Origin of the sequence: Pseudomonas sp. EA_35y_Pfl2_R111, assembly GCF_963970955.1 — a bacterium.
In the GTDB taxonomy this organism is placed as follows: Bacteria; Pseudomonadota; Gammaproteobacteria; order Pseudomonadales; family Pseudomonadaceae; genus Aquipseudomonas.
The window spans coordinates 739,911-797,581 of sequence record NZ_CAXAOM010000002.1; the positions used below are offsets into that span (position 1 = coordinate 739,911).

Below are 57,671 nucleotides of genomic sequence, written 5' to 3' on the forward strand. Positions count from 1 at the left end.
TGGGAGAACTTCTGGTAATCCAGCGGGATCTGTTTGCTCTGGTCATTCGGGTCGGCATAGGTTTCCAGCAACGGCAAGTCAACGATGCTCGACTTGAAGTTGTTGGCCACCAAACGGCCAATCTGCCCGGACTTGAGGATGTTGCTGCGCAGCTCTTCGAGGCTTTCCGCAGAACCGTCGTAGGTTTGCGGAATTACTTCGCCGCCGGCAAAACCTTCTTCAGTCACTTCGGTCCAGCGTACGCTTGGGCTCCACAGCGACTTCAGGCCGGAACGGTCGACGCCTGGAATATAGAAGGCTTCGTCGTTGATCTGACGCAGCGTCTCCATATATTCCTTGCTGAAGATATCGCCATCCACCGCTTCCACCGAGATACGCACGGTATTACCCAGGTTCGCCAGGTCATTGCGGTGCTCGAGCATCTTCTGGATATAGGGATGCCCCAGCGGAATCATCTTCTCGAAGCTGGTCTGCGGACGCACCTGCGCCGCCTGGAAGAACAAAAACAGACTGATCAACAGGCACAGCAGAATTACGGCCGGGCGATTGTTGAAGATCAACCGCTCCAAGAAGGAGGCAGGTTGTTGTTGATGCTTACTCATGCAAAGGCTCCCGGCTTATTGTTGTTGGCCCAGATCGGCGCCTGTAGGCGAAGCGGCATGAACGCCACCCTGCCCTACCAGAATCAGATTGCCGTTTTCCATTGCTGCAACGCCTGCCAGCGAAAGCCGGTCGGCACGATTGGTCACATTGAAAGTGCGGCCGTTGTCGGTGCTCTTGAGTACGGTACCGCCATGCCCAACCACCACGATGGAGCCATCGGCCAGACGATTGCCGTCAGCCAGGCCAAATTCCAGAGGGCCATTGTTGGCAGTGTTCAGGCTGATCGCCTGCCAGGTCGTACCGAAGTCTGCCGAACGGAACAAATGCCCACGCAAGCCATAGACCAGCAACGCGCCGGTTTCATCCGTGCCTAGAGCACCGAACAGCGAACCCTCGTACGGGCCTTCCAGGGTTTCCCAGGTCTGCCCCCAGTCTGGAGAACGGAACATAGCGCCCTGCTCGCCCACAACAAACAGGCCGGAGTCTTTGACTTCAACAATGGCGTTGAGGTGGTAGGCATCTTCGTTGTCCATACGGTCGCTAACATCTTCCCAGTTGGCGCCACCATCAGTGGTTTCCAACAAGGCGCCGTAAGCACCTACGGCATAACCGTTGTTTCGATCCTTGAACCACACATCCAGCAGCGGCGCTTCACGCTCAAGGTCTTCGAACTGCTTGACCCAGGTAGCGCCGCCATCAGTGCTGACGAGAATCTGTGCATCGTGACCAACAGCCCAGCCATGACTGTCGTCGATAAAGAACACGGCAGTAAGCATCTGTTTGGTCGGCACCTTGGCCTGAGTCCAGCTCGCGCCATTATCGTCGGAATAGAGGATATGCCCACGATCACCAACGGTAACCAGACGCTTACCCAAACTGGCGACATCCAGTAACAGGCTGTGATGGGCTTTGGCAGAAGAGACCGAGTAATGACTGGCGTCATCGCTGGCAGCCTGCAATGGCGCACTGGTAAACATCAGCACGGATAGCACACTGCACAGCGAGAGCGCTTTGGCTATCGGTGAGTGGACGCGGAGCGCCGGTGCGCGGGAAAACCCCACAACACGACCGGCCTGGGTGCGCCGCATGACGGGCTCACTCATATACCTTCCCCCTTATTCTTATAGGTAGCACTACCCTTATAGCAGTGCGCCTATCCTACTGAGCTTTCAAAAGGCCTGACAATCGGCGCGACGTTATGTTTTGTTAAACCCGCCCGTCTACCATGCCCTGTTCGACTGACAAATAGCAAAAGGCCGCTACAACAGTAGCGGCCTTTTGCTCAACCTACACGCGGATTAACGCGTACCGCGGCGACGCAGCGCAGCTGGCTTGAAGTAACCGTCATCCGGCACAGCCTGGCTGAAGTCGATGGTGCTTGGCTCTTCGTTATCCAGGTTCTGTACGTGGTAACGGCGAGCTTGCAGATCATGGAAAGTATCCAGCGCCGACCAGGTGGTCGGCAGATCGTAGTAGTTCTTCAACTGGGCAATCGACACGCGCCACAGTTCGCCACGGCCGTCGTACTGATCAACCACTGCTGCTTGCCAGCTGTCCTCGTCGAGGAACAGGGTGCGCTTGGAGTAGATGTGGCGCGAGCCCGACTTCAGCGTGCCCTCAACAACCCACACACGGTGCAACTCGTTACGTGTAAAGGCCGGGTTCAAGTGACCGACTTGCAGCAGGTCCTTGTATTTCACCTCAGGGCTGGTGACTTTGTAGCTGTTGTAAGGAATGTAGATTTCCTTTTTGCCGACCAGCTTCCAGTCATAGCGATCTGGCGAACCGTTGATCATGTCGGTGTCGTCTGCAGTGCGCAGGCCGTCAGCGGCAGCGATCGGGGTGTCATACGCCAAGTTGGGCGCGCGACGCACGCGGCGCTGACCGGCGTTGTAGCCCCAGGCCTGACGTGGCTCTTTTACCTGATCCAGGGTTTCGTGCACCAGCACTGCGCCACCGGCCAGACGCGCAGGGCTCTTGGTGAAGGACAGGTAGTAGAACATGATGTTGTTCAGGTCGGCTGCCGTCCCTTTCGGGTCGTAGAACTTGAACATGGCTTCCTGCTGCGAGGTCACCAGGGAGTAGCTGCCGTTACGCTGTACGGCTACTTCCGAAGCGCGACGCACGATGTAGGTACCGCGGTAGCGTGCGATGTGGTTCCACAGCGCTTCGACACCATTTTGCGGAATCGGGAACGGGATGCCGCCGTAAGCGTCGGAGAAGCCGTTACCGCCATCGAGCAACTTCGCAGTGGTCGCGTTCTTGATGGTGTTGTCATATACCCACTGCGGCGCAGAACCGGAGCGGCGGGTCTGGTAGACCGGCATCTGGTAGCTGTTCGGGTAGGTGTTGAACATCGCAATCTGACCTGGGGTCAGGTTGTCTTTGTACTGATCCAAGTTGGCTTTGGTGATGGTGAACAACGGTTTGTCATCAGCAAACGGATCGACGTGGTGTTGGCCTGGCGTTTTGTAAGCTGCCGGAGCCTGGGTGATGCCACCGGTCCACTCAGGGATAGTGCCTGCCGCGTTACCGGCTTTCTCGGCACCGAACGGGGTGAGGCTTGCGCCCAACTTGGCCGCTTCCGCAGGCGAAACTGCAGCGAACGCGCTACCAGCGGACAGTGCCAGCGCAATGGCAGCACCAATCAGCGTGTGCTTTTTCAGCATCTTGATTCTCCGTGAAATAAGTCAGCAACCGAGCGCCCGTAGGCACTCGATATTTTCTAGTTATGTTTAGAAGGAATACTTGACGTTCAGACCGATATTGTCGCGATCGCGGCTGCCGTTGTTTTGACCTGCACCAAAGAATTCGGTGTACTGGACCTCAGCTTCAAGGCTATTCAGGTAGCTTGCACGCAGGCCCAAAGTATAAGCCTGACGCCCCTCAATGAAATTGCCTGTCTGATGCGAATTACCTTCAAAGTCGTTTTTATAAACGGCAAATGGTGACAAATTCACACCAGCATAAACATCATTCCAAGTACCTGATAAAACAAGCGTATAGCCGTAAGCATTTTTATTAATTTGATCCTTACGATTATCACGATCTTCATTACCAACGTACGAGGTATTGGGCCGCCCCGAATAGTAACGATTTTTTCCATTGAAATCAGTATATTGAAGATCACTACCGCGCACGTGCTCAGAGCCAAGTTCTGCAACACCAAAAAGCGAGTCAAAGCTCAGTACAGGGCCAAAGTTATAAATTGTGCCCAATGTCGTATTAAAAGCTTCTACGCGCTCATAGTTATGAAGCTGCCCGTCTCTAGTAATTGTCTGCCCAGCAACCAACGCGGAACCGTCCAAGCCGAAAGGCCCACCAGCCAATAAGGGATTATTATTGACAAGCTTGGCAGCCTGACCAATCAGGTCGCCAAGCAGATCGTTGGTAGTAGCAATGCCGATAGGCATATTAGGACGGTAGGCCAACTCCCCGAATACAGAAGCCTCACCAATAGTAGTGTTAAAGCTAAAGCCATACATGCGAATATCTTCTGCATACTCGCGACGAGCATTTACATTTGCCAATGTATCCAAAGTAGCCAAACCACCAGCCAAGCCAACCGTCTGAGCGTTGACAGCACCAAAGCTATTGGCCAAAGCAAGCATGTCAATACCTGCATAGCCATTGAGATCGGCATAAATCGAAGGTTCCTTCGAGTGGTAGTTTACAAAATAAGCTCCAAACTCAGTAGAATTTAACTCTTCCACAATGTACTTGAAGGAAACGCCAAACTGACCATCATTTTTAGCATTAATATCGCTAGCAACATCAGCAACATGCACAGTAGAAGTCCCGGGGAAAGTAAAATTCTGACCACCAGAGCACAACCCACCGACACCACCAGCGCAACGCCCACCGGCCCCTGCTTGATAAAACTGCAGTATTGAGGCATTACCAAGAGCAGCTTGCGGCGCGGCTAAAGCACTACTACCTAGGTTGGTATAAGCACTGTTACCACCATCCGCAAACAAGTCCGTCTCAGAGAAATAAGTACCAACCGGATCAATTGCAGATTCTTTCCAATTCCACTGATAGAAAGCCTCCATTGATAAATTGTCTGTCAAGCCGATATTAAAACTAAACGCCTCTACCGGTACTAATACTTCTTTGACTTCAGACCCAGGCAAACGAAACTTAGCCGCATCAACCGGGTTAGTTGTATTCACACCACCACGGTAGAAAAGCCCTTCACCCCAGTTGAAAACTTGACGTCCTACACGAGCACTGACAGGCATGTCAGCAATATCCCAGTTACCATACACATAAGCATCTAGAATTTGCGCCCCCCGACCAGCCTTATGACGAGTCTCATAAGTAAAACTGTCATCTTTTGGATAATTTTGGCTAGGCTGATTAGGATTATTGGCGTCGTAGTAGTCGTTGCGTTTATCCATAATCTGAGTGTCATAGAACGCAGTGCCACGAACAAAGGCACCATAGTTCTGATAGGTCACTTCCATATCGGTAGTGATCTTGAAAACTTCAGATGCAAGTCCAGTATCAAAGTTTCGGTTACCATCGTTGGAGTTCACGTCGTTATTACTACGGTCCTGACCCTGCACGCGCCAGAGTTGGCCGTAGGACACGGTGGTATCGATGGAGCCGCTGATCTCATTATCGGCGAAGCTAAATTCCACTGCTTGGGCATGAGCAGCTACCAGCAGAGGAAGAATGCCGACAAAAGCAAAACCCGCCTTGGCAGGTGCGAAACGCAATACGGGTTTACTGGACTTAATTTCCATCGAAACATTACTCCGTGGACAGATCATCTTTTTTGTACCTCAACCGCTGAGGCACGTTATGGCCGTACTGATGACGACCTTAAATGTTGATTGGAGACAGCCCCCAACGCGCTTACACGCACCTCTCTGCTTGGCATGCACCATGACGAGGTCAAATCAGGTTAGCCACTGCAACCATAGTGCCAATTCAAACGAGCGTATAAAAAAATCTAACGCAACACCGCACAAACCAATAAACCACTTTATGACTGATCATTCAGCATCCAGATAACAGTATGTAGCGACCGTTTTTTCCTATTTTGTCCTACCATCTGGCGCAATCGGTCACCTCGCTGTAGTGCAAGCGCCGAAGCGCTTCAAACAAATCAGCCAAGGTCAAGCCAAGCAGCTCAATTCACATTGCGCAAACTTTGCTTACATTTAACCGGGTAACACAAAAAGTGTTACCCGGTTAAGCCGGGTAACACTTTTATACCGATAAAAAGAACGATGTGAAGAACCTGCAAGCCTATGCGTTGCACATAGATACGTAGAATCGGTCTTTAGTGTTAACGCACTGATCAAAAATCAACCAGCCGCATCCAACGCCTAATCTACGGCAGCGCTGCCACCGTAGATTGTTACCGCTCATTAATTAACCAGCCAGGCTCTTGCTGACCACTTCATAGACATCACTGGACAGCTCACCCGAGGCCAGGATGCGCTGCAATTGTTCTTTCATTTGGGCCTGACGCCCACTGCCATATTTGGCCCAGCGAGTCAGCGGCGCCAGCAAGCGTGACGCGATCTGCGGGTTAAGGGCATTCAGAGTGATCACCTGATCGGCGAGGAAGCGGTAACCACTGCCATCGGCCTGATGGAAGCCCAGCAGGTTCTGCCCGGCAAAGGCACCAATCAAGGCACGCACCTTATTCGGGTTCTTCAGGGTAAAGGCCGGGTGTTGCATCAACTGCTCGACACGCTGCAATGCGCCAGGCAAGGCACAGGCGGCTTGCACGCTAAACCACTGATCCATAACCAGCGGGTTGTCCTTGAAGAAGTCGGCGAAGCTGGCCAACGCCACGGCTTTCTCGGCCTCGAACGGCGAATTGACCAGTACCGCCAACGCGGTCAGGCGCTCGGTCATATTGTCAGCGTTCTCGAACTGCTCCAGACAAACCGCCAGCACCTCAGCCTTGCCGCTAAGCATCAGGTAGGACAGCGCGATGTTCTGCAGGCTGCGCCGGGCGAAGTGCTCGGCCTCCGCCACATAAGCGCTGGCACGGGAAACCTCTCGGTTCCGCTGATAACGCTGCCACAGCAGATCGAACAGAGCATCCGACAACTGCTTACGAGCAAATTCGCGGGCGGTATGGATGGCTTCTACATCGGCCACGTCACTGATTTCCGTCAGATAGGCTTCACCTGGTAACGAGAGCATCTCAGCGACCATGGCCTGATCCAGCGCGTCATCGGCCAGCAGAGTGCGGCAGGCTTCGACCAGGCGCTGATCAAGCACCAGCGGCTCACCACGCTGATGCTGACCAATCAACTCCTGCAGCACCTGCACCGACAATTGCTGCCCCGCCTCCCAGCGGTTAAAGCCATCGCTGTCGTGCTGCATCAGGAACATCAGCTGATCACGACTGTACGGAAAGCTCAGCTTGATCGGCGCCGAAAAGCCGCGCAGCAAAGACGGCAGCGGTTTTTCCGCCAGATTGACAAAGGTGAACGCCTGCTCGGCTTCGGTCACCTGCAGCACACGGCAAAGCTCACCCGCGGTATCTTCACCGACCAGTTGCAGCGGCAGCTCACGGCCCTGGGCATCCAGCAAGGCCAGCTCCACAGGGATAACAAAGGGCTGTTTCTCCGCCTGCCCGGGGGTGGCCGGGCAACTCTGACGGAAGTGCAGACGATAGCTATTGGCGGCCGCATCATAGCTTTCGCTGACCTCCAGGCGCGGTGTGCCGGCCTGGCTGTACCAGCGCTTGAACTGGGTCAGGTCGATGCCATTGGCCTCTTCCATCGCGCGAATAAAGTCATCGCAGGTTACTGCCTGGCCATCGTGGCGGGCGAAGTACAGATCGCTGCCTTTACGGAAACCCTCGGCGCCGACCAATGTGCGGATCATGCGCACCACTTCCGAACCCTTCTCGTACACCGTCAGGGTGTAGAAGTTGGAAATTTCCATAAAGGCATCCGGCCGTACCGGATGGGCCATTGGGCCGGCATCTTCGGCGAATTGATGAGTGCGCAGGTACGCCACGTCCTCGATGCGCTTGACCGTCCGCGAGTGCATATCGGCGCTGAACTCGGCATCGCGGAAGACGGTAAAACCCTCTTTAAGAGACAACTGGAACCAGTCGCGGCAAGTCACGCGGTTGCCCGACCAGTTGTGGAAGTACTCGTGGGCCACTACCGCTTCCACACGCTGGTGCGCGGCATCAGTGGCGGTTTCGGCCTTGGCCAGCACGCAGCTGGAGTTGAAGATATTCAGGCCCTTGTTTTCCATGGCACCCATATTGAAATCGTTGACCGCGACGATCATAAAGATGTCCAGGTCGTACTCACGGCCGTACACCTCTTCATCCCACTTCATCGATTTCTTCAGGCTATCCATGGCGTGCTGGCATTTATCAATGTTTTCCGGCTCGACATAAATACGCAGCGCCACCTCACGGTTGCTCATGGTGGTGAAGCTGTCTTCTACACACCAGAGATCACCGGCGACCAGGGCAAACAGGTAGGCCGGCTTCATAAACGGGTCTTCCCAGGTCGCCCAATGACGACCGCCCTCTTCACTGCCGCTGGCAATCGGGTTGCCGTTGGACAACAGCACCGGGTAGTCATGCTGCGCCGCACTCAGTGTGGTGGTGAACTTACTCATCACATCCGGGCGGTCGAGGTAATAGGTGATCTTGCGAAAACCCTCGGCCTCGCACTGGGTGCAGAACATGCCGCTGGACTTGTACAGCCCTTCCAGCGCGGTGTTGCTTTCCGGATGGATGCGCACGCTGCTATCGATCACAAAGCTGGCCGCTGTTGGCTGCAGGGTCAGGTGGCTGTCACTCAGCTGGTAATCACCGGCACTCAGCTCACGATCGTCGAGCGCCACGCTGAGCAGCTCCAGCTGCTGACCGTCCAGCACCAGCGGCGGCATGCGGGCGTCCGACAGGCCGCTGCCGGCCGCCGGGTTACGACGCATCACCAGTTGCGCATGCACCAGGGTGTGGTCATCGAACAACTCGAAGGTCAGATGCGTTTCATCAATCAGATAATCCGGGGCCTGGTAGTCCTTGAGGTAGATCATCTTCGGCTGTTCGGTGCGCATGGCTTGTGGCCCTTTGTCTGCGGCGCGCGGGGCGCCGGGTTCGCGAATAAGTAACTCAGGCGGCCAGTTCGTGAACGGCCAGCTGATAAGCGGTGTACTTGCGGATATTGATCACGCCGGTATCGAACATCAGGTACTGGCCCTTGATGCCCAGCAACGTGCCCTCGGCCAGCGGATCCTTGTCCAGATTGAAACTGGTAATTTTGGCCGGATAAGCCTCAATCGGATAGCTGATCTGCACCACCGGCTGATCGCTGAGCGGCTGGACGGCCTGAATGCCAAAGCGCTGCTGCAACTCGGTCAGGCCGCTGCTGCAGCTGGTAAATAGCTGCTCACGCACGGCGAGCAGATCAACCGGCGTAGCGTCGCCTTTGAGCAGAGCACGCCAGTTGGTTTTGTCCGCCACCCGGCTACGCAGCAGATCTTCGACAAAGCCGGACTGCTGACGGGTCGCCACCCGCAGAATTGGCAACGCTTGAGTCGCGCCTTGATCAATCCATCGTGTAGGAATCTGCGTGGCGCGGGTGATGCCGACTTTGACGCCACTGGAGTTGGCCAGGTAGACCACATGATCGGTCATGCAGAACTGCTCGCCCCAACTCGGCTCACGGCAGGTACCCGCGTCATAGTGGCAACGCTCCGGGCTCATGATGCAGATGTCGCACTGCGCCAACTTTTGCATGCAGGGATAGCAGTAACCCTGGCTAAAGCTGCTCTTGGTTTTGCGTCCGCAATGGCTGCAGTGAATTGCGCCGAGGAACTCCAGGCGCAGGCTCTTGCCGATCAGCGGATTGACCGGCAGCAATTCATCGCCCAGGCGAAAGCTGTATTGCACCGGCGCATCCAGCTGCGCCGCCATTTTGCTCAGGGCACCACGGGCCAACTCGCTCATCAGTGCAGGGTATCCGAGGACTTGAACAGCAGATTGGGCACGGGCTCGGACTTGGAGCTGCACTCCTGCGGGCCCATATAGCCAATACGCTCGTCTTCCGGCAGGTTGTGGACTTCCCAGGCGATCAGCGCCTGCAGAGTCAATTCCTTCTGTTCCTGGCTCAGCTTGCGGCCATCGGGCCATTTGCCGATTTCCACGGCCAGTTTGAGGCTCTGGTAGATCTCAGGGGTGATGTTTTCAATCGCTTCAAGAAAGGACGACATGGCGCCTCCAAATGCAAAGTGGCAGTTTACCAGCCTGAACAACAACTAACTGTGTCGCCGACGCGCCAGTGCACCGCCAACCAGACCGGTCAGACAACCGGCCAGCAAGCCGCCGACATGCGCCGCATTGGCAATTGCGCCGAACTGCAGCAGCTCGAAGATGCCGGTCATGCAGATCAGCAGCCAGGCCAGCATCATCACCAATACGCCTGGCGGCAGCCGGTAGGCGGGAGTCGGCGCCAGGCGCTGGAAAATCCAGCAATGTCCGAGCAAGCCGTACAACACTCCGGACAGGCCGCCGAACAGCGAGGGGCCGGCATGCACGTACTGGGCGAAATTGGCTGCGAGGCTAAACAGCAGGGTCAGCCCCAAGAGCATCACAGCACCCTGACGCGCCTCGATCCGCCGGCCCAGCTCCCAATACCAGAGGCTGTTCATGGCCAGATGCAACCAGCCGAAATGGATCAACATGGGCGTCAGCAGTCGCCACCATTGGCTGCTAGCCAGGGTTTCATTCAGGTAAGCGAGATGGATGTAGCCGTCTTGAATACGAAAATCGACAAAACTAAACCAGCGGATTGTCGTGTAGTTCTCACCTGTGCCGGTGACAGCAAAAACCACGAAAGTCAGCGCCAGCATGATGGCGGTCAACGGGCTGCTTTTCAGCTGTTGAACAAAACCCGGAGCCGCATCGGCAGAAGCCGGTAACGGCTCAAGCAACACCTCAGCATCGCCTTGCGGGTAGCGTCCATAGAGCTCGCGCACCTGCTCGGCCAGCTGCTCCTCCGGCACCCAGAGCACCTGCTCGCCCGCCTCTTCCGCAACCCGATGCGGCACCTGCAAACGTTGCAACAGGCTGATAAAGCCGCTCAGGTCGACATGCTCGGGCAAACGCATGGCCGCTACTGCATTCATGGCCGTGCCTCCGGGCTGTCGACATCGACCCAGACAAACTTGCTGGCGTCCAGGCGCGTCTCCTGATCCAGCCGATAGGCCACCAGCTTGCCGTTGAGTACGGCGCTGTAATCCAGGCAGGCCAGGTTGCTGCGAATCGGCGCGGGTTTGCCGCTGCGCCAGTAGTGGCCGACAAACAGCAACGGCTGATCGGCACCGTATTTGAGCAGTTCGGTTTTTTGCATTTCGCTGAGCGGCATCTGCGCCGCCAGTTCCGGCAAGGCATCCGGCTGGAAGACGATATCGCCGTAGGTTTGCGGGTCTTCTTCCCAGAACTTGGTGCGAAAATGCGCGCGGGTAAAACCGTCATCGCTGGTCAGGGTCATACCATGTGGCAGACGCATGTCGGTGCCGCGCAGCAGACGATCAAACGCGGTATTGGCAAAACTGCCATGTACGGCAGCGGCCTGGAGAAAATGCTCATCAATGCAGCCATCAGCAAACTGCGCACGCAGTGGCTCGATCAAGCTGTCGTCCCAGCAGGCATGCACCACACGGAAACGCCCGGCATCGATAAACAGCGGCAGCTCGTAGAACCAGTCGAGAAATCCCTGCCACTCCGCCGGGTAGGCGTCGAACTGCTCCAGGGTTTCCTTGATCAGCCGCGCATGCCGTGGCGTATGCTCACGAACAAACTGCCGACCGCTACCGGGCGCGGCTGGTGTGCTCCAAGCCAGAGCATTGAACTCATGGTTGCCCATGATGCACAGCGCCTGGCCGGCCACGACCATATCGCGCACCAGGTGCAGCGCCTCACGGATACGCGGGCCGCGGTCGACCAGATCGCCGAGAAAAATCGCCATACGCTGCGGATGCCGCCATACCCCCGCCTGCGGACGATAGCCCATGGTGCTGAGCAGATGCTCCAGGGTTTTCGCGCAGCCATGGATATCACCAATAAGGTCGTAACCGCGGGCGGGATCGAGGTGCATTAGTCACCCCCGCCAAGCCGGCTACCCCAACCCAGTTTGTTGCGGCAGACCTCGTAATAGTTGTGATCCAGCGGGTGAATAAGGCGCAGTTTCTGCGGCCGTTTAGCCACCGTAATGGTATCGCCGGGCGCGCAGGTGAAGTGGTTCTGCCCGTCGCAGGAAATTAGCGGATAAATCTGTAAATCCTTGGACACAACGATTTTCAGCTCGCTGTTGCCGTCCACCACGATGGGCCGGCTGGACAGCGTATGCGGGTACATCGGCACGATAACGATGGCGTCCAATTTGGGATGCATGATCGGCCCGCCAGCAGACAGCGCATAGGCGGTGGAACCGGTCGGGGTGGCGACAATCAGGCCGTCAGCCTTCTGGCTGCAGACGAACTGGCCATCAATAAACAGCTCGAACTCGATCATCCGCGTGGACTTACCCGGATGCAGCACCACATCATTGAGCGCATCACCCTGACCGATGGCCTCGCCATTGCGCCGTACTTCGGCCTCCAGCAGAAAGCGGTTCTCGGTCAGGTAATGCCCTTCGAGCACCTGCGCCACCTTCACTTCCAGCTCATCAGGGCGAATATCGGTGAGAAAACCCAGGCTGCCGCGGTTGACGCCCAGCACCGGCACCTTGTGCCGCGCCAGCGCACGGGCCGCGCCAAGCATGCTGCCGTCACCGCCGACCACGATCACCAGGTCGCACACCTCGCCAAGAATCTTCCGTGAGGAAGTCTGCAAGCCATGGCCCGGCAGCACTTCGGCAATGGTGTCTTCGAGGATCACGTGCAAGTGACGGGCGAGCAGAAATTTCTTCAGCCGGCGAATGGTGTCGAGAACCTGGGTACTGCCCAGCCGACCGATGATGCCGATATTACGAAACTGCTCCATGGTGCTCCCGCCAGGCTTTGGTTCTAGTGGGTCGGATTATGGGCGAAAGCCCATGGCAGCGGCAAACCGCTGACCTGCTATGACGGTGTGAAAGCCCTTGTTAAAGAGCCTGCGGGCTTGCTTTTGACTCCGCAGAACCGACGCACAGCAAATCGCAAATAACCGCAAAGCGCTATGCTCGCAACATGATGCCTTTTCCCTCGCTCACCGACCTGCCCTCGCAGTTGCGCCAGCCCGCCGTGCGCGACCTGGCCTGGGCGCTACTCTCGCCACCACTGCTGACACAGACGCCCTGGCCGCAACGTCACCCGCTAACTGCCAGCGGCTGGAATCAGCAACCCAATGCGCTGGCTGACTGGTTACTGAGCCTGGATGCCAACAGCCATGCCCTGCAACAGTGGCTAAGCCAAAGCTCAGTGCGCCGCCTGGGGCTGTATTACGAACGCCTCTGGCAATTTGCCCTGCATGCCGCGCCTGGGATCGAGGTGCTGGCCGCCAACGTGCCCATCCGCCAACAGGGCCATACCCTGGGCGAGCTGGATATGTTGCTGCGCGATGAGGAAGGCGTGCATCACCTGGAGCTGGCGATCAAGCTGTATCTGGGCCAGCAGCAGTGCAGCGGCGGGGAGCTGGCACACTGGTTAGGACCCGGCAGCCATGACCGTTTGGATATCAAACTGGCGCACCTTGGTCAGCACCAACTGCCGTTGTCGACCCGTGCAGAAGCTCAACACCGCTTGACTGAACTGGCTATTCAGCAACCTCAGGCGGCGCTGTGGCTGGGCGGTTATCTGTTCTATCCCTGGCAGCAGCCGTCCTATGCCGCACCAGCGGATGGCAACTCTGCGCACCTGCGTGGTCGCTGGTTGCATCGAGGAGACTGGCCAAGCTTTGCCGCACACAACCCAGGTCAGTGGCAACCGTTAGCACGACACACTTGGTTGGCATCAGCGCGAATCAAGGAAGAGCAGTTGTGGTCGCACAAGCAATTCAGTCAGTGGCTCGCCGCCCTGACTGACGACGCCAACGCGCAATTGCTCGTACGCCTGACGGAAGGCCCGCAGGATGACTGGCTAGAAGCCGAGAGAGTATTTCTGGTGAATGATCACTGGCCGACGCAACCTGTTGACTAACTCAGAGACTGCGTTCGGTACGCCCGCCCGAGCGCGCCAGATAACCCGAACCACTCTCACACAGCAGCGCATCACGCTGGATCGCCGGCAAAGCATCCACACCATCACGCAAGGCATAGGCACTGTAGCCAAGTTGCGAAAGCAGAAACACCGCGCTGCTGCTGCGTTTTCCGCTGTCGCAGTAACACAGATAGGTACGCGTCTTATCCAGAAGACGCGCTTTCAGACGCAGCAGCTGCAGCGGCATATTCAGTGACTGCAACGCATGGGCCCGCTCGTATTCTTCCTGCAGGCGCACATCCAGCCACTGCGCTCCCGCAGCGAGCAAACGCGAGGCCTCACCCAGAGATACCTCATCGACCACAGGCGCTTTCAGCAAGGCAAAAAAGTCCTGGCGATCCAGACGCAGCACCACGCCGTCTTCCAGCATGGTCACTGTGGCATTGCGCGGGCTGTCAGCCAGCAAGGCTTCCTCACCGAAGCAGGCTCCGATCTCCAGCTCGGCCAACACCTGCTGCGCACTGTCGGCACCGCGGATCACCTCGGCCCGACCATTTTTCAGGAAGTAGCAGCTGTCACCGACATCTCCTTCCTGCAACACGGTACTGCCAGCGACCAACTCGATACGCTGCAAACGCTCCAGCATGGCGCGTACGTTGGACGGCGGCACCTTGGCAAACAGCGGGTTTTCCAGCAGACGTTCCAGCCACTCGATCTCGGCATGGTTCTGCCCCAGTTCCAGAAGCAGATCCTGATAGGCCAAGCGCCAGGTCAACAGACGATTAAGGGTCGCGGTGTCCAGCGCCAGCACGCTGGCATCGGTCAGCGCCCGCGCTTCATGCAAGCGCGGCAGGCTCGGTGACAGCGGGTGACAGCTGGCTTCGCTACCGGCCTGCAAGCGTTGCTCCTGACCATCAACCGACTGCAGCAGCAACTCGCCAGCCAGCAGGTAATAGGTCAAACGCGCCTGGTCCCCTGGGCGAAACAACAACTGCCCCGCCAGCAACGGCTGCGGCACCAGTTGTGTACGCAGCTCGCGCCACTGCTGCTCGGACAGCACATTGAGTGGCGTCAAGCTGCGTAACTGTTCGGGGTTAAGGGGTTCGCTCATGGAATATCCAGGCTCCGCTGGTGAAATTCAGTGTAGCCGGGTTAATCGGCCGAGCATGCTTTCGCAGCCTACAACATGGCCGCGGCACGACCCTGCAAGCCACCTGTATGGACAAACACCAGGCGACTGCCGCGAGCAAAGTAACCGGCCTCGACCTGCTGGCGCAACGCCATTAATGCCTTGGCGGTATACAGCGGCTCCAGCGGCACACCACTTTGCGCTTCCGCTGCCTGCATAAAGTCGAGCAACGCGGCGTCCACTTTGGCAAATCCGCCACGGCTGGCCTCATGCAATTGATAACGCCCCACTGGCATAGCCGCAGCCTGAACAATCACCTGCACCTGCTGCTCGACGCCATGGTCGGCCGGCACAGCCAGCGCCCCGTAGACTCGATGCGCAGCAGCCTCACCGAGCAGCAGACCTGCCAGAGTGGTGCCCGTGCCTGCCGCCAGCCACCAGGCGTCGTAATCGACCCAGCCGAGGCTTGGCAGCTGCTCACGAACCTGCTGCACCAGGCTTATGCACCCCAGCGCTCCGGGCAGACCACCACCGCCCTCGGGCAGCGGATAAAAGCCCGGATAGTGTGCCTGCCAAGGCAACCAGAAGTCGGCCGCATGCCGCGCGCGGTAACCCGCATAACCCAGCCAGTGCAGGTGCATACCGAAGGCCTGCAAATCATCCACAGTAGGGGTTTGTTGCGGGTGGCCACGCAGCAGCCCGACCGTTTGGAAATTGAAGCGCTTACCGGCGGCAGCCAGAGCATGCAGATGATTGGAATGCGCGCCGCCCAGGCTGATCACACCAGTGGCGCCGCTGGCCTCTGCCGCGCGTAGATGATGCGAAAGTTTGAACCATTTATTGCCGCTGATCAGTGGATCAAGCAGGTCCAGGCGCAGCACTGCTAGCTCGATCCCAGCAGCTAGCGCCCACTCCAATCGCCAGGGTTGCAAGGGCGCGCGCGGCGCCCAATCAGGCAGGACAACCGGCAAGGTTAACTGACAGTACGCAAACGACTACTGGCCTTGTGCCGCGCACAGCAATTGGATTCACCCAGGGCAAAACGGCTCGGCGTGTCGATACGGTCGATCGGGATGGCGCAGCGCTCGCCACTTGGCAGCGAGGCCTCACAGCTTGGCTGCTGATAATGCGCCAGCCAGTGACGGTATTGCTCTTCGCTGACAAAACACTTGGCCGCGGCATAGGCCAGCGGGTTGTCCTGATACGAGGCGATATCCTGCAGCGGGATGGTCAGGTGACCAGCACCTGGGTGATAGACCACAAAAACCACGCCGAGCTTGGCCAGGCGCTCAAGAATCTGATCACCGCCCTGGCTGGCCAGGTCGGCGTAGGCGCGTTTGAGGCGATTGATCTCCTGTAACGCCTGGGTGTCCTGCTCGCCGCGATAAGCCAGCTCGACATCGCGAATAGCAATCTGCTCTTTGTATTCGGCCACTGCCGACGCGATCTTGGCCTGCATTTCACCTTCGAACTGCGCACGCAGGCTATCGCTCTCGCTGCGGCCATCACGTTCCAGCGCACGCAGTTGCTCGGTCATTTCTTCACGGGAACTTTGGAAACTCGCCGCCTGAGCAGCCAGTTGCGCCTTCAACGCCGCGTTGTGTTCTTCCTGCTGACGCAGCGCCTGGTGCAAGCCATGGATTTGCGCCTGCAGATTCTTGCTCTGCTCGTCGCTGGCCAACTTGAATTTAGCCAGTTCTTCTTCGTGTTGCTGGGTCAGGCTGCTGATACGCAAGCGCTGCTGCTTGATCAACTGCGCGGCTTTCAGACGTTGTTCCTGATCAAGCTTTTCAGTGGCCTTGGCAGCTTCTTCCTGGGCAGGGTCCGCTGCATACCATTTATCTTCGGAGGCCATTTGCAGCCGCTCGGGCGCGACTGCCTGAGCGCTCTCATCCTCGGCCAGCAAACCCAGACTATTGCGCTTGACCACATCGCGAAGCAGCGCCAGGTCGTTATTACCAGGAGTCAGGCTAGGGTCCCAGAGATGCATCTGGTGCCAGGACACCGGACACTGGCTGCGACAGGCCAGACGAATCGGCCCCGCTCCCAGGTCAGGGCCGCGCCCGGCGCGCTCGGCCAAAGCCTGCAAAGGGATATTCCAGCCGGAATCCGGCGCGCCCTTTTCGTCGAAATCCAGGTAGAAAAAAACCAGCGCCTTGATCAGCAAGCGCGGGTTGATCAGCACGTATGCCACACGCATTTGCTGATCGGCGAACTCCGGCATATTCACCACGCCGTCGAGCAGAGCTTCGAATTCGGGGAAAAACATTTGCTTGCAGATGCCGCCACGCTCACTGAAGAACAGTACGGCCTCGACCATCTGTGGCTTGTTCTGCATGCTCATTGGTTTTCCTCTAGGCCAAACGGGCACTCCGTTTAGCGGTGACTCATCTTGCATATGCTGCGCAAAAACTGGCGCACATGGCAAGACTGCCAACGTTCTGACGGGTTAAGCAAGACCCATGTTGCAGGCGCTATATCCTTGTTCAGGCAAGTCTAGGGGAAAAACCAAGCCCAGCAATGTGACTGGGTTGGCAGTCGCCCTGCCAGCCAACCGCTAAAAACCGGCTTACAGGGCGAAACTGTGATGGATTTGGTGCAATGGTTCAGGCCTTCGCGGCGGCCAGGAATGGAGCCAGGCGACGGCCCATTTCGTCGCCTAAGGCCTGCAGGCCGCTCATGGGGCGAACCATCACTTCAAAATCGACGATTTTGCCGGCTTCATCGAAGCGAATCATGTCGATGCCCTTGAGCTCGCGCTCGCCCACTTTGGCACTGAACTCCAGCACCACGTTAAGGCCATCGGCGCTAGCCAGCTCACGGTGATAGGCAAAGTCGACAAACACCTTACTCACGGTATTAAGAATCAGCGACACCATGGGCGCACCGGCATAGGGTTTGTGCGCCATGGGCGAACGAAACACCGCCTGCGGATGCAGCAATTCCGGCAGGCTGTGCAAGTCGTTGTTCTGCATCAGGCCATGCCACTGCGCGAGCGTGGCGGCGGCTGCCGGCTGTAGTTGAGAGTTCTCGGACACGGGCTTCTCCTTAATGTTGTCAGCCACATACAAAACGCCCCGCACTAGGCGGGGCGTCGGTTGCGTTAGAGTTCGGCGGCGAGGCGCGAGCCCTGGTTGATGGCGCGCTTGGCGTCCAGCTCACTGGCCACATCGGCACCGCCAATCAGGTGCACGTTCTGCCCGGCGCTTTCCAGGCCTTCCTGCAGTTCACGCAACGGGTCCTGACCGGCGCAGACAATCACCGTATCCACCGGCAGTACCTGCGGCTCACCACCGGCAATGCTGATATGCAGACCGACGTCGTCGACCTTGAGGTATTCCACCGAGTTGAGCATCTGCACGTTCTTGTTCTTCAGACCGGTGCGGTGAATCCAACCGGTGGTCTTGCCCAAGCCATCACCAACCTTGGATTTCTTGCGCTGCAGCAGGAACACTTCACGCGCGGCCGCGTGCGGATGGGCCTGAATCCCAGCGACACCACCACGGGCCTCCAGCGCGCCGTCGATGCCCCACTCCTTCCAGAACTCCTCGCGATTGAGGCTAGTGGCCTCGCCTTGGTGAGTGATGAACTCGGAGACGTCGAAGCCGATGCCGCCGGCACCGATCACCGCAACCTTCTGGCCGACTGGCTTGCGCTGCAGGATGGCATCCAGATAGCTGATCACCTTGGCGTGCTCGATCCCCGGAATAGCCGGGGTGCGCGGTGCGATACCGGTGGCCAGGATGATTTCGTCATAACCGCCCTTGGCCAGGTCGTCGGCCGATACGCGGGTATTCAGGCGCAAATCGACGCCGGTGGTTTCCAGCTTGCGCTTGAAGTAGCGCAGGGTTTCAAAGAACTCTTCCTTACCCGGCACACGTTTGGCCACGTTGAACTGGCCGCCAATTTCACTGGCCGAGTCGAACAGGGTCACGCTGTGGCCACGTTCGGCCGCCACGGTGGCGGCGGACAGTCCGGCAGGGCCGGCACCAACCACGGCGATTTTCTTCACTGCAGCGGTCGGGATGTAGTTCAGTTCGGTTTCGTGACACGCGCGCGGGTTGACCAGGCAGCTGGTCAGCTTGCCGCCGAAGGTGTGGTCCAGGCAGGCCTGGTTGCAGCCGATGCAGGTGTTGATTTCATCGCTGCGGCCTTCTGCGGCCTTATTGACGAAATCCGGGTCAGCGAGGAATGGACGAGCCATGGACACCATGTCGGCGTCGCCTTCGGCTAGCACTTGTTCAGCCACTTCCGGGGTATTAATACGGTTAGTGGTGATCAGCGGAATGCCGACTTCGCCCTTGAGCTTGGCCGTGACCTTAGTGAACGCAGCACGCGGCACCTTAGTGGCGATGGTTGGGATACGCGCTTCGTGCCAGCCGATACCGGTGTTGATGATGGTTGCGCCGGCCTTCTCGATGGCCTTGGCCAGCAGGACGATCTCGTCCCAAGTGCTGCCGCCTTCGACCAGATCGAGCATCGACAGGCGGTAGATGATGATGAAATTCGGCCCAACGGCCTCACGCACGCGGCGGACGATTTCCACCGGCAGACGCATGCGGTTTTCGTAGCTGCCGCCCCAACGATCGGTACGATGATTGGTGTGCGCAGCCAGGAACTGGTTAATGAAATAACCTTCCGAGCCCATGATTTCCACACCGTCGTACTCGGCCTGCTGAGCCAGTACGGAGCAGTTTATAAAGTCCTGGATCTGCTTTTCGATGCCCTCCTCGTCCAGTTCTTTCGGCTTGAACGGGTTGATCGGCGCCTGAATCGCGCTCGGTGCTACCGATTTCGGGCTGTAGGCGTAGCGACCGGCGTGGAGGATCTGCATGCAGATCTTGCCATCCGCTTCATGCACCGCTCGGGTGACGATCTTGTGCTTTTCCGCCTCCTCCGGCGTAGTCAGCTTGGCTGCGCCGGAATACACGCCGCCTTCATCGTTCGGGCCGATACCACCCGTCACCATCAGGCCAACGCCGCCACGGGCACGCTCGGCGAAATAGGCCGCCATGCGCTCAAAACCATTGGGCTTTTCTTCCAACCCGGTGTGCATCGAACCCATCAGGGTACGGTTCTTCAGGGTTGTGAAACCCAGATCGAGCGGGGCCAGCAGGTGGGGGTACTGAGCAGTCATGGACATCTCCACATCGGGTGTTGGCATTTCACGGAAGTGCTGCAGCCTCTTAAATGGGCCGCAGTCGATATGGTCTAGACGATAATCAGCCGTGACGAACAGCTCAATGACTCAAAGTAACAACCTAATGATTAAAACGAGCAGTAACTCTTGGCAAAGTCCAAGCGTCTGCCTACCCTGACGACCCTATCTAGATGCCCGACCTTGAACGAGCGCAAACGGGATAACAACACGATGCTGAAAAGCACACGGGTCAAACTCGGCGATCTATCGGTCGGCTTTGTCGAAAGCCTGGCCGATGCCATGCGCCGTTGTGCCCATGACCCACAACCACTGCTCGAGAGTTACGATCTGGATGCTGCGCGCCTGGCCGAGCCGCGCGCGCGACTGTCGATTCCGCGCTATATGCGTCTGGGTCATAGCGCCATCCAGCAATGCGGCGAACCTGGCCTTGGCTTGCTGATGGGGCAAACCAGCCGCCTAAGCCAACTTGGCCTGGCCGGCGTAACGGCCATGCAGGCACCGACGGTGCGGGAAGCGGCGCGCGCGCTGATTCGCTTCGAACCGCTGTATGCCAGCAATTACCGCGGCCAATCCAGCCTGCACGAGGACAATCGGGGCGCCTGGTTGCGCTTCTATTCGATCAGCCCCTACAACGCCTACAACCGCTTCGTGGTCGACTCGGTACTGGCCAGCTGGGCACAACAGCTCAGCAAGCTAGCGCAGCAGCCACTGCCCGTGGAAAAAGTACAGATCGAATTTCCCGCGCCTGACTATGCGGCGCAGTACGGCGAACTGTTTGCCTGCCCGGTGGAGTTTGCCAGCGAGCACAACCAGCTGCGCTTGAGCCAGCAGAGCCTGAATATGCGCAACCCCGAGCACTGCCCAAGCACCTGGCTGCACCTGCTGGAAATCTGTGAGCGGGAACTGACGCAGCTGACCCGTACGCGCAACCTGCGCGAGCGCATTACTCAGCTGCTTGGCCCACTGCTGCACGGCCGCGAACCGGATCTGGCAGAAGTTGCCGCGCGCTTGCAGCTGCCGACCTGGACACTGCGGCGCAAGCTGGCCGAGGAAGGCACGCAGTTCCGCAGCATCCTCAACGACACCCGCCGCGACCTGGCCATGGCCTATATCCGCGATACCGAACTGGCCTTCGGCGAAATCGCCTACCTGCTCGGCTTTGCCTCCGCCGAAGCCTTCCAGCGGGCGTTCAAACGCTGGAACCAGCAAACCCCGGGCGAATATCGCCGCGAGCAGCGCAGGGCGCTCTAGCGCCTCTATAAATGATCAGAGTTCAGTAGCGTCTTCGTCTTTCTCGGGCACATCCTGCTCGGCGGCGCGGGTTTCCAGTAGCTCTTCTTGATAATCGTCCATTGCCTGTTCCTCCACTCGCTATGTCAGCAACCGCTCATTGCATAAACAAAGAGCATGCCAATCAAGCTAGAGCAGGCAGATGAACGCAAGATGACAGGTTGTCGCGTAACGCGTCTTCGGAGTGAAGACCTAGACGGCAGGCAATAAAAAACCCGCTGATATCGCTATCAGCGGGCTTTCTAATATGGCGCAGCGGACGGGACTCGAACCCGCGACCCCCGGCGTGACAGGCCGGTATTCTAACCGACTGAACTACCGCTGCATGTCGGTGGACTTGCGTCCGTACAACTCTTGCTTCGTCTGATGAAGCCGCCTGTTAGGGCTTTTCCATCTCAACCTGAGCGAACTCATGCTGGAAAATATGGCGCAGCGGACGGGACTCGAACCCGCGACCCCCGGCGTGACAGGCCGGTATTCTAACCGACTGAACTACCGCTGCGCGTCGGTGGACTTTCGTCCGGTTTCACAAGAGTGGTGGGTGATGACGGGATCGAACCGCCGACCCTCTGCTTGTAAGGCAGATGCTCTCCCAGCTGAGCTAATCACCCGCTGCTTGCGAGGCGCGAAATTTACGCAAGGGCCGCACCTAAGTCAACACCCTGCTTCAAGTTTTTCTAAATAAGTGCAAAAACCGCTACCCTCCCCAGGTGCCACTACGGGGCTCGCCGCACCATTATTGCGCCACCCGCAGACTTAGCCGAGCAGCTACCTTATTGTCGTCAGCGCGATCCAGCCCAGCCTCGACGATTTGCACGCCCTGCTCCTGCAGCACAGTGAACCAGCGCAGCAACTGGGCAAAAGGCGCCGGTTGCAGGTTGAGCTGCACGGCACCGTCGCCCGCATTGTCCAAACGCTCGATGGTCAGCCCCTGGGTTGCAGCCGTGGCCGTGACCATGCCTTGCAACCGCGACGGATCAATTGCCTGCTGCGGGGTACTGGCCAGATTACGCGCCGCCGGCGCCTGGCTATGCAGGTAGGCATTCAACTCGCGCTGTGTTTCAAATGCGCTACGCGCTGCGGCCAAACGCTCCTGCGTCGGCTGCCAGAGCGTCAGGTAGAGCAGCACCAGTAGCAGAAACGCGCCCAGGCTGCCCAGTGAGAATTGCTCACGCGGCGCCAAAGCGCGCCAGCGCTGCAACAACAGTGAATTATCCAACTGCGCGGTAAAGCCTTTGCCTTGCGAAACCATGCTCATCCTCCGATCACCACGCGCGCACTGACGCCTGCACCTTCCCGGCTGGCCGAGCCCAGCTGCACCGCCAGGCCGCTTTCCTGCAAGCGCTCACGCAGACGCTCCAGTTCGGCAAAGCCGGCAGCCTGTACCTGCATGGCTAGATCGCCACGTACTTCACTGAAATCCACCTGACTGATCTGCACCTGACCGCCCTCGGCAGCCAGCGCGCCGCTGACCTGGGCGAGCAAGCCGAGCAAACGAGCTTGCCCGCTGCCCGTCCCGGCCTGCAGATGCTGATCAAACTGCGCACGCAGGTTGACCAGCTTGCTGTCCTGCGGAAACAACTCTTTGTACAGCGCCGCGCTGGCGGCGGCGTACTCATCGGCCTGACGCTGCAGATGCCAGCCCTGCGCCAGATTTAACCCCCACTGCAGTACCAGCCACATACCGACCAACCCCAGCAATGGCCGCCAGCGTTGCCACTGGCCGCTACTGCTTTGCACGGCGAACTCGCCCTGGGCCAGGTTATTGCGCAGCGGCTGCTGAGCCAGCCAAACATAGGGATCGGCCACCGCCATGCCTTCATCCACCGGTTGCGGAGCAGGGTGCTGCGGGTCACACCAGGCAACCTGTGGCTGCACACACAAAGGACTCAGCTGCGGCCAGTCCTGCGCCTGCAGCGCCATCCGCGTGACATTCTCGCCGCCCAGCAACCAGCGACCGTGCAGCGGCAAGAGCGCAGTGCCTGGCCCAGGCAATAGATCGGCATCCACGGCAATCGCCTGCGGCGCTGTGGGGCACAACGCCAGCCAGCCGGCCAGCCAGCTGCGGCGCACGGCAAACACGCGATGACGGCCATCGGCTAATTGCTCGCCCAACGCCAGGTGCATCAGCTCGACTTCTTCGGCGAGCAGCTCCTCCACCGCAAACGGCAGCGCCTGACGCAACCAGCGGGCTTTGCGCGTCGGCAGATTGACCGCGCAGGAGGTGACAGCTTCGACTGGCAACACCAAGATCCAACTGCTACCCAGTTGCGTCTGCGCCTCACCGAATTCCAGGGTTTCGCTTACCCCGTCGGCCACCCACTGCACGGGTAGATCCGCCTGCGCGCCGGTACAGGCGGCGGGTGGCAGAAATACATAGGTCTGACTCATGGTTCGACTTCCTCAACGGGCACCGGCGGCATACCGCCCTGCCCCAAATCACGGGCTAGAACATACAGCTGACCATCGCTGGCGCGCTGCAAAGTGCTGCGTAAAACCTGACGACGCTCACCCACAGTGACTTCGCTGAGCACCTGAAAATACTGACTGCCTACCGCCAGGCCCTGGCTCTGCACCTGCAAGCCGCTGAGCTGCGCGGTAAAGCTCGGTAAATCACGATAGCCCTCACTGCCCCGCGCGGCGACCAGCCCCTGGGCGGTGCTCAGCGGCAATCCTTCAGCCACGCTGGCCAGCACCCGCGCGCTGGCGGTATTGACGTTAAGCGTGGCATCCGCCGGCAAGGCGCTGACATAGGGCGACAGGCGCTGGTAATCCGCCTCGGTCATTTCCAGCAACAGACGCAGCTCGGAAATATCCTTCAACTCCCGGTTGCCCGCGCGATAAGGCGGCTGCGCCAGCAGGTATTGATTGTCTTCCGCGCCGTAGCCGCCGCTGGGCTGATCGTCAGCGTCCAACCAATCAAGCAGGCGTTCGGCGTAAGGCGCTTCAATTTGCAGCCCCAGCAGCAGACGACGAAATTGCGCCACGGCGGCTTCATTAGGCTGCCCTTGGCGCAACAGGCTGTTGAGATTGAAACGCCCTGTCAGATCGGTGATCTGCACACGCAAGGCGCCACCTTCATCCAAGGAGTAAGGCGCACGGGCTTTGGCCCAGGCTTCGCCTGGGTGATCCACCGGCGCACGCGGGTCACCTTCACGCAAGTCACGCTGCAGAATGGCCTTGGCCAGCGTCTCGCCGCCCAGGGCGTAATGCCAGGCTTGGCGCACATGCAACTGGTTCGCGCTGCTGCGGATCGACAGTTGTTGACGGGCGATAATCCCCGCGCTGACCACCGTGACCACAGCCACTACCAGCAAGACGGTGATCAGCGCCATGCCGCGCTGCCGACTCATAAGCGCGGCTCCTCAGGAGTATCTTCAACGGGATCGTCTGGGCTCGGCTCAGGCGCTTGCTGCAGTCGCTTCGGCAAGCCTTCAGGTAGGCGCAACACACGACGTATCTCGCCATAGCGACGGTGCTCAAGCACCAGCTCAACGGCCTGCGGTAACAGCTTCAGTGCATCATCCGGATCATTACCCAGCGGCGGCCAACTGGTCTGCCAGCTGCCCTCCTGGTCCAGATAGCGCAATTGCATGTGGGTCACCCCATCGAGCGCGGTTTGCACCTGCGGCTGACTGTCCTGCGCCTGATCCAGCACCGTCCAATAGTGACGCTGCCACTGCTCACCACTAAGTTGCCAGCGCACGCGCTGCAGACTGGAGCGTTGCTGCGCAAGGGGGTTACGCCAGCCGCTACGGGTCAGTTCCAGAGCGGGGCTATCGAGGTCGTCACCGAGCAAAGCAGCGCGTGGATCGCCAAAAGCGTCACGCGTGGGCCGGGCTTGTACCTGCAACACATCGCGCTCGAATGCGGCCATGGCGCGCACCAGCTCGCGTAGTTGCATCTCATGGGCGCGGGTGACTTTGTCGGTTTGCAGCACGCTATCTAGCATGCGGTAAGTACCCAACCCCAACAGAGCAAAGATGGCGATAGCAATCAGCAATTCGAGCAGGGTAAAGCCGCGTGCCGCTCTCATTGCAGCACCCCGAGAAAACCATTCAGGCTGACCACCGCGCGCTCACGTACATCACCGCCCAAGCGCCCCTGCTCTGAGGGCGCGACCCACAAGGTGACGCGGCGCATATCCGCCTCGCTGGTGACCAGCACCTCGCTTTGCCACTGCCAGCGCCGCCCGGCGAAATCCACCTCGCCCTGGTCACGGCCATCAGCAACCGGAGTCTTCGACAACTGCAACTCCGTCAGCTGGTTATCGGCGATCCACATGGCCAGTGTTTTTTCTTCTAGACGCGAGGCGGTTTGCAGGCTGCGTGCGGTGGCGGTCAGTACGCTGGCTGCAACCAGTGCGAAAATCGCCAGGGCCACCAACACCTCGAGCAGGGTAAAACCGCCTGCACGCTTCATCGTTTGCGCCCTGCTGGTTGTTCACTCTCGACCTTGGGTAACTGAAAACCGTCGCTGACCAATTGCAGGCGCAAACCATCGGCGCGGCGCTCGGCCAGGCGCAAACGAAACGGGCTGATTTCCCCACTGGACAGCAACAACAACTGCGGCGTCAGAGCGCCTTTGCTTGGCTCCTCGTCGTCAGGAAGAGGCAGCTCTAGGGCTGCACCTTCCAGCTCGACGCTCAGCTCAGCCCAGCCCGGCAATTTATGGGGTTTGCCCGACATCGCCTGCCAGCTTTGCTTCGCCGAGTCGTAGCGCAGTACTTGGTAGGCCTCACGACTAAGCAACAGGCCGTATTCCTGGTTATCCAGCACCGCTTCTTCGGCCAGCACGCCAATCAGCCCAGCCAGCCGTTCGGCTTCGTTATGCAACTCGCGCCCAGGACCGGCGATGCCCACACTGAGCACCGCAATACCGATCAGGCTGCCGAGAATCACCAGCACCACCAGCAGTTCGATCAGGGTAAAGCCCCCAGCCTGGCTCGGTTGCTGGCGCATGGGAATCAGAGGTCCCAGTTACCGATATCGGCATCCTGATCGCTGCCACCTTCCTTGCCGTCAGCGCCCAGCGAATACAGGTCGAAAGCACCCTTGGTGCCCGGCGCCAGGTATTGGTAGACGTTGCCCCACGGATCGACAGGCAGGCGCTTGAGGTAGCCGTCGCGATTCCAGTTCTTCGGCTGCGGGTTACCGGATGGTTTTTTCACCAGCGCTTCCAGGCCTTGCTGGGTACTCGGGTAGGCATGGTTATCCAGTTTGTACATATCCAGCGCGGCCGCCACGGCCTTGATATCACCCTTGGCCACGGTGACCTTGGCCTGATCGGGCCGGCTCATCACCTGCGGCACCACCAAGGCGGCGAGGATGCCGAGGATCACCACCACCACCATAATTTCGATCAGCGTAAAACCGCTTTGACGCTTATTCACTGTTTACCCCACTAATTGATTGAGAGACAAAATCGGCAGCAGAATGGCCAGTACGATCACCAGCACCACCGCCCCCATAAAGACCAGCATAAAGGGCTCGAACAGCCCCACCAGCAGTGCCACCTGGGCACCCAAATCGTTTTCCTGATTGCGCGCGGTGCGGGCCAGCATCTGGTCCAGCTCGCCGGAGCGTTCGCCGCTGGCGATCATGTGCAGCATCATCGGCGGAAACTGACCGCTGGCCTCCAGCGCACGAGTCAGGCTGCCACCCTCGCGCACCTTCTGCGCGGCAATCACCACGTCAGCACGAATCACCCGATTGGCAATTACCTGCGCACCGATGCCCAGGGCTTCAACCAACGGAACACCGCTGCGGGTCAGAATGGCCAGGGTCGAAGCAAACCGTGCGCAGTCTGTGGCGCGAATCAAGCGGCCCACCAGCGGGATGCGCAGCAGAAAGCCGTGCCAGCGCGCCTTGACCGCATCATCACGCAACGCCCAGCGCAGGGCGAACACGCCCAGGATGGCGAGCATCACCGCCAGCCAGCCCCAACCTTTGACCCAATCGCTCAGGGCAATCAGACCGCGAGTCAGCGCCGGCAGCGTTTGCCCGGAGTCGACAAACACCCGCACCACATCCGGCACCACATAACCGAGTAGGAAACCGACGATCAGCAACGACGCGCACATCAGAATCAGCGGATAGAGCAGTGCCAGCTGAATTTTCTGCCGCGACTGCTGGCGTTGTTCGGTGTAGTCGGCCAACTGCTCCAGCACCGGGCCAAGGTGGCCAGCATGCTCGCCCGCCGCCACCGTGGCGCGGTACAGCTCAGGGAAAGCCGAGGGGAATTCTTTCAGGCTGCTGGCCAAATCATGACCCTCCAGCACCCGCGCACGCACTGCCAGTAGCATGCTCTGAATACGCGGGGAGCTGGCTTGGGCCGCCGCCGCACGTAGGGCTTCCTCGATCGGCAGCGCCGCCTGCACCAGCGTCGCCAATTGACGAGTGATCAATGCCAGATCGCGAGCCGAAATACCGCGAGCAAAACTGAAGTGCGAACCCGCGCCAGCATGTTCCCGGGTACGCGTGGCTTTGACATCCAGCGGCGCCAGCTGTCGCTCACGCAGAATCTGCCGTACCTGGCGCGCGCTGTCGGCTTCCAGTACGCCTTTCTGCTGGCGACCTTTGCCATCGAGGGCGAGGTATTCGAAGGCGGCCACGCCCTATTCCTCTCGCGTCACGCGCAATACTTCCTCGACCGTAGTCGCCCCCTCCAGCACCTTGCGCCGGCCATCCTCACGGATGCTCGGGCCGAGGGTGCGGGCGTGGCGAGTCATGTCCTGCTCGGAGGCGGCGTTGTGAATCAAGGTGCGCAAGTGGTCATCGAACACCACCAGCTCGTAGATGCCAGTACGGCCGCGGTAGCCCTGCTGATGGCACTCGGCGCAGCCGCGGGCGTGATACAGGGTCGGCGGCTGTGCGAACGGCACCCCGAGCAATGTGCACTCGGCCTCGTCGGCCTGATAGGCCTCTTTGCAATGCGGACAGAGCACCCGCACCAGGCGCTGGGCCAACACGCCGAGCAATGATGAAGACAGCAGGAATGGTTCGATGCCCATATCCACCAGGCGGGTAATCGCGCCAATCGCACTGTTGGTGTGCAGGGTCGAAAGTACCAAGTGGCCAGTCAACGAAGCCTGCACGGCAATTTCGGCAGTTTCCTTGTCGCGAATCTCGCCGACCATCACCACGTCCGGGTCCTGACGCAGAATGGCGCGCAGGCCGCGGGCGAAGGTCATATCGACTTTGGAATTGACCTGGGTCTGGCCGATGCCTTCTAGGTGATATTCGATCGGGTCTTCGACAGTGAGAATATTGCGTGTACGGTCATTCAGGCTGACCAGGCTGGCGTACAGCGTAGTGGTCTTACCCGAGCCGGTAGGCCCGGTGACCAGCAGAATGCCGTGGGGCTTGCGCACAGTGGCTTCCATCTGATCGCGGTCACGCGCGCTCATGCCCAGGTGCTGCAAATTGAGGCGCCCGGCCTGTTTGTCGAGCAAGCGCAACACCACCCGCTCGCCATTGGCCGACGGCAGGGTCGAGACCCGCACATCCACCTCGCGCCCACCCACCTTCAGGGAGATTCGCCCGTCCTGGGGGATGCGCTTCTCGGCAATATCCAGACGCGCCATAACCTTGATCCGCGAAACCAGTAAGGCCGCCAACTCACGCTTGGGCTCCAGCACCTCACGCAGCACACCATCCACCCGAAAACGCACCACGAGGCGTTTTTCGAAGGTTTCCAGGTGAATATCCGAGGCGTTTTCCTTGATCGCTTCACCGAGGATGGCGTTGATCAAGCGGATGATCGGCGCGTCGTCTTCCTGCTCCAGCAGGTCTTCGGTTTCCGGCACCTGCTCGGCCAGCGCTGCCAGATCCAGACTGCCGCCAATATCCTCGGCCAGCTGCATGGAGGCAGAGTCATGTTGATAGGCCTTGGCCATGGCCTGCTCGAAGGCCTCTGGCGACAGCGCGTGCAGCGGCAGCTGCGCACCGACAAAGCGCTGCGCCTCGCTCAGCGCCACCAGTTCGGCCCCCATGCGATAAGCCAGGCAAGGTAGGCCATTCTCAACGACGAGAACCACACCGTGACGCCTGGCAAAGCTGAAGGGTAAACGCCGTGATGGCACTTCTGTAAGCAACGCATTCATCCGTAATATGCCTTAAGCACAGGAGTTGATACTGGCCCCAGGACATCAAGCGAAGGCTCAAAAACTGGGGTTTTGCAATATAGTTGTTGTAAGTTAGCCGCAATAGAGCGAAAAACAGCGCGCTATCTTTAGCACATTGAACTGGTCGACACACTACCCCAACCAGGGGCTGCCAAATGCTTGGCAAATGTCTATGATCAGCGCGCGAACCACACCACATAATAATAAGTTACGGAGTGACGCCCCCTTTGCAAGTTCTGGTTCCCCAACGCTGGTTACAGCGCCAGGCCACCTCCCTCGCTGGCATCGTGCTGATTCTTGTTATGAGCGTCAGCCTGGCGTGGCAGAGTGCTGATTGGCTGCGCCTGCTGCGCGCGCCGGTGGTTGCCAGCAACAACAGCGCAAACGAAGCCCCCGTGATTGCACTCAATCCCGAGATTGGCCAACTGTTCGGTGCCAGCAGTATCGCCAGTGATGGCCCCGCCCCCAGCACCAACCTGCGTCTGACACTGCTCGGCAGCTTTGTGCATACCGATCCGCAACGTTCTACTGCCATCATCCTCAGCGAAGGTGGCACTGCCCAGCGCTACAGCATCGACAGTGAAATCAGCAGCGGTGTGCGCTTGCATTCGGTGGCCGCCGACCGCGTCGAGCTGATCCGTAATGGTCGCCGAGAGAGCCTCAGTTTTCCGCTGAATAGCTCAATCACCAGTAGCCCGCAAAACTATGCCCCGGACGCCACGGCTGACCCGCTTGAGCAGCTTAACGAGATGGAATCCGACGACCTGAGCCAATTGCGTGAGCGTATGGATGCCCTACGCCAGCAGATGCAGGACTCCGGCAGCCTGCCTGAGACTGCAGAACCCACCGAACAGCCCATGGAAGACAACTGACACGATGACTCCGACTCTCTCGCGCCTTACCTTCGCCCTGCTGGCCGCTGGCCTGGTTTTTAGCCCGCTGCCGCTGAGCGCTGCCGTTACAGCTGTCGCGCCGAGTGCCAGCCAGCAAGAAGAAAGCTGGACCATCAACCTCAAGGGCGCCGATATCCGTGAGTTTATCGACCAGGTCGCGCAGATCAGCGGGCAGACTTTTGTTGTCGATCCACGGGTCAAGGGTCAGGTCAGTGTGGTGTCCAATAGCCCGCTGACGCTGACCGAGGTTTATCAGCTGTTTCTCTCGGTGATGGCCACACACGGCTTTAGCGTGATTACCCAAGGCGATCAGGCGCGCATCGTGCCCAACGCCGAGGCCAAAGCTGATGCCGATAGCGGACGCAACGCACCGGACCGTCTTGAAACTCGACTGATCCAGGTGCAGCACGGCTCAGCCACCGAGCTGATTCCACTGATTCGCCCGCTGGTACCGCAATACGGCCACCTGGCGGCGATCAGCAGCGCCAATGCGATCATCATCAGCGACCGCACGGCCAATATCGAACGCATCCAAGACCTGCTGCGCCAGCTCGACCAGAAGGGCCAGAACGATTACAGCGTGCTCAATCTGCAGCATGCCTGGGTCATGGACACCGCCGAAGTACTGCGCAGCGCCGTGGATCGCGGCCAGGCCAAGGGCGCTTCTGGCACCCAGGTGATCGCCGATGGCCGCACCAACCGCCTGATTCTGCTCGGCCCACCGGCGGCGCGAGCCAAACTGGTGGCCCTGGCGCAATCGCTGGACAGCCCCACCAGCCGCTCTGCCAACACCCGAGTAATCCGCTTGCGTCATGGTGATGCAAAGAGCCTGGCAGAAACCCTGGGCGAGATTTCCGAAAAACTTAAACCGGAAGCCGGCGGCGAAACCACCGGCAAACCGCAGACCATCCTGATCCGCGCGGATGAGAGCCTCAACGCCCTGGTGCTGCTGGCCGAACCGGATGTGGTGGCGACCCTGGAAGACATCGTGCGCCAGCTCGACGTGCCGCGCGCCCAGGTGATGGTCGAAGCGGCGATTGTAGAAGTCTCCGGCGATATCACCGACGCCCTCGGCGTACAGTGGGCCGTGGATGGCCGTGGCAGCACCGGCGGCCTGGGCGGTACCAACTTCAGCGGCACCGGGCTGTCAGTCGGACGGGTCTTGCAAGCCATTCAGGACAGCGGCAACGACAGCGGCAGCGATAACAACACCCTGGCCAACCTGCCGGACGGCGCAATCATCGGCCTGGGCACTGACAGTTTTGGTGTGCTAATTACCGCACTATCGGCCAACAGCAAGAGCAATCTGCTGTCCACACCGAGCCTGCTGACCCTGGACCACCAGAAGGCGGAAATCCTGGTCGGGCAGAACGTGCCGTTCCAAACCGGCTCCTTTACCACCAACAGCTCGGGCGCTGACAACCCCTTCACCACCATCGAGCGTCAGGATATCGGCGTGACCCTGAAAGTCACTCCGCATATCAACGATGGCGCGAGCCTGCGCCTGGAAATCGAGCAGGAAATCTCCTCCATCGCACCCACCAGCCAAGGCGTTAACGCTGTCGATCTGATCACCAATAAGCGCTCGATCAAAAGCACCATCCTCGCCGAAAACGGCCAGGTCATCGTGCTCGGCGGACTGATTCAGGATGACGTGACCCAGGCTGACTCCAAGGTACCCTTGCTCGGCGATATTCCGCTGCTCGGCCGGCTGTTTCGCTCGACCAAGGAAACCCGGATCAAGCGCAATCTGATGGTCTTCCTGCGTCCAACCGTGATCCGCGATGCGGCCGGTATGGCGGCGTTATCCGGGAAGAAATACAGCGACATCCGCGTGCTTGGCGATATCCGCGAGAACTACCGTCCCGGCATTCTGCCGCGCGACCCGGTGCAACTGTTCGACCAAGGCGAGCCTGAGGCTATTGATCTGCGCGAATAACCTCTCGGCAGCACGCACAGAGCAGCACAGAAACTAAAAGGCCTCGGTAGATACCGAGGCCTTTTGCTTTAGCGCGATAAACCCTTACTTGTCTTCATTACGCTGGTGCTTGAAGAACACCCCGTTGTCGCCGAACGCCGAGGCGATAAAGGCCGAGGTCAGCTCCATCTCGCCAATTTTCACCGCACTGTTGCGCCGCTGGGCGGCGTAGTTGCGGCTGATGGACGGAATGATCGAGGTCTTGATCTCCATCGACGTGGCATACACGTCATAGACCTTGGTGCCGGCATTTAGGGTCAGCAGGTCCGTACGGAAATCATGCGCGGTGCTGGCGAAGCGGTTGCGTAACTCCGTGCGCGGCACAAAGTAGATCTGCGTCGGCGCCTTGGGCTTGGCTACCGCCGCGCCTGCCTGGGTGACTTCGGCCATGTCGTTGAGCAGCAGCAAGGTCGGCTTCAAACTCACGGCCGAGAACAGAATTGTGGTGCCCAGGGTGTCGTTGACTTCCGGCACCACGTACTGCGACAGCTCGTTGGCGAAGAAGTTATGGTTGGCGCCCTGCCCGCTCAGGGTGTACAGCGCCGAGACGTTCTCCGACGGTTTGCCATCGACGAAAGCCTTCCACGCCAGGCCTGGCGCGAAGCCGCGATCGGCTGGATCACCCGTCACCGACAAACGCAGCAGACCGCTATCAGAGCCCTGGAACAGGCCGCTGTAAGGGTTGTTTGGCACCGCAACAAACTTGACCTTGGCCATCACGCCATGGGGATGAATCGGTTTCTCATAGCCGGCCGGTGCCACATCGCTGCGCACCTTTACCTTGTTCCACAGAATCGAGCCGATCAGCCCACCTATATTGGCGCGCTGCAACGCCGGCAGCTGGTCAGCGGCATACTGAGTGCGCAGCGCACCGTTGACCCAGAGGTTTTCCTGCTTGTTGGCCCCTGGCCAGCTTTCGTAGTCCGCTGGAATATTCAGCCCCCAGGGTTTGAAGGCGTTTTCCACGCCCGCCAGACTGGTTTGCAGCTGCGGATTATGCCGGCGCAGCACATCGACCATGGTGGTGTGCTCGACCCAGTCGATCCCTTCCTGGGTGTACACCTCCGGGCGGTAGTCCTTGGTGTAGAAGCGGTCGGCCATCAGGCGCCGTGAAGCGTTCATGATAAAGATCTGGAACGCCGTTTCACCGAAGGCAAAGCCCTCAGGACGCACGGTTTCCGCCAACTGGCCGACCAGGGTATCGATCTTCTCGATGTCGTTGTTGTACAGGCGCTTGAGCTCGGCGAGGGTCGCAGCGTCCTTGGTCAGGTCCTCGAACTTGGTGATTGGCTTAAGACCAATCTGCCGGCGGAACTCGTTATAACGCGGCACACCACGCTCGCGGTCACGCAACACGTCGATGGCGGCCAGGTCGATATCGCCCACAAGTGGCATCGACAGGTTACGCAGGAAGTTCGGGTAGTTGTTCAGCGTCAGCGAACCCGGATTGGTGATGCCGAAGGAGTACCACAGGCGCTCCGGGCGCTCGTCGTTAAGCAGGTTTTCGGCGTCGCGGTCACGGGTGTTCTGCAGCGCGATGGTGCGCGAAACCTGATTCGAGCCAATGTCGTACACCTGCACGTTATCGCGCATCAAAGGGTGCATGCGGTACACCGCGACGAACTCTTCGGTGAGGGTGAACGGCACGCCGTAGTTGTTCGGCGCAGTGGAGCCGACGATGCCGGTCAGGGCGTGGTCGATGGCGCTGTTGCCAACACCCGGCGCAACGTTGGGGTCGAAACCGAGGATACGTTTTACGAAGGAATCGGACTTAGCCAGGTCCGCCTGGAGCATGCGCACTTCGGCCTGGAAGTCATCACGCGGGCCGCCCTGGCCGAGCAGGCCCCACCAGTTGGAATACATGGCGCGCTCGGTGATCGGGTTGGCGATCACCGCCGGGGTCCATTCCACGGTGTGGATCTTGGCCATCAGCGCCGAGTTGATCAGCCGTGCGCGGTCATATAGCCACTGGTCGCTCTGCGCCGGGTACTTTTGCTTGAGCTTGCTGGCGATGGCGTTGTGTTCGAGGGTGAACAGCTGATGCAGCATGCTCAGGCCCACCCACCAGTTCTCGTTGAAGCCGGTTACCGGTTTACCGCTGAGCAGCTCGGTAGGCAGGGTGCCGTTGGCATTGACCTTAAGCTTGCCGTCAACAAACGAGCGCACCTTGTCGTTGGTTTCCTTGCTGCTGCCATACAGCTGCGAGCCGTCCCACCAGTGGGTATTGTGGTTGCGGTAGGTTTGCGGTTTGCCGGTGTCACTGCTGCTGCGCGTCGGGTCAGGCTGCGTGCGCTTGACCGACATATTGCCGCTGCCCAGCACATCGCCTGGGGGCAGCGGGAACTGGATCGGCTCGGCGTCGGCATTCGGTCCATGATCGAACCAGTCGTGCACCATAAATTGAATCCAGGCAGCGGCGATAAAGTTCAGGCTCGGCGCTGGTTTGAATTCCTCGCGCGCCATCAGGCTGTTACTAACCTCACGCGGGTTGGGCGTGAGCAAGGTGCTGGTCTCGCCCTGGGTCACCGCCGGGTTGACGTTACGGCCAAAGCGCCGATACACCGAACCCTCGGCTGGGTTGCTGAGAATATTGCAGGTGCCATCCTCGGTGCGGGCCGCCAGGCTGCGCGCATCACAGGTGATATCGGCGTTATAGCCCGCGTAATTTTCAACATCGAAGAGGTTGTTCTCGAACAACGCCTGGCGCTCAACGGCCAGCACCAGTAGCCCAGAGACTACGCCCAACGTTCCCAGCTTGGTCAAAGCTGGCCAAGTGACCCATACCGACATGGCTATTTCTCCCGTTTTATTGTTGTAGGGACAAGGCGGCTACTGACATAGCAGCGCAGGATCAAGCCTATCGACGGGTATGGCGCAACGCCCCCTTCCAGCGGAGGGGCTATGGCCAATCAGTTATGCAGCAATATCTAGTTGAGCGACGCGCGCGGCCGTACGGCGAGAATCGCCTCGGTGCGGCTGGAGACATTGAGCTTGGAGTAGATGTTCTTCAGGTGCCATTTGGTGGTGGACAAGGCGATACCGGTTTTCTCGCTGATCTGGGTGTTCGACAGGCCGCTAAGCAGGCACTCGAATACTTCCACCTCTCGCCCGGTCAACAAGCCGCTGGCCAATGCACCGACTGGCGGAGCAGCCGGAATGCCCTGAAGAAACTCACCGTAGTGCTCACGGTATTTGTCCGGCACTACCAGTAACCCGGACTGCGCCAGGTCCAGTACACCGGTGGCAAAGCCTGGTGCCTCATCGAATACCGAGCGGTTGATATTGACGATGCCATAGGTCTCAACCAACCCAGCCAGAGTCGCCAGTTGCTGATTCTTGCTCTGGGTGGGCGCCGCCAACACCAGGCGGTTGGCTTCGACAATCAGCAACCGAGCGCGCATTTCGCTTTGCCGTAACGAGGCCGCCAACACCTTGAGAATCCGCCCAGCATGAGCCTGTGCGCCACGCGCCTGCAGCCAATAGACACAGGCCAAACCCACGCGCTCCCAGTTTTCGTCATAGGTGCGCACACTCTCCCACTCCCCTGCCTGCAGCCGCGCTGGCAGGTCAAAACGCTGAGCCACGGCGTCCATGGCGGCGGGCTTACCGCTCAGGTACGCCTGACGCATACTTTCCTGGGTCACCTGGCTGACAAAGCGCGCGTAGTTGCCTAGTTGCAGGATGCATGACAAATGGTCGAGCAAACGGCTCGCGCGTGCCGTCTGCTGCTGACGATGCAGCAACCGCGACAGGGTGATATAGACCGTAGCAATCGCCTCGGTGGCCGAGGACGAGTTGACCATTGCCATCAACTCCTCACACAGCTGCTGCGCCTCGACCAGCTGATTCTGCTCGTACAGCACCACCACCATGGCCGTGGCGCGGTTAACCCAGGCTGGAGCGGCTTTGTCGGTACGCTGGTAATCGCTGCACACTTCCTTGCGCGCATGGGTGGCGCGCCCAGCGTTGCGGTGGCAGAGCGCGATAATCAGATCGGTGTAGCTCTCCAGAAAGCTATGCCCGCACTGCGCGAGCAACTGCTTGGACTCGCTGGCGAAACGGATGGCGTCCTGCAGGCGCGCCGCCAATAGATGCCAGTAGGCAATCACCACCAAGGTGCAGGCGCGGATTTCTAGCTCCTGGCCCACCTTGAGCAACTCACGCCAGGCGCACGGCAGCACAAAGTCTTTGTCCTGCTCGAACAGGCCCAACAACAGCGCAAGAAACTGCCGGGTGGCGGGTTCTAGGTTCGCGACAGAGGCGCTTCGGCCCAGACTGTCGAGTAACTCCAGATAGTAATGCGCCTGATGAAAACGCCTCGACAGTGACAAAGCCGCGACCAGCCAACCGAGCAATTTTGGCTGCGCCAGCAGCAGCGACTCAGGCAATGGCTCCAGCCAGCGCAAGATGTCGCCGAGCTGCCCGCTGCGCACCCAACACGCGCAACTGTTCTCCAGCATCTCGAGAAACAGCGCCTGATTCGTGCAGCGCTGAGCATGCTGCAACGCCTGCTCATACTCGCCCAGGCTCAAGTAATAGTCGGCCGCACGGCTGTGCAGCTGATCCAGGCGTACGTATTTCTCGACCTGCAGGCGGCGACAGAGAAAATCCTGCAATAGGGCGTGAAAGCGAAACCAGCCGGGCTCGTTCTCTACCGGCAGCAAGAACAGCTGACGCTCAGCCAACTCTTCAAGCAGTAACGCCGAGCCCGTGCGCTGCATCACATGATCGCAAAGCGCGCCGTCAAATCGTTCAAACAAGCCACTGCACAGCAGAAACTCACGCAGGTTCGGCGACAATTGGCGCAGCACTACATGGCCGAAATAATCGACGATTTCCGGCTGGCTGCCGTTAAAGCGCTGCAGCGCCTGAGTGCCAAAACGCGCATAGGCCAGCAGGGCAATCTTCACCCCCGCCACCCAGCCTTCGGTCATGCCCAGCAGGCTGTCGACATACTCCTGGCTAAGCACCTGACCGCCCAAATAGGTATTGAGCAGTTGCACCTGCTCGGCAGACAGACGCAGGTCATGCTGATCAATACACAGCAGGCGGTTTTCCAGCTTCAGTTGGCTTAGGGCAAACCCCGGGTGATTGCGGCTGGCTATGATCAGGTGAACATGGGCTGGCAGCTTGTCGAGCAGCGCCGCCATCACTTCAAGAATGTTGCGCGAGTCGATCCATTGAAAATCGTCGAACACGATAAACAGCGGCCCGTCGACACGCGCCAGGGCATCACCGAGCAGCTCACTCAATAACTGCGGAGAAAGGCTCGAAGCCACCGCCAAAGGGTTGAACCAGGACGTATCGAAATCGCCCACCTGGGCGCGAATGCTGTCAGCCAGACGACGGAAAAAACACAGCGGATCGTTGTCCCGCGCTTGCAGCGGGTAATGCACCATCACCGCAGCGCAACAACCGCGCCAGTGTTGCAACAGGGTCGACTTTCCCGAGCCGGCCGGGGCCAGCAGCAGCGTCAGGGCAAAGTCTTCACTGCGCGCCAACAGTTCCAGCAAGCTCTGGCGGAGGACACCATTGGCAGGCAGTACACACGGCGGAAGTCGGTCCATCAGGCAGACCCTATTGTTTTTATTCGTGCGGTCAGACCGCGCTGGCGGTGGATGCTAGCGCCTGCGCCCCTTCAAACTTTGAAGTGCGTCATGTTTTACCCGCACCTAGCCAAAGGTTTGCCCACAGCCATACGCGCCAGAGAATATGGCCAGGCTGTGAAAAGCATTTGGGGAGAAATGAAGCAGCCTGGCGGGCCGGGAAGGCCCGCCAGGTTCTAAGAGCGGCTTAGAGCGCCGCCAGGCCGCGAGCAAGATCGGCTTGCAGATCGGCCAGGTCTTCCAGGCCCACCGCAACACGGATCAGGTTGTCGCGAATACCGGCGTTAGCACGCTCGGCTGGGCTCAGACGACCATGGGAAGTGGTCGCTGGGTGGGCGATGGTGGTTTTGGTGTCACCCAGGTTGGTGGTGATCGAGATCACCCGCGTGGCATCGATAAAACGCCAGGCTGCCTCTTTGCCGCCCTTGACCTCAAAGCTCACCACGGCGCCGAATGCACTCTGCTGACGCTTGGCCAACTCATGTTGCGGGTGGCTGGGCAAGCCGGCGTAGTACACATGCTCGATGCCTGGCTGTTGCTGCAGCCACTGCGCCAATTGCAGTGCGCTGGCGCAATGCGCCTGCATACGAATGCGCAGGGTTTCCAGGCCCTTGAGGAAGATCCATGCGTTGAACGGGCTGAGTGTCGGCCCGGCGGTACGCAGAAAGCCCACCACTTCAGTCATCAGCTTGGCCGAGCCTGCGACCACGCCGCCCATACTGCGGCCCTGACCGTCGATATATTTGGTGGCCGAATGCATCACCACGTCTGCGCCGAGCTTGAGAGGCTGCTGCAGCGCCGGGGTGCAGAAGCAGTTGTCCACCGCCAGCAGTGCGCCTTTGCTGTGGGCAATATCCGCCAGTGCCGCAATATCCACCAGCTCGGCCAACGGATTGGACGGCGACTCGACAAACAGCAGCTTGGTGTTGGGCTTGAAGGCAGCGGACCAGCCATCAAGATCAGCCAGCGGCACGTAGTCAACCTGCACGCCGAAGCGCTTGAGGTATTTCTCAAACAGACTGATGGTCGAACCGAATACGCTGCGCGACACCAGCACATGGTCGCCGGCGCTGCACAGGCTCATAACAATGGCCAGAATCGCCGACATCCCAGATGACGTCGCGACCGCCTGCTCGGCGCCTTCCAGGGCGGCGATGCGTTCCTCAAAGGCGCGAACGGTCGGGTTGGTGTAACGCGAGTAGACGTTGCCCGGCACTTCGCCCGCAAAACGTGCGGCAGCATCGGCCGCGGTGCGGAACACATAGCTGGAGGTCGGATAGATTGCCTCGCTGTGTTCGCCTTCCGGCGAGCGGTGCTGACCGGCGCGCACGGCCAGGGTATCGAAGCCGACGCCGTCGAGATCACTGTCCAAACGCCCGGCTTGCCATTCAATCGTCATTGCCAACTCCCTCAACCGGCCCGCCGCAGCAGGCCGAACTGCAACCTAGTTGTTGTACAGGTCGATAATCGCGCTGACGGCCTGCGACTTGACCTTCGAGGCATCGTTGCGCGCCTGCTCGATCTTGTCCAGGTATGCCTCGTCGACATCGCCGGTCACGTACTTGCCGTCGAATACCGCGCAGTCGAAGTTGTCGATTTTGATCTTCTTGCTGCCACTGACCGCCTCGATCAGGTCCGGCAGGTCCTGATAGATCAGCCAGTCGGCACCGATCAGCTCGCAGACTTCCTCAGTGGTGCGGCCGTGAGCGATCAGCTCATGGGCGCTGGGCATGTCGATGCCGTACACATTCGGATAACGCACCGCTGGCGCGGCCGAGCAGAAGTACACGTTCTTCGCGCCGGCTTCGCGGGCCATCTGGATGATCTGCTTGCAAGTTGTGCCGCGCACGATGGAGTCATCCACCAGCATCACGTTCTTGCCGCGGAATTCCAGCTCGATGGCGTTGAGTTTCTGCCGCACGGATTTCTTGCGGGCAGCTTGGCCCGGCATGATGAACGTACGGCCGATATAGCGGTTCTTGACGAAGCCTTCGCGGAACTTCACGCCCAGATGGTTGGCCAGTTCCAGCGCCGCGGTACGGCTGGTATCCGGAATCGGAATAACCACATCGATGTCATGCTGCGGACGCTCACGGAGGATCTTGTCGGCGAGCTTCTCACCCATGCGCAGGCGTGCCTTGTACACCGAGATGCCATCCATGATCGAGTCCGGACGCGCCAGATAGACGTGCTCGAAGATGCATGGAGCGTACTTCGGATTCGCCGCACATTGACGGGTATGGAGTTTGCCGTCTTCGGTGATATATACCGCTTCGCCCGGTGCCAGATCACGGATCAGCGTGAAGCCAAGCACGTCGAGCGACACGCTTTCCGAGGCGATCATGTATTCCACGCCTTCATCGGTATGGCGCTGGCCGAAGACAATCGGGCGGATGCCATTAGGGTCGCGGAAACCGACGATGCCGTAACCGGTGATCATCGCGACTACCGCGTAGCCACCCAGGCAGCGCTCGTGCACGTCCGTCACTGCGGCGAACACGTCTTCTTCGGTGGGCTGCAACTTGCCGCGCTGGGCCAGCTCGTGAGCGAACACGTTGAGCAGCACTTCCGAATCAGAATTGGTGTTGACGTGGCGCAGGTCGGACTCGTAGATCTCTTTGGCCAGTTGCTCGACGTTGGTCAAGTTGCCGTTGTGCGCCAGGGTGATGCCGTACGGCGAGTTGACGTAGAACGGCTGTGCTTCGGCCGAGCTAGAGCTGCCCGCTGTCGGGTAGCGCACGTGACCGATGCCCATGTGGCCGACCAGGCGCTGCATGTGGCGCTGTTGGAACACGTCACGCACCAGGCCGTTGTCCTTGCGCAGGAACAGGCGACCATCATGGCTGGTGACAATACCGGCAGCATCCTGGCCGCGGTGCTGGAGGACGGTCAGCCCGTCATACAGCGCCTGATTGACGTTCGATTTACCGACGATACCGACAATGCCGCACATGTGACGCAACCCCTACTCAATGAAACACGATGATTCGCAATGCACTCACGGCAACTTAGGCTGCTGCAGTGCCTCTTTGAACGGTAACTCCACCGGCGCAGTAACGCCGCTAGCCAGCCACTCACTGGACAGACCCAGAATCAGGTTTTTCGACCAATCAGCAACCATCAGAAAATGCGGCAGAAGTGCTGACTCCTGCCACCAACTGTCTTGTTGAACCGGAGCCAAGCTGATCAGACCGACCAGCACCACTACTAGCAGGCCGCCGCGCGCCGCGCCGAAGACCATGCCGAGAAAACGATCGGTCCCCGACAGTCCGGTCACCCGGATCAACTCACCAATCAGGTAATTGACCAGGGCACCGACCAACAGGGTGACCACAAATAGAATCGCGCAACCTGCAATCACGCGCGCCGATGGCGTCTCGATAAAACCCACTAGATGCTGCGACAGTGCGCCACCGAACATCCAGGCGACCACGCCAGCAATGATCCAGGTAAGCAGTGACAGGGCTTCCTTGACGAAGCCTCGGCTCAGACTGATCAGACTTGAAACGGCGACAACGGCGATAATCGCCCAATCGACCCAGGTGAATGCCACGATGCAGGTTACCGACGAGAAAGGCGCTGCATTTTAGCAGAGCACCTGTGCTGGGCGTAAGCAAAGGATTCGCCAACCGCTGAAATGCCTGGCCCACCTAGTGATGGGCCAGGCAACTCGACTTGGCGAGGCACGCCAAGCCGGTTGATCAACCCGCTTCTGGTTGAAAGCGCACCACAAAACCATTGAGTTTGTGCTGACGATTGAGCTGATCACGCAGGCGATCCGCCTCGGCACGCTCGATTAGCGGCCCGACAAACACCCGATTCATGCCGTCGAAGCTGCGGATATAGGCGTTGTAGCCCTGACTGCGCAGGGTTTTCTGCAATTTCTGCGCACCATCACTGCTCGACAGACTGGCCAGCTGCACCGACCAACTGATCGGCAGACTGTTGGCATCCAGCTTACTCGGCGCAGGCTGAGCTGGTGATACCACAGGCTCAGGTGCGGCCGCGGGTGTCATTGGTGTGATTGGTTCGGCCGGCGACTCACTCGCAACAGACTCGCTTGCCTCGAGGCTTTGCGCGGCCTCGCTTTCAATCGGTTCATCAGGTAATAACTGCGGCTCAGGCACGGCCACCGGCTGCAATTCGACCTCAGGGGCCTCGGGCACCACAGGCATTGCCGGTGCATCGACCTGAACCCGCTGCGACTCATCTTCACGCGATAACAGCATCGGCAAGAAAATCACTGCCAACGCCAGCAATACCAGCGCACCGACCATGCGCTGCTTCAATCCCTTATCCAGCAAAGCCATCCTGCACGCCCCCATTGGCTTGGCGGGCCAGCCAATCCAGGGCCTCGGCCACGCAGTAAAAAGATCCGAACAGCAGCACCTCATCCCCAGCCGACGCATGCTCACACTGAGCCTCAAGCGCTGCCTGCACACTGGCATAAGCGGCGACTTGCGCCCCGCTGTTATGCAAATGCGCCTGCAACTCGGCAGCTGCGCGTGTGCGATTGGTGGGCAAAGCCGCCACCGCCCAACTGTCGACTTCACTCAGCAAAGGCGCCACCACCCCAGGTAGATCCTTATCAGCCAGCAAACCGAACACGGCCAAGCGCTTACCTGATAACGAACGACTGGCCAGACGCTGCGCGAGGTACTCGGCAGCATGGGGATTATGCCCAACATCGAGCAGTAGCGTGAGTGACTTACCCTGCCAATTAAACTTTCTGCGATCCAGTCGCCCGGTCACCCGTGTTTGTTGCAGTGCCTGACTGATCATCTCGGGCTGCCAGGGCAATTGCATCACTGCGTAAGCCTGTAAGGCCAAAGCAGCGTTTTCCATGGGCAAATCGAGCAGCGGCAAGTGCGCCAGGCTTAGCACTTCGCCTTGGTGATTAAGGCCGTACCAGGACCAATCCTGTGCGGTGATGCTCAGGTCATAGTCACGGCCACGCAGGAAAAATGGAACATCGAGCAGCGCGACTTGATCCAGCAAGGGTTGAGGCGGTTCAAGGTCGCCACACAAAGCAGGTTTGCCAGCGCGGAAGATACCGGCCTTCTCGAAGGCGACCGACTCACGGCTATCACCCAGCCAGTCGGCATGATCGATGCCGATACTGGTGACCAGGGCTATGTCCGCATCCAGCAGATTCACCGCATCCAGCCGACCGCCGAGACCGACTTCCAGCACCAGAGCATCCAAACCGGCCTGCTGAAATAGCCAAAAGGCGGCCAGAGTGCCCATTTCAAAATAGGTAAGCGAGGTTTCACCGCGCGCGGCTTCAACCACCGCGAAAGCCTCACAGAGCATTTCATCAGAGGCTTCAACGCCCGCGATCTGCACCCGCTCGTTGTAACGCAGCAGGTGCGGTGAACTGTAAACACCGACCTTGAGCCCCTGCCCTTGCAGCAGCGAGGCAATAAATGCACAGGTCGAACCCTTGCCATTGGTTCCAGTGACGGTAATCACCCGCGGCGCCAGCTTGGTCAAGCCAAGACGCTGCAGCACTACTCGAGAACGTTCCAGCCCCATATCAATGGCGCTCGGATGCAGTTGCTCCAGGTAGCTCAGCCAATCGGCAAGGGAGCGCTCGGTCATGCAGTCGCCGGCAAGGCTAAAGGCGACGGCAGCCCCATAAACTGAGCCAGCAGACGCGCCAGGCGCGGACGCAATTCGGCGCGGTGGATGATCATATCGATAGCGCCGTGCTCCAGCAGGAACTCACTACGCTGGAAGCCTTCCGGCAGTTTCTCGCGCACGGTCTGCTCGATCACGCGCGGGCCGGCAAAGCCAATCAGCGCACGAGGCTCGGCGACAATCACATCACCAAGCATGGCCAGGCTGGCAGACACACCGCCGTACACTGGGTCAGTCAGCACGGAAATAAACGGAATGCCTTCTTCACGCAGACGCGCCAGCACAGCCGACGTCTTAGCCATCTGCATCAGCGAGATCAGCGCTTCCTGCATGCGTGCGCCGCCCGATGCGGAGAAGCACACCAGCGGGCAGCGCTGCTCCAGGGCCACATTGGCAGCGCGGACGAAGCGCTCACCAACGATGGCACCCATCGAACCACCCATAAAGGAGAACTCAAAGGCGCAGGTCACAATCGGCATGCCTTCGAGCGTGCCGCGAATGGACACCAGAGCATCTTTCTCACCGGTCTGCTTCTGTGCACCCGTGAGGCGATCCTTGTACTTCTTGCTGTCGCGAAACTTCAGGCGATCAACCGGTTCAAGGTCGGCGCCCAGCTCTTCACGACCCTCGGCATCCAGAAAGATATCCAAGCGCGAGCGGGCATCGATACGCATGTGGTGATTGCACTTGGGGCAAACATCCAAGGTCTTTTCCAGCTCGGGCTTGTACAGCACCGAATCGCAGGACGGGCACTTGTGCCACAGGCCTTCGGGCACCGAACTCTTTTTGACCTCGGAACGCATGATCGATGGGATCAGTTTGTCTACCAACCAGTTGCTCATGCTCTTGACTCTCCAAAGCTGTTAACCGGACGGGCTGCGCTAAATGCAATCAGCCCTAACCGGGAAAATTCATGGGTACAGCCGTTTCAGGGGCCGGTGCGCTGCCATCGGCATTTACGCACCCGCCGCCTCGAACAACCGCCTGCAGCGTTTTTCCAACCTGCAACAGGGTTATGGACGGCCAAGCCGGCAGCGTCGTCACATCAACCCTGCACACCTCAAGCAGTCTTTACCGCCTGCATAAAAGCGTGAATCTTCTCAGCATCCTTGATGCCCTTGGCCATTTCGACACCGCCACTGACATCCACGGCATAGGGACGCACCTGGGCGATTGCCTGCGCAACATTCTCAGCTGTCAGGCCGCCGGCCAGAATAACCGGCTTGCTCAAGCTTTGAGGCACCAGCGACCAATCGAAGGCCTCCCCCGTGCCACCCGGAATGCCTGGCACATAAGTGTCCAGCAGCACACCAGCGGCATTCCTGTAGAGCGCTACCTGCGCAGCGATGTCATCACCCGGTTTGACCCGCAACGCCTTGATATAGGGACGATGGTAGCCATCACAGTCTTCCGGACTTTCATCGCCATGGAACTGCAGCAGATCCAGCGGCACCGCATCGAGAATCTCACCCAGCTCGCAGCGACTGGCATCAACAAACAAGCCCACCGTGGTCACAAAAGGCGGCAAGGCGGCAATGATCGAGCGCGCTTGCTGCAGCGTAACGGCGCGCGGGCTCTTGGCATAAAACACCAGGCCAATCGCATCGGCGCCCGCCTCGACTGCCGACAATGCATCCTCTATGCGGGTAATGCCACAAATCTTGCTGCGAACGGCTGACAACAGGATGACCTCGATAAATTCAGTTGAAGCCGGATGCTAGGGTCTGTTGGCGCCTCAGTGCAAGCCGTCTGACCGCGAAAGATCGGCAGCTTTTAACACATGATTTTTCAGCTGCCCGCCGCCACGTCCGGCAAGCCGGAAAGAAAGTGCGGCCCAAGATAGCGCTTGGGCAAGTCAAACTCTTCGGGATAATCAACCTGCACCAGGTACAGGCCATAGGGATGCGCGGTCACCCCACCGGTGCGGCGCACGCGGGTTTCCAGCACTTCTTGCGCCCACTCAACCGGCCGCTCGCCCGTTCCAATGGTCATCAGCACCCCGGCGATATTGCGCACCATATGGTGCAGAAAGGCATTGGCGCGGATATCCAGCACGATAAACCGCCCATGCTGCAACAATTCCAGATGATGTACCGTCTTGATCGGCGACTTGGCCTGGCACTGGCGCGCGCGGAAAGCGCTGAAGTCATGAGTACCGATGAATGCACGCGAGGCCTGACGCATGCGTTCAACATCCAGCGGCCGATGGTTCCAGGTCACCTCTTCGGCCATATGCGCCGGGCGAATCTGGTCGTTATAGATCACATAGCGGTAGCGCCGCGCTTGGGCACAAAAACGCGCATCAAAGTGTGCTGGCATGGACTTGGCCCAGGTCACGCTGATATCACCGGGCAAATTCATATTCGCGCCCATCACCCAAGCATGCATGGAACGCTCGACCGGCGTATTGAAATGCACCACCTGGGCGCTGGCATGCACCAGTGCATCGGTACGCCCCGCGCAGCTCAGGGTTACGGGAACACCGCCGGCGACTTTCGCCAGGGCTTTTTCCAGCGATTCCTGAATTGAAGGCACGCCGGCACGCTGGCGCTGAAAACCGCGATAGCGCGAACCTTTGTACTCGACACCCAGGGCTATCTTGAAAACGCCAACGGCAGCCGAATCGGCTGCCGTTGTAGTAAGACCATCAGACATGTATCAGACCAATTTAGCGATCAGCTCACGCGCTTCACTTTGCTGACCTTCGTTACCTTCAGTGATGACTTCATCGAGGATATCGCGAGCACCTTCGGTATCCCCCATGTCGATGTAGGCGCGAGCCAGATCGAGCTTGGTTGCCGTCTCGTCGGTACCCGAGAGGAAGTCGAAGTCATCGTCATTATCCATGCTGGACGAAGCCGCACTTGCCGGCACTTCCAGATCCGCAGGCTGATCCAGATCATCAGACAGCAGGTCCAGCTCAGCGCTGACTTCATCCAACTGAGCAGCGAAGCTGTCGCTCGCGGGTTGCTGTGCAGGCGCTTCATCATTCAGCGACAGATCGAAATCAGCCGACAGGTCGAAATCATCACCCGCTTGCTCACTCGGCAGATCAAAACCTGGCTCAGCCGCTACCGGCGATGCACTTGGCTCGTCATCCAGACTCAGCAGGAAATCATCTTCAGCAGCTGCAGCGGGCTTGGCCGGAGCATCCAGATCCAGGCTGAAATCAGCCAGGTCACCACTTAGATCCAGATCGCTATCGCCGCTATCAGCCAGGCTCAGATCAAAGCCCAGGTCATCGTCTTTGTTATCGGCTTGCTCAACCGGCGAGCTGAAGTCCATATCGCTATCCAGCGACAGGCTGTCCAGATCATCCAGCGAAGCATTGTTACCGGCGGCTTGCAGATCACGATCCAGCTCGGATTCAAGATCATCAAGGCTTAGATCGAATGCATCGTCTTGATCGCCAGCGGTGGCTTTCGGGCTTGGCTCGTCCAGCGCCAGATCGTCCAGACTAAAGCTATCCAGATTTTCCTCTGCGGCAGCCGCAGCAGCAAAGCCGGCACCAGCAGCAACAGCCATGGCTGGGTAGCGAGCCTTGATCTGATCAAGCTCTGCGGCACTGCCACCGATTTCACGCAGTTCGTTGTCCTGACGAGCGAAACCGTTGCGGTCGCCCATCTCGGCATAGACTTCCATCAACTTCAGACGCAGATCACTGCGCTGCGGCTCATCATTGATAGCCCCTTGCAGCAGTTCAGCAGCCTGAGGGAAGCGGCCATAAGCGATATAGATATCCGCCTCGCCCAGCGCATCACCGGTTTGCGCAGTCACGCGTTCTTCGTTTGGCAGATCGGCTTGCTGTCCATCCAGATCGTCAGACACACCGGCGAAGCTGTCATCAGGTAGATCGAGACCGGCACCCAGATCGGACGAGCCGTCATCGGCGGCCAGACTTTCCTGTAATTCGGCTTCTTTAAGGGCATTGCGGCGCGACAGCATCATCAACGCAATCAACAGTACCAGTAGCGCACCGCCGCCTGCAGCACCCAGCAACATCGGACTGGCCAGCAAATCATCAAGGGGGCTGCTTTCAGCCTGTGGCTCGGCCACTACCGGCGTTTCCACAACCGGCGCGACAGGCGCTACGGGAGCAGGTTCAGGTTCGGGCGCTGCGATAGGTGCAGGCTCAGGCTCCGCTACTGGAGCAACAGCTTCTGGCTGGGCCGCTGGTTCTTCGCTGTAATTAAAATCTGTCTCACCAGTTGCGGCCGGCACTACGGGAGCCGCAGCAGCTGGATCCTGTGGTGCAGCCTCTGGAGCAGTCTCCGCTGGAGCAGCTGGCGCCTCAGCGGCAGGGACCTCTGGAGCAACAGGCGCAACAACTGGCGCCTGACCTTGCGCAGCGAGATCAGCCTGTAGCTTGGCCATTTGATCGTCTTTCAACTGGATCAGGCGCTGCAGTTTGTCGAGCTGGCTCTGCAGGTCCGTCATTCGGCCTTTCAGCTCATCGTTTTCACGACGGCTGGAATCCAGACTTTCCTGGGTTACGGCCAACTTGTCAGTCAGCGCTTTGCTGTCAACTGCGCCCTTATCGCTGCCGGCAGTGGCTTTACCGCTGTCAGCAGCAACTAGTTTCAGCTTGTCTTCGGTTTCGACCTTGGCTGGAGTCGCTGCGGCACTGGTGCGCTTGGTGGCATCCAACTGACGGGCGCTGGCAGCAACACTGCGACCTTCACGCCATGCGGCATTCTGTTCGGCAACCTGAGCGAGGGCTTCACCCTGAGCGCGGCTCTTGACCTGCTGTTCATCAGGCAGGCGCAGCACTTGACCGTTTTTCAGGCGGTTGATGTTACCGCCGATAAAGGCATCCGGATTCAGATCCTGAATCGCTAACATTGCCTGATGCACACTGCCGCCGGCACGCGCACGCTGGGCAATTTCCCAGAGGGTATCGTTGGCGGTAGTTTTGTATTCATTACCTTCCAGCGGCTTGGCAGCTGGAGCGGCGGGTGCTGCTGGGGCCGCCGGAGCTGCTGGCTTAGCCGCAGCGGTTGTTGGGCGAGGCGCAGGAGCAGGAGCTTGTACACGCGGCGCTGGTGCCGGCGTAGCTATAGGCATCTGCGCGGTTGCAGGAATAACGCTCTGCGGGGTGTACAGCGGCGGATCAAGCAGCAGGGTGTACTCACGCAGCAAACGGCCATTGGGCCAGAGCACCTCAACCAGGAAGTTCAGGTAAGGCTCACGCAGTGGCTTGTTGGAGGTCACCCGGATGACGCTCTTGCCATTGGGTTTAAGCACCGGGGTGAACTTCAGGTCAGTCAGGAAAAACTGACGATCAACGCCGGCTTTATTGAATGCTTCCGGGGACGCCAGGGTCGGTATTACTTCGTTGGAAGCCAGGTCACGCACTTCCAGCAACTCAATCTCAGCCACCAGCGGCTGATTGAGCGCCGATTGCAGGGTTACTTCACCCAGCCCCAGCGCGTGCGCCATACCGGATGACAGCGCCGAAGCAGCTGCGATTGCCAGCACCAGTTTGCGAACCCGAACCATAGCGTTATCCCTTGTTTTATCTTTTTTTCTCGACCAGCGAGAGGATCTTGAAAATTGCTGCCTACTACGTCAAAAGACGCAACCCCATTCAGCAATCAACTCAGCCAGTATTGCCAAGCTCGAAAGATTCTTCAAATTTCTAGGTAAGTATCTTTTACAGATAGTGTTTTATCAACAACTCGGCCAATTGCACAGCATTTAGCGCTGCGCCTTTTCTCACGTTATCAGACGTAATCCACAAATTGAGTTCGGCTGGATCAGCCAAACCGGCGCGGACTCGGCCAACATAGACCACATCCTGGCCGACTGCGTCGCCGACCGCAGTCGGATAATCATCCAACTCCACCAACTCCAGAGCCGGCGCGGCATCCAGAGCGGCGTACACCTGCTTCAGGTCGATGGCCGACTCAGTCTGCAGCGAAACACTCAGGCTGTCGCCAAAAAACACCGGCACCTGGATACAGGTCACTGCAACCTGCAACTCGGGCAATGCCAGTAGTTCCTTGAGCTCATCAGCAATTTGCAGCTCCAGCGCAGCATGCCCTGCACTATCGGTCTGCTCGACCTGGGCCAGCAGATTGAAGGCCATTTGCCGGTCAAACAGCTGCGGCTCGAATGCTCGGCCATTGAGCAGCTCGGCGGTTTGCCGCGCCAACTCGGACACCCCTTCCCGTCCGCGACTGGAGACAGCCAGGCAGGCCGTCACGGTCACCCGCTGAATGCGGACTTGCTTAGGCAACGCCGCCAGCACTGCGGCCAGCGCAATACCGGGGGCACTTGGGCTGGTCAATAGATAAGGCGCCGTCAAGCTCGCTAAGACGGCAGGATTGACCTCAGGAATAACCCGTGGCGCCTGCGCGGCAGGCAAACCGCTGGCCAGATCAATCACTGCGCAGCCAGCCGCAGCAGCTTGCGCGGCATATTTCTGCGTCACCTTGTTGCCGGCAGCCAAGAACGCCAGCCGCACGCTGGAAAAGTCGAAGGTTTCCAGATCACGTACGCGCAGATTTTTGCCCTTATAGGACAACGAGCGCCCGGCTGACTCACCGCTGGCTACCAGATGCAGATTGGCCACCGGGAACTCGCGCTCCTCCAGAAGCTGCACCAGGGTTTCGCCAACGCTGCCGGTGGCACCAATAACGGCAATATCAAAAGTACGGGTCATGACAAGGCTCAAGGAAATAAGCCCAGCACTGTATAGGCGCACCCGCCAAATGCAAAGGAGCGGACTGCTGAGCGCTCGATTTGACTCGAACACCCAACAGCCCGCCCCTCTTGGACAGCCTGTTTGCGTATCAGCGCAGCTCGATTAACGCTCCAGCAGGATACGCAGCATGCGCCGCAGCGGTTCCGCCGCGCCCCACAGCAGCTGGTCACCGACGGTGAACGCGCCCAGGTACTGCGAACCCATATTGAGCTTGCGCAGACGACCAACCGGCACGTTCAGAGTACCCGTTACAGCAGTCGGGCCCAGTTCGCGGATGCTCGCTTCGCGCTGGTTCGGCACCAGCTTGACCCATGGATTGTGCTGGCTGATCAGGCCCTCGATGTCCGACAGCGGCACATCCTTGTTCAGCTTGATGGTCAGCGCCTGGCTGTGGCAGCGCATGGCACCGATACGCACGCAGAGGCCGTCGACCGGGATCGGGTTCTTGAAGCGGCCGAGGATCTTGTTGGTTTCCGCCTGGCCCTTCCACTCTTCACGGCTCTGGCCGTTCGGCAGCTCCTTGTCGATATAGGGGATCAGGCTACCGGCCAGCGGCACGCCAAAGTTATCGACCGGGAACGATTCACCACGCATGGCTTCGGCCACTTTGCGGTCGATATCCAGAATGGCGCTGGCCGGGTCAGCCAGCTCATCTGCCACCGAGGCGTTGATCGCGCCCATCTGCTTGATCAGCTCACGCATATTCTGCGCGCCAGCGCCGGATGCCGCCTGATAGGTCATGGCGCTCATCCACTCGACCAAGCCGGCCTCGTACAGACCACCCAGCGCCATCAGCATCAGGCTGACGGTGCAATTGCCACCGATGTAGTTCTTGGTGCCAGCATCCAGTTGCTGATCGATCACTTTGCGGTTGACCGGGTCGAGCACGATGACCGAACTGTCATCCATGCGCAGCGACGAGGCGGCATCGATCCAGTAGCCCTGCCAGCCGGCTTCGCGCAGCTTCGGGGAGACTTCGCTGGTGTAGTCGCCACCTTGGCAGGTGAGAATCACGTCCAGGCTTTTCAGCTCGTCAATGCTGTAGGCGTCCTTCAAGGGCGCCGTTTCCTTGCCAATAGCGGGGCCTTGGCCGCCGACATTGGAGGTGGTGAAGAACACGGGCTCGATCAAATCGAAATCCTGTTCTTCCAGCATGCGTTGCATCAGCACGGAACCGACCATGCCGCGCCAACCGATCAGACCTACACGTTTCATAACCACTACACCTATATAAGCTGACCACCGGAGACCTCCGGCGGGCCAGGAAGATTACAGACTACGCAGCGCTTCGACTACCGCATCACCCATTGCTGCCGTACCGACCTTGGTCGTACCGGCGCTATGGATATCGCCGGTGCGCAGGCCTTGATCGAGCACCTTGCTCACGGCCAGTTCGATGGCATCGGCCGCAGCCGTTTGATTGAAGCTGTAACGCAGCATCATCGACACCGACAGAACGGTCGCCAGCGGGTTGGCAATGCCCTGCCCGGCAATATCCGGCGCGCTGCCGTGGCATGGCTCGTACATGCCTTTGTTGTTGGCATCCAGCGAGGCCGACGGCAGCATGCCGATGGAGCCGGTGAGCATCGAGGCTTCATCCGAAAGAATGTCGCCAAACATGTTGTCGGTGACCATCACATCAAACTGCTTCGGCGCGCGCACCAGCTGCATCGCGGCGTTATCGACGTACATATGACTGAGCTCGACGTCCGGGTAATCCTTGGCCACTTCAATCACCACGGCGCGCCACAGTTGACTGGAGGCCAGCACGTTGGCCTTGTCCACCGAGCAGAGTTTCTTGCCACGCACGCGGGCCATGTCGAAACCGACGCGGGCGATACGGCGGATTTCACTCTCGCTGTACGGCAGGGTGTCGTAGGCCATGCGCTCGCCGTTTTCCAGCACCTTGCTTTCGCGCGGCTGGCCGAAATAGATGCCGCCGGTCAGCTCACGCACGATCAGGATATCCAGGCCGGCAACGATTTCGCTCTTGAGGCTGGAGGCATCGGCCAGTTGCGGGTAGAGAATCGCCGGACGCAGATTGCCGAACAGGCCCAGCTGCGAACGAATCTTCAGCAGGCCGCGCTCCGGACGGATCGCCGGGTCAATGGCGTCCCATTTCGGGCCGCCTACAGCGCCGAGGAGAATGGCGTCAGCAGCCTTGGCGCGATCCAGGGTTTCGTCAGCCAGCGGCACGCCATAACGGTCGATGGCCGCACCGCCGAGGTCATCGAAGCTCAGCTCGAAACCCAGGTTGTACTTGTCGTTGGCCAGGTTCAGCACTTTGACCGCTTCGGCCATGATTTCCGGGCCGATACCGTCGCCGGGGAGAATCAGAATCTGCTTGGACATGCTTTTCTCAACTCATTAATCGGCGAGTGATGGATGCACTCGCCCGGTGATTATTTGATTGCGCCGAACAGCCAAGGGCTGCGCTGCTGATAGGTGGTTTCAAAGGTCTTGATCGCGTCGCTGTCCTGCAGGGTCAGGCCGATATCGTCCAGGCCATTGAGCAGGCAATGCTTGCGGAAGGCATCAACCTCGAAGCTGTACTGCACGCCATCCGGACGGGTCACGGTTTGCGCGGCCAGGTCGACGGTCAGTTGATAGCCAACCGTGGCTTCCGCCTGCTGGAACAGCGCATCGACCTCGTCTTCCTTGAGGATGATCGGCAGCAGGCCGTTCTTGAAGCTGTTGTTGAAGAAGATATCGGCAAAGCTCGGCGCGATTATCGTGCGGAAACCGTATTCCTCAAGCGCCCAAGGAGCGTGCTCGCGGGATGAACCACAACCGAAGTTTTCCCGCGCCAGCAGCACGCTGGCACCCTGATAACGCGCAAAGTTCAGTACGAACTCCTGATTCACCGGGCGCTTGGAATTGTCCTGATTGGGCTGGCCAACATCGTGGTAACGCCACTCATCGAACAGGTTGGGGCCGAAGCCTGAGCGCTTGATCGACTTCAAGAACTGCTTGGGGATGATCTGGTCGGTGTCGACGTTGGCGCGATCCAGTGGAGCGACCAGGCCGGTGTGTTGAGTAAAGGCTTTCATCGTCAGCTCCTTAGGCCTGGATCAATTCGCGCACATCGATAAAGCGACCGGTCACTGCTGCCGCCGCCGCCATGGCCGGGCTGACCAGGTGAGTACGCCCACCGGCGCCCTGCCGGCCTTCGAAGTTACGGTTGGAGGTGGACGCGCAATGCTCGCCACTGCCAAGTTTGTCCGGGTTCATCGCCAGGCACATGGAGCAGCCCGGCTCGCGCCATTCAAAACCGGCTTCGATAAAGATGTGGTGCAAGCCTTCTTTTTCCGCCTGAGCTTTGACCAGACCGGAGCCCGGCACCACCATCGCCTGCTTGATCGTGCTGGCGACCTTGCGACCCTTGGCCACTTCAGCGGCAGCGCGCAGATCTTCGATCCGCGAGTTGGTGCAAGAACCGATAAACACGCGGTCCAGCTGGATATCGGTGATCGCCTGATTAGCCTGCAAGCCCATGTATTTCAGGGCGCGGATGATCGAGTCCTTCTTCACCGGATCGCTTTCGGCGGCCGGGTCCGGCACGTTCTGATCCACAGCCAGCACCATTTCAGGCGAAGTGCCCCAGCTGACCTGCGGTTTGATGTCTTCGGCACGCAATTCGACAACGGTGTCGAAATGCGCATCGGCATCGGATACCAGATCCTGCCACTGCGCCACGGCGGCGGCCCAATCGGCGCCTTTTGGGGCAAACGGACGGCCTTCGACGTAGGCGATGGTCTTTTCATCCACCGCCACCAGGCCGACACGGGCACCGGCTTCGATGGACATATTGCAGATGGTCATACGCCCTTCCAGCGACAGTTCGCGGATCGCACTACCCGCGAACTCCAGTGCGTGGCCGTTTCCGCCGGCGGTGCCGATCTTGCCGATCACGGCCAGCACGATGTCTTTGGCGGTCACGCCGAACGGCAGCGTGCCCTCGACCAGCACCTGCATATTCTTCATTTTCTTGGCCACCAGGCACTGGGTCGCCAGTACATGCTCGACTTCCGACGTGCCGATGCCATGCGCCAGCGCGCCGAATGCGCCGTGGGTCGAAGTGTGCGAGTCGCCGCAGACCACGGTCATGCCCGGCAAGGTCGCGCCCTGCTCTGGGCCAACTACGTGAACGATGCCCTGGCGAATATCGTTCATCTTGAATTCGAGGATGCCGAAGTCATCGCAGTTCTCATCCAGGGTTTGCACCTGAATCCGCGACACTTCATCGGCGATGGCTTCCAGGCCGCCCTGACGCTCGGCCTTGGTGGTCGGCACGTTGTGGTCCGGGGTGGCGATGTTGGCGTCGATGCGCCACGGTTTGCGGCTGGCCAGACGCAAGCCCTCAAAGGCCTGGGGCGAGGTCACTTCGTGGAGGATATGCCGGTCGATGTAGATCAGCGACGAACCATCGTCGCGGCGCTTCACTTCGTGCATTTCCCAGAGTTTGTCGTACAGCGTTTTGCCGGCCATCCGCTATCCCTCATCAACCTGTTTCTATGCCTGGGCAAATAGCCCTTTGGCTTATGGGGTAATCCTATGGGCTTGAATTAAATTACTCAAATTCATATTTTTCATCCAAAGGATTCCTCAACGGAATACAAGTAAGCTTGAGCAGCGCCCATTGCGCCCCGCCCACTGCCAGGAACAGCCGTATGGACCTCGCCACCCTCAATGCCTTTATTGCCATCGCCGAGCTGGGCAGCTTCTCCGAAGCGGCGGAACGCCTGTACTTGACCCAGCCGGCGGTGAGCAAACGCATCGCCAGCCTGGAACAACAACTGAGTGTGCGCCTGTTCGATCGCCTGGGCCGCGAGGTCAGCCTGACCGAGGCCGGCCGCGCCTTACTGCCGCGGGCCTACCAGATACTCAATGTGCTGGATGATACGCGCCGTGCGCTGACCAATCTGAATGGCGAGATAAGCGGCCGTCTGACCCTGGCCACCAGTCACCATATCGGCCTGCACCGCCTGCCGCCGCTGTTGCGCGCCTTTACCCGGGCGCATCCACAGGTGGCGCTGGATATCCAGTTTCTCGACTCCGAAGTGGCCTATGAAGAAGTGCTGCATGGCCGCGCCGAGCTGGCGGTGATCACCCTGGCTCCGGAAACCCGTGAGCCGGTGCATGCGGTGGCCGTATGGGACGACCCGCTGGATTTCGTCGCCGCGCCCGAGCATCCGCTGGCACGCAGCCAGGTCATTAGCCTGGCCGATGTGGCGCACCATCCGGCGGTATTTCCCGGTGGCAACACCTTTACCCACCATATCGTGCGGCGCCTGTTCGAGGCCCAGGGGCTGACGCCGAATATCGCCATGAGCACCAACTACCTGGAAACCATCAAGATGATGGTGTCCATCGGTCTGGCCTGGAGCGTGCTGCCGCGCACCATGCTCGACGATCAGGTCGCGCGGCTGCCCCTGCCCGGCATTCAGCTGACCCGCCAGCTGGGCTATATCAGCCACACCGAACGCACCCTGTCGAACGCCGCGCGGGCCTTTATGAACCTGCTGGATGCCCAGCGCGACAGCCTTGCATAGGCCGGGTGCGAAGGGCTAACGTGGGCTTATAACGATAAGAACGGTTTCTGCATGACTCAGCCCCGTTGCTCAGCCAGCGACCAGGAAGCCCACGCATAGAAAGGAAGAGTTGGACGTGGCTAAACCCAGTGATCGTCGTCCGCCACTGCCGTTTATCCCGGCACTGGACCCTGCCGAATTTGAAAGCACCTGGAACGACGCTCCGCGTCTGCTACGTGCCCTCAACGGTGCCAAACTGGGCACTTGGTATTGGGACATCGAAAGCGGTCGCGTCAGTTGGTCACGTGGTGCCCAAGCGCTGTTCGGCCTCGATCCCAGGCAACCACTGCGCAAACAGATCGACTATATCGAGTTGATCCCCAAGGAAGACCGCGCTGGCGTTCTGCAACTCTTCGAGCAACTGCTCGCCGGCACCCCGACTACACGCGCCTTTCGCCACCGCATCCTCTGGCCAGATGGCAGCCTGCATTGGCTGGAAATCAGCGGCAGCCTGCAATTGGATGCCGACGGCAAACAGCGGGTGATGGGCGTCATCCGCGATATCAGCAGCCAGCAGGCCCGCGAACAGGCACTGCGCAGCAGCGAGGAGAAATTTGCCAAGGCGTTCAACTACAGCCCGGATGCCGTGGTCATCACCGACAAGGTCAGCGGGCGCTTTATCGAGGTTAATGCCGGTTTTGAGCGCCAGTTTGGCTGGCATAGCAGTGAGACCCTGGGCCGTACCTCGACCGATATGGGCATATGGGCCCACGCCAGCGACCGCCAGCGGATGATTGATGCGCTATACAACAACGCGCTCAACGGTCTGGAAGTCAGCCTCTATCACCGCGACGGCAGCCTGCGCCTCAACCAGCTGTTCGGCGGCGAAATCACCCTCGACGGCGTGACCTGCCTGGTCCTTTCGCTGCGCGATATCACCCAGCAACGCCAACAGGAACAAGCCCTGCACGACAGCCAGGAGCGCCTCAACCTGGCACTGGACTCGGCTGATCTCGGCACCTGGGACTGGCATATCCCCAGTAATATGCTGTTCGGCTCGGCACGCGCGTCGAAACTGCATGGCCTAGCGGACGAGCCCTTCCATGACGACTTCCGCAAGTTCTTTAGTTTTGTTCCGCTAGAAGATCGCCACGCCATGCGTAAGCATTTCAATAACCTGGCGTTGGGCCTGACCGAGGATTACCAGGTCACGTACCGGGCGGTTTACAGCAACAAGGATGTGCACTATCTGGAAAGCACCGCGAAGCTTTACCGCGATGCAGAGGGCAAGCCCGAACGCATGGCCGGGATTCTTATTGATATCAGCGAACGGGTGCGCCGCGAACAGAGCCTGGCCGCCTCAGAGGCAAAATTCGCCAGCCTGTTCCAGGCCAGCCCCGACCCTATTGCCTTGACGACTCTGCCTGACGGCGTGGCGGTGGAAATCAACGCAAGTTTCAGTCAGACCTTCGGCTGGCAGCCCGACGAGGTGATTGGCCGGCGGATGATCGATCTAAACTTCTGGGCCGACCTTGAGGTACGTACTGCGTTGTTTAGCAAGCTTGAGCACGACCAAGGCCTGGACAACGAAGTGGCCGATTACCTGGACAAACACGGCCGAGTGATCACCTGCGTTGTCTCATCCAGGCCGATGATGCTGAATAACCAGCGCTGCATCCTCACCACCTTCCGCGATATCAGCGAACGGCAGAAAGCCCAGGCGGAACTGCAGGCCAGCCAGGAGAAATTCGCCCTGGCGTTCCACTCAAGCCCCGACGCCATCACCATCACCGAACGTGATACGGGCCGCTATATCGAAGTCAACGAAGGCTTCGGCCGCCTGACCGGCTATAACATCAACGAGGTGATCGGCCGCAGCGCCATGGAGCT

Annotated in this window: 46 protein-coding genes and 3 tRNA genes (2 of these 49 cut by a window edge); 6 read left to right on the top strand and 43 right to left on the bottom strand. The window is 59.3% G+C overall.

Features of this window, described 5'->3' with window-relative positions; all coding sequences use genetic code 11:
• The 10 genes from AACY25_RS12055 to AACY25_RS12100 form a co-directional block, all read right to left on the bottom strand.
• Window positions 1–602: the start of an efflux RND transporter permease subunit gene (locus AACY25_RS12055; protein ID WP_339524771.1), read on the bottom strand. 1,753 nt of this gene lie to the left of the window's left edge; only the first 602 of its 2,355 coding nucleotides appear in the window; the start codon lies at window positions 600–602; its stop codon lies off the left edge, out of view.
• 15 nt (window positions 603–617) lie between these two features.
• The gene (locus tag AACY25_RS12060) at window positions 618–1,706 is read right to left on the bottom strand and encodes a YCF48-related protein (RefSeq protein ID WP_339524773.1); all 1,089 of its coding nucleotides are present in this window, start codon (window positions 1,704–1,706) and stop codon (window positions 618–620) included.
• 195 nt (window positions 1,707–1,901) lie between these two features.
• On the bottom strand, window positions 1,902–3,272 hold the full coding sequence (locus AACY25_RS12065; protein ID WP_339524775.1) for a DUF1329 domain-containing protein: 1,371 nt from the start codon (window positions 3,270–3,272) through the stop codon (window positions 1,902–1,904).
• Between the two features lie 66 nt (window positions 3,273–3,338).
• Complete coding sequence (locus AACY25_RS12070) at window positions 3,339–5,351, bottom strand: DUF1302 domain-containing protein (protein WP_339524777.1); 2,013 nt, start codon at window positions 5,349–5,351, stop codon at window positions 3,339–3,341.
• Between the two features lie 634 nt (window positions 5,352–5,985).
• Window positions 5,986–8,661, bottom strand: a complete 2,676-nt coding sequence (gene pepN, locus AACY25_RS12075; RefSeq protein ID WP_339524779.1) for an aminopeptidase N — start codon at window positions 8,659–8,661, stop codon at window positions 5,986–5,988.
• Window positions 8,662–8,716: 55 nt separating this feature from the next.
• Window positions 8,717–9,553: a DUF2797 domain-containing protein gene (locus AACY25_RS12080; RefSeq protein ID WP_339524781.1), complete on the bottom strand. Its 837-nt coding sequence runs from the start codon at window positions 9,551–9,553 to the stop codon at window positions 8,717–8,719.
• Window positions 9,553–9,816 carry a YeaC family protein gene (locus tag AACY25_RS12085; protein WP_339524782.1) on the bottom strand — a complete coding sequence of 88 codons (264 nt, stop codon included), beginning with the start codon at window positions 9,814–9,816 and terminating at the stop codon, window positions 9,553–9,555. Before AACY25_RS12085 ends, AACY25_RS12080 begins: the two co-directional genes overlap by 1 nt.
• A 45-nt stretch (window positions 9,817–9,861) precedes the next feature.
• Complete coding sequence (locus AACY25_RS12090; protein WP_339524784.1) at window positions 9,862–10,731, bottom strand: rhomboid family intramembrane serine protease; 870 nt, start codon at window positions 10,729–10,731, stop codon at window positions 9,862–9,864.
• Window positions 10,728–11,702, bottom strand: coding sequence for a metallophosphoesterase (locus AACY25_RS12095; RefSeq protein ID WP_339524785.1), 975 nt, complete (start codon window positions 11,700–11,702; stop codon window positions 10,728–10,730). Before AACY25_RS12095 ends, AACY25_RS12090 begins: the two co-directional genes overlap by 4 nt.
• On the bottom strand, window positions 11,702–12,589 hold the full coding sequence (locus tag AACY25_RS12100) for an NAD(+) kinase (protein ID WP_339411988.1): 888 nt from the start codon (window positions 12,587–12,589) through the stop codon (window positions 11,702–11,704). Before AACY25_RS12100 ends, AACY25_RS12095 begins: the two co-directional genes overlap by 1 nt.
• A 185-nt stretch (window positions 12,590–12,774) precedes the next feature.
• Between AACY25_RS12100 and AACY25_RS12105 the strand changes: the two genes are divergently transcribed.
• Window positions 12,775–13,722: a DUF1853 family protein gene (locus tag AACY25_RS12105; protein ID WP_339524786.1), complete on the top strand. Its 948-nt coding sequence runs from the start codon at window positions 12,775–12,777 to the stop codon at window positions 13,720–13,722.
• 1 nt (window position 13,723) lies between these two features.
• On the opposite strand, the gene AACY25_RS12110 is transcribed toward AACY25_RS12105, so the two are convergent.
• The 5 genes from AACY25_RS12110 to AACY25_RS12130 all read right to left on the bottom strand — a co-directional run bounded on the left by AACY25_RS12110 (window position 13,724) and on the right by AACY25_RS12130 (window position 19,988).
• Window positions 13,724–14,833 carry a cyclic nucleotide-binding domain-containing protein gene (locus AACY25_RS12110; protein ID WP_339524787.1) on the bottom strand — a complete coding sequence of 370 codons (1,110 nt, stop codon included), beginning with the start codon at window positions 14,831–14,833 and terminating at the stop codon, window positions 13,724–13,726.
• 68 nt (window positions 14,834–14,901) lie between these two features.
• Entirely contained in the window at window positions 14,902–15,822 is a 921-nt protein-coding gene (locus tag AACY25_RS12115; protein ID WP_339524789.1) for a 1-aminocyclopropane-1-carboxylate deaminase/D-cysteine desulfhydrase, read from the bottom strand.
• 2 nt (window positions 15,823–15,824) lie between these two features.
• Entirely contained in the window at window positions 15,825–17,195 is a 1,371-nt protein-coding gene (locus tag AACY25_RS12120; protein WP_339524790.1) for a chromosome partitioning protein ParA, read from the bottom strand.
• 262 nt (window positions 17,196–17,457) lie between these two features.
• A complete protein-coding gene (locus AACY25_RS12125; RefSeq protein ID WP_339525010.1) occupies window positions 17,458–17,826 on the bottom strand; it encodes a nuclear transport factor 2 family protein in 369 nt (122 codons plus the stop codon).
• Between the two features lie 128 nt (window positions 17,827–17,954).
• Complete coding sequence (locus tag AACY25_RS12130; protein WP_339524792.1) at window positions 17,955–19,988, bottom strand: NADPH-dependent 2,4-dienoyl-CoA reductase; 2,034 nt, start codon at window positions 19,986–19,988, stop codon at window positions 17,955–17,957.
• Between the two features lie 234 nt (window positions 19,989–20,222).
• Here AACY25_RS12130 and AACY25_RS12135 point away from each other — a divergent pair, with 234 nt between their 5' ends.
• A complete protein-coding gene (locus tag AACY25_RS12135) occupies window positions 20,223–21,263 on the top strand; it encodes an AraC family transcriptional regulator (protein ID WP_445262140.1) in 1,041 nt (346 codons plus the stop codon).
• 287 nt (window positions 21,264–21,550) lie between these two features.
• Here the strand turns inward: AACY25_RS12135 and AACY25_RS12140 are convergent.
• The 12 genes from AACY25_RS12140 to gspE form a co-directional block, all read right to left on the bottom strand.
• Window positions 21,551–21,627 (bottom strand) — tRNA-Asp (locus AACY25_RS12140).
• A gap of 100 nt (window positions 21,628–21,727) precedes the next feature.
• A tRNA-Asp gene (locus AACY25_RS12145) sits at window positions 21,728–21,804 on the bottom strand.
• Window positions 21,805–21,837: 33 nt separating this feature from the next.
• Window positions 21,838–21,913, bottom strand: a tRNA-Val gene (locus AACY25_RS12150).
• A gap of 125 nt (window positions 21,914–22,038) precedes the next feature.
• On the bottom strand, window positions 22,039–22,554 hold the full coding sequence (locus AACY25_RS12155) for a type II secretion system protein M (protein WP_339524794.1): 516 nt from the start codon (window positions 22,552–22,554) through the stop codon (window positions 22,039–22,041).
• 2 nt (window positions 22,555–22,556) lie between these two features.
• On the bottom strand, window positions 22,557–23,693 hold the full coding sequence (gene gspL / locus AACY25_RS12160) for a type II secretion system protein GspL (protein ID WP_339524796.1): 1,137 nt from the start codon (window positions 23,691–23,693) through the stop codon (window positions 22,557–22,559).
• Window positions 23,690–24,655: a type II secretion system minor pseudopilin GspK gene (gspK, locus tag AACY25_RS12165; protein ID WP_339524798.1), complete on the bottom strand. Its 966-nt coding sequence runs from the start codon at window positions 24,653–24,655 to the stop codon at window positions 23,690–23,692. The genes gspL and gspK overlap by 4 nt, the downstream gene beginning before the upstream one ends.
• Complete coding sequence (gene gspJ, locus AACY25_RS12170) at window positions 24,652–25,338, bottom strand: type II secretion system minor pseudopilin GspJ (RefSeq protein ID WP_339412003.1); 687 nt, start codon at window positions 25,336–25,338, stop codon at window positions 24,652–24,654. The genes gspK and gspJ overlap by 4 nt, the downstream gene beginning before the upstream one ends.
• Entirely contained in the window at window positions 25,335–25,724 is a 390-nt protein-coding gene (gspI, locus tag AACY25_RS12175) for a type II secretion system minor pseudopilin GspI (protein ID WP_339524800.1), read from the bottom strand. Before gspI ends, gspJ begins: the two co-directional genes overlap by 4 nt.
• Window positions 25,721–26,263, bottom strand: a complete 543-nt coding sequence (gene gspH / locus AACY25_RS12180) for a type II secretion system minor pseudopilin GspH (RefSeq protein ID WP_339524801.1) — start codon at window positions 26,261–26,263, stop codon at window positions 25,721–25,723. Before gspH ends, gspI begins: the two co-directional genes overlap by 4 nt.
• Window positions 26,264–26,268: 5 nt before the next feature.
• The gene (gene gspG, locus AACY25_RS12185) at window positions 26,269–26,694 is read right to left on the bottom strand and encodes a type II secretion system major pseudopilin GspG (protein WP_257778607.1); all 426 of its coding nucleotides are present in this window, start codon (window positions 26,692–26,694) and stop codon (window positions 26,269–26,271) included.
• Between the two features lie 3 nt (window positions 26,695–26,697).
• Window positions 26,698–27,915 carry a GspF family T2SS innner membrane protein variant XcpS gene (gene xcpS, locus AACY25_RS12190; RefSeq protein ID WP_339524802.1) on the bottom strand — a complete coding sequence of 406 codons (1,218 nt, stop codon included), beginning with the start codon at window positions 27,913–27,915 and terminating at the stop codon, window positions 26,698–26,700.
• Between the two features lie 3 nt (window positions 27,916–27,918).
• Complete coding sequence (gspE, locus tag AACY25_RS12195) at window positions 27,919–29,406, bottom strand: type II secretion system ATPase GspE (protein ID WP_339412012.1); 1,488 nt, start codon at window positions 29,404–29,406, stop codon at window positions 27,919–27,921.
• Between the two features lie 248 nt (window positions 29,407–29,654).
• Between gspE and AACY25_RS12200 the strand changes: the two genes are divergently transcribed.
• Entirely contained in the window at window positions 29,655–30,299 is a 645-nt protein-coding gene (locus AACY25_RS12200; protein WP_339412014.1) for a type II secretion system protein N, read from the top strand.
• Window positions 30,300–30,303: 4 nt separating this feature from the next.
• On the top strand, window positions 30,304–32,259 hold the full coding sequence (gene gspD / locus AACY25_RS12205) for a type II secretion system secretin GspD (protein ID WP_339412015.1): 1,956 nt from the start codon (window positions 30,304–30,306) through the stop codon (window positions 32,257–32,259).
• An 84-nt stretch (window positions 32,260–32,343) separates the two neighbouring features.
• Here gspD and AACY25_RS12210 read toward each other — a convergent pair whose 3' ends face one another.
• The 16 genes from AACY25_RS12210 to leuC form a co-directional block, all read right to left on the bottom strand.
• Window positions 32,344–35,088, bottom strand: coding sequence for a peroxidase family protein (locus AACY25_RS12210; protein ID WP_339524803.1), 2,745 nt, complete (start codon window positions 35,086–35,088; stop codon window positions 32,344–32,346).
• 137 nt (window positions 35,089–35,225) lie between these two features.
• The gene (locus tag AACY25_RS12215; protein ID WP_339524804.1) at window positions 35,226–37,865 is read right to left on the bottom strand and encodes a LuxR C-terminal-related transcriptional regulator; all 2,640 of its coding nucleotides are present in this window, start codon (window positions 37,863–37,865) and stop codon (window positions 35,226–35,228) included.
• Between the two features lie 226 nt (window positions 37,866–38,091).
• Complete coding sequence (locus AACY25_RS12220) at window positions 38,092–39,303, bottom strand: O-succinylhomoserine sulfhydrylase (RefSeq protein ID WP_339524805.1); 1,212 nt, start codon at window positions 39,301–39,303, stop codon at window positions 38,092–38,094.
• Between the two features lie 45 nt (window positions 39,304–39,348).
• The gene (gene purF, locus AACY25_RS12225) at window positions 39,349–40,857 is read right to left on the bottom strand and encodes an amidophosphoribosyltransferase (RefSeq protein WP_339412021.1); all 1,509 of its coding nucleotides are present in this window, start codon (window positions 40,855–40,857) and stop codon (window positions 39,349–39,351) included.
• Between the two features lie 45 nt (window positions 40,858–40,902).
• Window positions 40,903–41,457 carry a CvpA family protein gene (locus AACY25_RS12230; protein ID WP_339524807.1) on the bottom strand — a complete coding sequence of 185 codons (555 nt, stop codon included), beginning with the start codon at window positions 41,455–41,457 and terminating at the stop codon, window positions 40,903–40,905.
• Between the two features lie 148 nt (window positions 41,458–41,605).
• Window positions 41,606–42,214: an SPOR domain-containing protein gene (locus tag AACY25_RS12235; protein WP_339524808.1), complete on the bottom strand. Its 609-nt coding sequence runs from the start codon at window positions 42,212–42,214 to the stop codon at window positions 41,606–41,608.
• Window positions 42,198–43,505: a bifunctional tetrahydrofolate synthase/dihydrofolate synthase gene (folC, locus tag AACY25_RS12240; protein ID WP_339524809.1), complete on the bottom strand. Its 1,308-nt coding sequence runs from the start codon at window positions 43,503–43,505 to the stop codon at window positions 42,198–42,200. The genes AACY25_RS12235 and folC overlap by 17 nt, the downstream gene beginning before the upstream one ends.
• The gene (accD, locus tag AACY25_RS12245) at window positions 43,502–44,386 is read right to left on the bottom strand and encodes an acetyl-CoA carboxylase, carboxyltransferase subunit beta (protein WP_339524811.1); all 885 of its coding nucleotides are present in this window, start codon (window positions 44,384–44,386) and stop codon (window positions 43,502–43,504) included. The genes folC and accD overlap by 4 nt, the downstream gene beginning before the upstream one ends.
• Window positions 44,387–44,604: 218 nt before the next feature.
• On the bottom strand, window positions 44,605–45,225 hold the full coding sequence (locus AACY25_RS12250; protein WP_339524812.1) for a phosphoribosylanthranilate isomerase: 621 nt from the start codon (window positions 45,223–45,225) through the stop codon (window positions 44,605–44,607).
• A 107-nt stretch (window positions 45,226–45,332) separates the two neighbouring features.
• Window positions 45,333–46,199, bottom strand: coding sequence for a tRNA pseudouridine(38-40) synthase TruA (gene truA / locus AACY25_RS12255; RefSeq protein ID WP_339524813.1), 867 nt, complete (start codon window positions 46,197–46,199; stop codon window positions 45,333–45,335).
• Between the two features lie 3 nt (window positions 46,200–46,202).
• Window positions 46,203–49,043 carry a FimV/HubP family polar landmark protein gene (locus AACY25_RS12260; RefSeq protein WP_339524814.1) on the bottom strand — a complete coding sequence of 947 codons (2,841 nt, stop codon included), beginning with the start codon at window positions 49,041–49,043 and terminating at the stop codon, window positions 46,203–46,205.
• A 154-nt stretch (window positions 49,044–49,197) separates the two neighbouring features.
• Entirely contained in the window at window positions 49,198–50,208 is a 1,011-nt protein-coding gene (locus AACY25_RS12265) for an aspartate-semialdehyde dehydrogenase (protein ID WP_339524816.1), read from the bottom strand.
• A gap of 144 nt (window positions 50,209–50,352) precedes the next feature.
• The gene (asd, locus tag AACY25_RS12270; RefSeq protein WP_339524818.1) at window positions 50,353–51,465 is read right to left on the bottom strand and encodes an aspartate-semialdehyde dehydrogenase; all 1,113 of its coding nucleotides are present in this window, start codon (window positions 51,463–51,465) and stop codon (window positions 50,353–50,355) included.
• 54 nt (window positions 51,466–51,519) lie between these two features.
• Complete coding sequence (gene leuB, locus AACY25_RS12275; RefSeq protein WP_339524820.1) at window positions 51,520–52,602, bottom strand: 3-isopropylmalate dehydrogenase; 1,083 nt, start codon at window positions 52,600–52,602, stop codon at window positions 51,520–51,522.
• A 50-nt stretch (window positions 52,603–52,652) separates the two neighbouring features.
• Window positions 52,653–53,300 (bottom strand): 3-isopropylmalate dehydratase small subunit, encoded by a 648-nt coding sequence (gene leuD, locus AACY25_RS12280; RefSeq protein ID WP_304864245.1) that lies wholly within the window; start codon window positions 53,298–53,300, stop codon window positions 52,653–52,655.
• 10 nt (window positions 53,301–53,310) lie between these two features.
• Complete coding sequence (gene leuC / locus AACY25_RS12285) at window positions 53,311–54,738, bottom strand: 3-isopropylmalate dehydratase large subunit (RefSeq protein WP_339524823.1); 1,428 nt, start codon at window positions 54,736–54,738, stop codon at window positions 53,311–53,313.
• A 182-nt stretch (window positions 54,739–54,920) separates the two neighbouring features.
• On the opposite strand from leuC, the gene AACY25_RS12290 reads away from it, so the two are divergent.
• Entirely contained in the window at window positions 54,921–55,802 is an 882-nt protein-coding gene (locus tag AACY25_RS12290) for a LysR family transcriptional regulator (RefSeq protein ID WP_339524824.1), read from the top strand.
• Window positions 55,803–55,917: 115 nt separating this feature from the next.
• A protein-coding gene (locus tag AACY25_RS12295) for a PAS domain S-box protein (RefSeq protein WP_339524825.1) crosses the window boundary here: on the top strand, window positions 55,918–57,671 show its 5' portion. The gene runs 1,546 nt beyond the window's last position; only the first 1,754 of its 3,300 coding nucleotides appear in the window; it begins with the start codon at window positions 55,918–55,920; its stop codon lies off the right edge, out of view.

Excerpts from the sequence above, each read along its gene's own strand:
- leuB (WP_339524820.1), bottom strand. The coding sequence starts at position 52,602 with ATGTCCAAGCAGATTCTGATTCTCCCCGGCGACGGTATCGGCCCGGAA.
- asd (WP_339524818.1), bottom strand. The coding sequence starts at position 51,465 with ATGAAACGTGTAGGTCTGATCGGTTGGCGCGGCATGGTCGGTTCCGTG.
- AACY25_RS12135 (WP_445262140.1), top strand. The coding sequence starts at position 20,223 with ATGCTGAAAAGCACACGGGTCAAACTCGGCGATCTATCGGTCGGCTTT.
- AACY25_RS12155 (WP_339524794.1), bottom strand. The coding sequence starts at position 22,554 with ATGGTTTCGCAAGGCAAAGGCTTTACCGCGCAGTTGGATAATTCACTG.
- gspD (WP_339412015.1), top strand. The coding sequence starts at position 30,304 with ATGACTCCGACTCTCTCGCGCCTTACCTTCGCCCTGCTGGCCGCTGGC.
- gspI (WP_339524800.1), bottom strand. The coding sequence starts at position 25,724 with ATGAAGCGTGCAGGCGGTTTTACCCTGCTCGAGGTGTTGGTGGCCCTG.
- leuC (WP_339524823.1), bottom strand. The coding sequence starts at position 54,738 with ATGGCCGGCAAAACGCTGTACGACAAACTCTGGGAAATGCACGAAGTG.
- AACY25_RS12120 (WP_339524790.1), bottom strand. The coding sequence starts at position 17,195 with ATGAGCATGCAGAACAAGCCACAGATGGTCGAGGCCGTACTGTTCTTC.
- AACY25_RS12065 (WP_339524775.1), bottom strand. The coding sequence starts at position 3,272 with ATGCTGAAAAAGCACACGCTGATTGGTGCTGCCATTGCGCTGGCACTG.
- AACY25_RS12100 (WP_339411988.1), bottom strand. The coding sequence starts at position 12,589 with ATGGAGCAGTTTCGTAATATCGGCATCATCGGTCGGCTGGGCAGTACC.
- folC (WP_339524809.1), bottom strand. The coding sequence starts at position 43,505 with ATGACCGAGCGCTCCCTTGCCGATTGGCTGAGCTACCTGGAGCAACTG.
- AACY25_RS12095 (WP_339524785.1), bottom strand. The coding sequence starts at position 11,702 with ATGCACCTCGATCCCGCCCGCGGTTACGACCTTATTGGTGATATCCAT.
- AACY25_RS12080 (WP_339524781.1), bottom strand. The coding sequence starts at position 9,553 with ATGAGCGAGTTGGCCCGTGGTGCCCTGAGCAAAATGGCGGCGCAGCTG.
- AACY25_RS12220 (WP_339524805.1), bottom strand. The coding sequence starts at position 39,303 with ATGACGATTGAATGGCAAGCCGGGCGTTTGGACAGTGATCTCGACGGC.
- gspH (WP_339524801.1), bottom strand. The coding sequence starts at position 26,263 with ATGCGCCAGCAACCGAGCCAGGCTGGGGGCTTTACCCTGATCGAACTG.
- AACY25_RS12110 (WP_339524787.1), bottom strand. The coding sequence starts at position 14,833 with ATGAGCGAACCCCTTAACCCCGAACAGTTACGCAGCTTGACGCCACTC.
- leuD (WP_304864245.1), bottom strand. The coding sequence starts at position 53,300 with ATGAAAGCCTTTACTCAACACACCGGCCTGGTCGCTCCACTGGATCGC.
- AACY25_RS12235 (WP_339524808.1), bottom strand. The coding sequence starts at position 42,214 with ATGGCTTTGCTGGATAAGGGATTGAAGCAGCGCATGGTCGGTGCGCTG.
- gspJ (WP_339412003.1), bottom strand. The coding sequence starts at position 25,338 with ATGAGAGCGGCACGCGGCTTTACCCTGCTCGAATTGCTGATTGCTATC.
- AACY25_RS12265 (WP_339524816.1), bottom strand. The coding sequence starts at position 50,208 with ATGACCCGTACTTTTGATATTGCCGTTATTGGTGCCACCGGCAGCGTT.
- pepN (WP_339524779.1), bottom strand. The coding sequence starts at position 8,661 with ATGCGCACCGAACAGCCGAAGATGATCTACCTCAAGGACTACCAGGCC.
- accD (WP_339524811.1), bottom strand. The coding sequence starts at position 44,386 with ATGAGCAACTGGTTGGTAGACAAACTGATCCCATCGATCATGCGTTCC.
- AACY25_RS12260 (WP_339524814.1), bottom strand. The coding sequence starts at position 49,043 with ATGGTTCGGGTTCGCAAACTGGTGCTGGCAATCGCAGCTGCTTCGGCG.
- AACY25_RS12290 (WP_339524824.1), top strand. The coding sequence starts at position 54,921 with ATGGACCTCGCCACCCTCAATGCCTTTATTGCCATCGCCGAGCTGGGC.
- truA (WP_339524813.1), bottom strand. The coding sequence starts at position 46,199 with ATGTCTGATGGTCTTACTACAACGGCAGCCGATTCGGCTGCCGTTGGC.
- AACY25_RS12130 (WP_339524792.1), bottom strand. The coding sequence starts at position 19,988 with ATGACTGCTCAGTACCCCCACCTGCTGGCCCCGCTCGATCTGGGTTTC.
- AACY25_RS12105 (WP_339524786.1), top strand. The coding sequence starts at position 12,775 with ATGATGCCTTTTCCCTCGCTCACCGACCTGCCCTCGCAGTTGCGCCAG.
- AACY25_RS12085 (WP_339524782.1), bottom strand. The coding sequence starts at position 9,816 with ATGTCGTCCTTTCTTGAAGCGATTGAAAACATCACCCCTGAGATCTAC.
- AACY25_RS12070 (WP_339524777.1), bottom strand. The coding sequence starts at position 5,351 with ATGGAAATTAAGTCCAGTAAACCCGTATTGCGTTTCGCACCTGCCAAG.
- gspK (WP_339524798.1), bottom strand. The coding sequence starts at position 24,655 with ATGAGTCGGCAGCGCGGCATGGCGCTGATCACCGTCTTGCTGGTAGTG.
- gspE (WP_339412012.1), bottom strand. The coding sequence starts at position 29,406 with ATGAATGCGTTGCTTACAGAAGTGCCATCACGGCGTTTACCCTTCAGC.
- AACY25_RS12060 (WP_339524773.1), bottom strand. The coding sequence starts at position 1,706 with ATGAGTGAGCCCGTCATGCGGCGCACCCAGGCCGGTCGTGTTGTGGGG.
- AACY25_RS12210 (WP_339524803.1), bottom strand. The coding sequence starts at position 35,088 with ATGTCGGTATGGGTCACTTGGCCAGCTTTGACCAAGCTGGGAACGTTG.
- AACY25_RS12215 (WP_339524804.1), bottom strand. The coding sequence starts at position 37,865 with ATGGACCGACTTCCGCCGTGTGTACTGCCTGCCAATGGTGTCCTCCGC.
- AACY25_RS12090 (WP_339524784.1), bottom strand. The coding sequence starts at position 10,731 with ATGAATGCAGTAGCGGCCATGCGTTTGCCCGAGCATGTCGACCTGAGC.
- gspL (WP_339524796.1), bottom strand. The coding sequence starts at position 23,693 with ATGAGTCAGACCTATGTATTTCTGCCACCCGCCGCCTGTACCGGCGCG.
- AACY25_RS12125 (WP_339525010.1), bottom strand. The coding sequence starts at position 17,826 with ATGCAGAACAACGACTTGCACAGCCTGCCGGAATTGCTGCATCCGCAG.
- purF (WP_339412021.1), bottom strand. The coding sequence starts at position 40,857 with ATGTGCGGCATTGTCGGTATCGTCGGTAAATCGAACGTCAATCAGGCG.